We start from the raw sequence: 51,372 nt of genomic DNA, 5'->3' as shown, positions 1-51,372 counted from the left end.
AAATGTCCGCGAAGGTTAGCCCTCAGATCCTGCTACGACTACGTCCTCGGATTGTGGGGCTGAATGAAGGACGTGGCTGAGGGGGTCTTTTGTCCCCTTCGCTGTTTCGCGGCTTTGCCGCGAAACCTCGCGCCACTTTGGGGATGGATGGAGGTTTTGGCTGTTGCCGCTTCTTATCCCTTTGCTTTTTCGCGGCTTTGCCGCGAAACGCGCAGCACCTTGGGAAATGCATTGATGCGTGGGCGGGGCTGGATTGCGGATTCAAATGGCTAGAGAGATATGGGCGCGAACGAGAAATCGTTATTGGGGTCATCCTTTTCCATAAACTCATCAAGACAAAACGTCATGTAGATTGGAACATACAGAACCTTGCCCTCTTTGCTGAGGTTCTCGTGGCTCAGTACAACGGCCTCGGGAATTTTGTACTCGCCCACACTCATCAGACGATCGAGGGCTGCGTGCGCTCGAACCTTCTTACCCGATTTGACCTCGATTGGGACAACATGCCCGTGGGCGCCTTCGATTACAAAGTCAACTTCACCGACCTCACGCGTTTGGTAGTACCATGCATCCGCCCCGAGGGCAACAAGTTCCTGCGCGACCACGTTCTCATAGAGACCACCAAGGTTGGGAGTTTTCATATCAAGATAGACGGCGCGTGCAGTGCTGCCGGGGTACCGCGATGCTAGCATGCCTGTATCAGACTCGTATAGTTTGAAGGCTGTCGTTTTCTCCGTCCTCTTGAGAGGACTCCGTGGCTCCGTCACCCTGGCGACCATCAATCCAACACCTGCGTTAACAAGCCACAGGAAATCCTGTTCATATTTTTTAAGGCGAGCTCCCTCACCCAGAGACGAAACAACAAAGCGATGGGACTCCGCCTCAAGCTGAACGGGAATTTGCTCAAAAATCGACCGAACGTTAAACGCTCGAGTCGATGCATATTTTGAGATATCGCTTTTGTACTGATCGACCAGCTGAGTTTGAAGCTCACGTGTGCTCACGAGCGAATAACCCGAATCAATATAGTTCTGAACGACCTCCGGCATGCCGCCGCAAATGATATATGCTCTATAGTTTTTGAGCATCGCCTCATGAATATAGTTTTCGACAGGATGCTTCTCGACAAGGCAGCTGCGAATACCGGCAAGCACATTCTCGCTGACGCTGTTTGCCCAACAAAACTCTTCAAAATCCATTGGGCGCATAACAATGTGCTCGACATACCCCACCGGAAAAGAAGAGATTCCCTTAAACTCGGTCCCAAGCATAGACCCCGAGAAGACATAGCTAAAGCGCCCATCCTCGACCAACGCCTTCATGAGTGTAACGATCTGCGGATACTCCTGAATCTCATCGACAAAGACAAGCGTGTCCCCCTCAACAAGCGGCGCATTCGCAAGAAGGGCTACGCGGTTGATGAAGTCAACGGAGTTCTTTGCGCCAATAAGCACATTCTTTGCCTCGACATTGAGTAGTAAATTGACCTCAAAATACGAAGCGTAGTTGCTTTTTCCGAACGCGCGAATCGCATAGCTCTTGCCGATCTGACGCGCACCAGTAACAAGTAATGCCTTATTGGAGGTATTCTTCCAGCTCAAAAGCTTATCAGTGACCTTACGGCGTAGCATAAAACCCCCAAATGACAAAAATTGGCAGATAGAATTGCCTGAAATCATACAAAAATTTGCGGATAATAGCGTGCGTAAATATACAAAAATTGGAAGATAGCAAAGGTCCGATAAGATCTCAAAGCCACTGAAACAGCGCTCTACTTTGCGAAGGGGCTGGAGACGCTGCTGTGTGCGTCTCCAGCCCTCTGATTCTTACTTTTGGTTCCGCGATGGGACTTTGTTGGCCTTCCTGGTCGGTTTACCTTGTCTCGCCGCTCTCTGTGCGTAGGCGGTAGCCGTGGACGAGGTCGCTCATAGCCGGCCAGGGAATCTGGCGGTCGACCCAAAATTGGAGCTGGACCAGATAGCGCTCGGTGGCGCGTGTGAGGGCCGCGAACTGTTCGTGAGTCTCTACCTGGGCGTAGAGGTCGCGGCTGTGGGCGAGGATTGCCGTCGTGTCGTCCATTTTGCCGGTGACGTCGAAGGCGCCCGAGAACCAGTCGCACAGGCGCGCGGCACTGTTGTTGATTGTTGCGAGGTCGGCGGTGCCGTCGTTGGCGTTTTCGTTGGCCTGGGCACGCAAGAGGGAGAGGGCGTCGGCGGCGTTCATACAGTAGCCGACGGTGAAGTTCCAGACGGCGAATTCGCGGCCGGTGTCGAGCTTGCGGCGGCGCATGTAGTCGATATCGCGCGGTTCCTCGAGCATCATTTGGTCGGCGAGGGCCTCAAGTGCAGTGGTGTACTCGGCAAGGTCGAGTGTGAGCAGGGTGTTGATATCCATCATCTTGAGGCCTCCGTTTCGATCTCGACGATTTCGTTTTTAATGTACATGCCCTGGTTGTCCCAGACATTGCGGCAGGCGGCGGCAAAACGCTCGCGGTCGGCTTCGCAGATGCGGGCGAACATGCTGCAGGTGCCAAAGGGCTCGCACACGTCAAAGAAGATGCAAATTGACGACCAGCCGCCATACCAGCTCACGGCGCCCGCCGGCTCGTGAAAGACGGGGTTCTCGATGTGCTCGTAATTGGCGATGGGGCCCGATACGGGATAGGTTACCTCGGCATCGCAGATCTTGGCCGAAAAGATACGTGACTCGACCGGACAGGACGATTCGAACAGCTTGCATGCCTCGGGAGCCTTGTCCCAGAGCATGTCGGCGAGAAACGTCTCGCCATTTAGCGTGATCTTGAGCATTTTTGTCATAGTAAGGACCTCCTCAATCCGTCGCTCAAGGGGTTCGCTGGCGGATAAGGAGAAGACAGCAGCGGGGTCGCCGAACCCAAACTTCACGACAAATCTCTGTCGCCCCAGCCCGTGCTGTTCCTCGCTAAAGTACCATGCCGCAATTGCGCGCGCAATATCAGTTTTTGAATTTCTGGAAGCGGCAATCGACGAGACGGCTCGCCGGCTGCCGGCCGACGCGCGGTAAAGGTGCTCGTCTATTCCCTAAGTTGGATGAAAAACGCTATGTTATTGCAGGGCTGCATACTCGTCCAATAAGTGCATAGAATCTCGTATAGTGCGAGTAAGATTTTGCGCTGTCTGTTTTGTGTTTAGCAAAGATATAGTTTGCATAATCTGGTCTAATCCCTGCTATATCAAAATAAAGTCGCACGTAAATAGCTTAGATATGCTTGAGCTGGACATCTTTACGCTGAACGGGTAAAAACGACCGTTCACCGTTCAACTGTTTTCAAAATGAATAAAATGAGCGATAAAGAGAATATAAACCTTAATAAACTCGCGTATTGCACGGACGTGGGTTATTAATGGGATGTAGGCCTTTTACAGAAAGGATTCCAGCAATGTCTAAGCCTCTTGGCAAGCCCGATCGTATTGTCGTCGCCCTTGGCGGCAACGCCCTCGGCAACAACCCCGTCGAGCAGATCGAGGCCGTGAGCAACACCGCCCACGCACTCCTTGGTCTCATCGAGCAGGGTAACGAGATCATCATCACCCACGGCAACGGCCCGCAGGTCGGCATGATCCAGAATGCCTTCGCCGCCGCCCACGACGCCATCGGCACCCCCGAGATGCCGCTGCCCGAGTGCGGCGCCATGTCCCAGGGCTACATTGGTTATCACCTGCAGCAGGGCATCGGCCGCGAGATGCACAAGCGCTATAAGCGTTGGCACGCCGCCACCGTCGTCACCCAGATCGAGTGCGATCCGGATGATCCCGCGTTCAAGAACCCGACCAAGCCGATCGGCCCCTTCTACACCGAGGAGCAGGCCAAGGAGTTCATGGCCGAGGATCCCTCCAAGGTCTTCGTCGAGGATTCCGGCCGCGGCTGGCGCCGCGTCGTCGCCTCCCCCGATCCCAAGAAGATCGTCGAGGCCGACTCCATCCTCAACCTGCTCGACAACGAGTTCATCGTCATCGCCTGCGGTGGCGGCGGCATTCCCGTCGTCCGCGACTACGAGAACAAGGGTTGCTACAAGGGCGTTCCCGCCGTCATCGACAAGGACCTGGGCGGCGAGCTGCTGGCCGAGGACTGCGACGCCGACGTTCTGTTCCTGCTGACCGCCGTTGAGCATGTCGCCATCAACTTTGGCAAGCCCAACCAGGAGGAGCTCGAGGACCTCACCGCCGACGAGGCCGAGCGCCTGGCCGACGAGGGCCAGTTCGGTAAGGGTTCCATGGAGCCCAAGGTCCGCGCTGCCATCAAGTTCGCCCGTTCCCGCAAGGGCCGCACCTGCATTATCGGCGCCCTGGACAAGGCCGCCGAGACCATGGCCGGCCTCTCCGGTACCCGCATCCACGAGTAGCCTCTACTCTGTTGCCTCTCTTGTGGGCGCCAGGCAAAGCGCCCACAAACTAGCCTCTCTTCATGAGCCCCGCAGTCCGCTCCGACTGCGGGGCTTTTGCTATTCACCTAGTCATTGGGGACGTTCCTTTCCTGCCGGCAGCTTGGGACAGTCCTTAAAGGCTGCGCCGCCAACTGCGGAAAGCGTATCCCAGAAAGAGCCTCTAAAATGGGGCACAGTTTCCCTAGACCCCTCAACCGGAAAATGCATCCCGGAATTTGGCCGAAAAGTGGCCCGCAGTTTCCCAAACAGGCCGTGCACGGAAAGTGTATCCCGCAATCGAGCTCCAAAGCGGGAGACGTTTTCCATGCTGGCAGTTTCTGGCGGTGTGGGGCAGCCGGCATGGCCGCCCACGAGCGGCATCCGCAAGGGCCGTCCCCAACGACCAATCATTTAAGTCTGTCCCCAATGACTAGTAGTAGGCCCACATGGCTTCGACTTCGTTAAGGACTTCTACGACGCCCCAGCGGCGGGCGCTGCGGCTTTGCGAGTTGGGGTCGTAGACTCCCACCTGATCGACATCGTCGATGCCCCAGAGCACGATATAGTGTCCAACGCTGGTAAAGGTGCCGGGACGAACCGATGCGATGATGGGCGCGCCCGAGCGCAGAGCCTGGGTGAGGGAGCTGCGATCGATATGGAGCTCAGTTCCGTTAAGGCCCAGCTGCCATGCGCCGCTTGTCATAAACGACCACTCGGTGGCACCGGTGGGTGCATAGTTGCCCGCCTCGGAAAGCGCGCACATATCGACGGGGGTCATATTGGTGCGTCCCGTCTTAAAGATGTAGACCATGGTGAGGCACGTGGGCCCGCAGGCATTTTGGCGGATGGTGCCGCCGGCGTAAGGCAGCTCCGACCACGCAGGGTCGATCTGATAGATATGGGGCATCGTGCCGGCTTGCCATTGCGAGCGTGGGGTCGAAAAGGCGAAAGAATAACCGGGTGCGACGGGGGCCTTGAGCAGCTTGTCCTCGGCGGTGGGCTCGAGACCGGCCGACCCGTGGGACATACAGGAGCTCATAAGCACAAAGACCAGACAGGTGAGGATAGAGCACAGTGCGAGGCGAAGTCGACGAGCCGGCAGGGCGGGGGCATTCGCGTGCGATGTCGAGCGGTAGGGCTTGCCGTCGCGTCCGCCTTGGGGATGCGAAAAGAAGCGGTTGATATGGATGCCGGGCTGACGTGCGCCGTTGCGGCGCAGTTGCGGAACCTCGGCTTGACGCTGTCGAGTGCGCGCGCCCAAGCGGCTATCTTGCTGCGCGCTTGTGCCCGTGCGCGGACGGCCACTCTGCCGTATTCTGCTTGACTGCTGCCGAGACGAAGGCCTGGGTTGCTCTTGGAGGCGTTGCGGATTGCTGCTCGTGGCACTTCTGGGCATAGGCGTGGTGCGGCCAGCAAGGCGAACGCTTTGTCGCCGTTGATCACCGTCGTTGTATCCGTAGGCCATTCGTACCGCCTTGTCTCATGTATAACCTGTCCATCCTACAAAAAAGATGTGCAACAAATGGGTCTGCGCGTCAAAAGCTCGGTAAACGGTATGAAAGGCGCAAAACACACGGCCTCAAAAATATCTCTATATGCGTCCGATGAGCGTGCGCCCGTCGGTCGGGCGGCAACAATGAGCGGCAAACCGTGCCGTTCGTCCCAAAAACGGCGCCGCTCATATGCGAGTTCGGCCTTCGGTCGAGCCATGGGCGGCCATGCTGTGCCAAGGCCGTATCTTAAAGCCATGAAATAAAAAGTGCGCGGCAAAACAGGCCGTGCAAGGGGTGACGCCAAGGGGCGTCAGAAAGGAAAGGAGGGGAACAATGGCGGACAAGAACGCAGAAGTTGCAGTCGAGGATACCGGCGGCATGAAGAAAACGCTTTCGCTCTGGAACTTCTTCACCATCGGTTTCGGTGCCATCATCGGTACCGGTTGGGTTCTGCAGGTCGGCGACTGGATGGTCGTGGGCGGCGGTCCCGTTCCCGCTATGATCGCATTCCTCTTGGGTGCAATCTTCCTCGTGCCCGTCGGAGCTGTTTTCGGTGAGCTTACGGCTGCTATCCCCATCTCGGGCGGCATCGTCGAGTATGTCGATCGTAGCTTTGGCCGTACACTGAGCTACATCACCGGTTGGCTCCTGGCCCTGGGCAACGGCATCCTGTGCCCGTGGGAGGCCATTGCCATTTCGACTCTCGTGTCCGAGATGTTCGGTAGCCTGCCCGGTCTTGAGTGGCTGCGCGCCGTCAAGCTCTACACCATCCTGGGCGCCGACGTTTACCTGTTCCCGACGCTGATCGCGCTCGGCTTTGCAGTCTACGTCATCTTCCTCAATTTCCGCGGTGCCAGCTCGGCCGCCAAGCTCCAAGCCTTCCTGACCAAGGCCCTGCTCTGCGGCATGCTACTCGCCATGGGCGTCTCGCTGTTCACCGGCTCGCCGAATAACGCCATGCCTGTGTTCTCCCAGGTCGCCGGTGCTGGCGGCGGTAAGGCCGCAACCGAGGGCACCAGCCTGTTCGCCGGTATCGTGTCGGTCCTGGTTCTGACCCCGTTCTTCTACGCCGGTTTCGACACCATTCCTCAGCAGGCTGAGGAAGCAGCCGAGGGCCTTAACTGGAACAAGTTCGGCAAGATCATCTCCCTGGCCCTGCTGGCCGCCGGCGGCTTCTACATGGTCTGCATTTACTCGTTCGGCACTATCCTTGACTGGCATGAGTTTGTTAAGAGCCCGGTTCCCGCGCTTGCCTGTCTTAAGGGCATCAACATGCTCCTGTACCTGGCCATGCTCGTCATCGCCACGCTTGGACCCATGGGCCCGATGAACTCCTTCTACGGCGCCACGAGCCGCATTATGCTCGCCATGGGCCGCAAGGGCCAGCTGCCCGAGAAGTTTGCCGAGGTCGATCCCAATTCCGGCGCTCCCAAGCTCGCCTGCGTCGTTCTGGCCATCATCACCGTCGTCGGTCCGTTCCTGGGCAAGAACATGCTCATCCCTCTGACCAATGTGTCGGCTCTCGCCTTCATCTTCTCTTGCGGCATGGTCGCTCTTGCCTGCCTGCGCATGCGCTTCACCGAGCCCGACCTACCTCGTCCCTACGAGGTGCCCGGCGGCAAGTTTGGCATCAGCCTCGCCATCGCTGCCTGCGCCATCATCATCGGCCTGCTCGTGATTCCGTTCTCTCCCGCCTCCCTCAACATGGTGGAGTGGAGCATCGTGATCGGCTGGTTGGCTATTGGCCTGGCTCTCATGGCTTTCACCAATTCCCGTAAAAAGTAACGCCGAGCCGGGGCGGATTGGGTGCGCGGTGCCCTCTCTCCCGCGTACCGAACCCGGCATCACTTGGGTAGCTTTGTGAGGCCTTAACCCAACACGGCCTCACCCACTATATGGATCCATAAGGAGGAACCATGTCCACTAAGTATGCAATCGTTGGCGGCAAGCTCATCGACGGTACCGGTGCCGAGCCGGTCGAGAACTCCCTCGTTCTCGTCGACGATAACGGCAAGATCGAGTACGCCGGTGTTATGCAGGACCTTCCCGAGGGCGTTGAGGTTATCGACGCCGCCGGCAAGACTGTCCTTCCCGGCCTGATCGACACCCACCTGCACTTCTCGGGCAACCTGACCGACGATGACACCGATTGGGTCATGCAGCCGCTCCTCGAGAAGCAGGCCGTCGCCGTCAAGCAGGCCTACGACTGCCTCACCCACGGCCTCACCACCGTCTGCGAGATCGGCCGCTTTGGTATCCAGATTCGCGACTGCATCGACAAGGGCGTCTTTAAGGGTCCGCGCGTTCTGGCCACCGGCCTCGGCTTCTGCCGTGTTGCCGGTCACGGTGACTCCCACCACTGCACCCAGGAGCTCAACAAGGAATCCCATCCCTGGGGCGACCAGGTCGACGGTCCTTGGGATCTGCGCAAGGCCGTCCGTCGTCGCCTGCGCGAGAACCCCGATGCCATCAAGATCTGGGCTACCGGTGGCGGCATCTGGCGCTGGGACTCCGGTCGCGACCAGCACTATTGCTCCGAGGAGATCCAGGCCGTGGTCGAAGAGGCCAAGATGGTCGGTATCCCCGTGTGGAGCCACTGCTACAACAACCACGCCGCCGCCTACGATTCCGTTCGCTTTGGCTGCGAGCAGCTGATTCACGGCTTCGATATCGATGAGCGCACCATGGACCTCATGGCCGAGCAGGGCACCTTCTTCACCCCGACGATCGCCTTCCTGCCCACCTGGTACGCCACCTATCCTCCCGTCTACGTCCCCGAGCTGCACGACAAGTACGAGGGTACCCTGGTCGAGAAGGAGCTGCAGCGCAACTATGACTGCCTGCGCGAGGCCAAGAAGCGCGGCGTCGTCATGACGATCGGCTCTGACTCCTTCTCCTTCGTCACCCCGTACGGCACCTGCTCCATCGAGGAGATGTACGAGTTCGTCGACAAGATCGGCTTCACCCCGGTCGAGACCATCACCTGCGCCACCCTCAACGGTGCCAAGATGTGCCACATCGAGGACGAGACCGGTTCCATCGAGGCCGGCAAGTGCGCCGACCTGCTGGTCGTCAACGGTGACGTCGCCGCCGACATCCACGTGCTCAACACCGACAACATGGACGTCATCATGAAGGACGGCTGGATTGTCGAGGCCGGCAGCTTCGGCGAGGCAAACAAGTACAGCGCCTAAGCTACCGTTTGTCGATGGCTGGATGGAAAACACAGTTTTTGATTGCATAATGCAATGGAGAGGGTCGCTTGCGGCCCTCTTTATTGCTATCGGTACTACGGACAAGAGGGGATGACGGTGGATTTAAACAGGCTGAATCTGGGCAAGAGTTACAACTCTACCAAGGTCTTTCGTACGGCCCAGCATGTGGTTCAGGCCATCCTACTCGGTGTTGTCGTTCCGGCGCTTATCTTGCTGCTTATCTGGGATTTAACCGATAATCCCAATCCCGTTCCAGGCGTTGTCGTTATTGCAGGCCTGGTCATGCTGTGCTTCTTCTTCTCGTATGTCTTTGTGGTCCCCGATGACCTCACATCGAGCGCAACCGACCGCACGCTCGCCATCGCATCAAAAATATTTGCCTACACGTCGCGCGGCCTTACGCCCGAAGCGGCCCTGGGTGCCTCTAAAATCATCCTGTCCGAGACCATCGCTTCTGCCATCTGCTTTACTGACGGCAGGCAGGTGCTGGCAAGCTGGGGCGAGGACTCGGCAAAGTGCCCTGCCGGAACCCCGGTAGTGCTCAAGACCACGCTCAGCGTGATTGAGACGGGCGAGCAGAGCGTGTTTTCGCGTGATGCCTCCAATGAGACGGGCGGCTATTTTCCCCGTCTGCGTGCCGGTATTGTCGCGCCGCTTAGCGTGCGTGGTCATTGCGTGGGCACACTCGAGCTGTATTACCCCCGCCTGAGCAGCATCGATATGCGCCAGACGGCGCTTGCCTCGGGTTTCGCCGATCTCATTTCCACGCAGCTCGCCAGCTTTGAGCTCGAGCGCCAGGATGAGCTCACGGCCCGCGTTGAGCTCCGCGCTCTGCAGTCGCAGGTCGATCCGCATTTTCTATTCAATACCATTAGCACGATCGTTTCGCTCGTTCGAACCGAGCCCGACAAGGCGCGATCGCTGCTGATCGACTTTTCCAACTACTATCGTCAGACGCTTTCTGACTCCGATACGCTCACCACGCTCGAGCGCGAGGTGGAACAGGGCACCCGTTATATCAATCTTATGCAGGCCCGGTATGGCGACGGCCGTCTGCGCGTTTCGGTCGACATCGACTTTGAGGTGCGCGACAGCCTGGTGCCGCCGTTTATCTTGCAGCCGCTGCTCGAAAACTGCATCAAGCATGCGCAGCGCGAGACCGAGCCGCTTTCCATTCGTGTTAGGGCTTTTGAGACCGATGACGGCTTGGAGATCATCGTCGAAGATGACGGCATCGGTATGAGCGAAGAAGTCTGCGCGCATCTGTTTGAGCAGCATCGCCGAGAGGAGCCCGAAAGCATTACCGCCGACGGCTCCGTCAAGCGAGGCTGCGGCCTGGCGCTCTTCAACGTGCTTCAGCGCATCCATTTCTTTTACGGAGAAGATTCTGGCATGCGCGTGAAGTCCCAGGAGGGCGTGGGAACGCAGGTCATCGTTGAGTTGAACGGCGAGCCGCATGAGCCGGCGCCGCTAACGGTGTAGCACGCGGTTGGATTGAGAGAAAAAAAGAGGGGAAGCGCATATGTCCGAAGGCTGGAATATCTTGGTGGTTGATGACGAGCCCCCAATTAGGGCTGAGCTACGCTATCTGTTGGAAAAGGATGCGCGTGTGGGCCAGATTGCCGAGGCGGGCAATGTCACCGAAGCCGTGGAATCGATTCTGTCGAACAAGCCCGACGTGCTGTTTTTAGACATTACCATGCCCGGTCGCTCGGGAATTGAGCTTGCCGAGACGCTTCAGAACCTAAAGACACCGCCGGTCGTGGTGTTTGTGACGGCATTTGCCGAGTATGCGGCCGATGCCTATAACCTCGATGCCGTCGATTACATCGTAAAGCCGGTCGAGGATGCTCGCCTGTCAAAGGCGCTCGATAAGATCGAGACCGCCCTGGGCGCTCGCCGTGTCGTCCATGCTCCGCGCCAGCCTTTGCGCCTGACGGTGGATCGTGGGGGTAAAAAGGTGTTCATTCCCGTGGCGGATGTCTGCTACTTTGAGGCGCGCGCCGATTTTTGCAACGCCGTCTGCGCCGAGGGAACATATCTGATCAATGAGTCGATTTCATCGCTCGAGCGGCGCCTGGCCTCCGAGGGCTTTATCCGTGTCCACCGCAGCTATCTGGTCAACTTGGAAGACGTGCACAATGTCGAGATCGGTTCTACGGGTCTTATGGAACTCAGGCTCGATCGCGTAACCTCGACGGTGCCCGTGTCCCGTCGTCGCGCTGCCGAGGTTAAGGCGCGCCTGGGGCTTGTGTAGACGGTCCGCATGCCATCGTTTGCCGACGCGGGTTTGGCATGGCCGCGCGGTGGGCATAATGGGTGACATCGAATGAAATCGAAAGGATCATTATGCCTGCGCTTATTACGCATCATCTGTTTGGCGAGGAAAGCATCGATCGTCTGCCGCAGGGCGTCATTACGTCCGACGAGGAACGCATTGCCTTTATCCTGGGCAACCAGGGTCCCGACCCGTTTTTCTTCCACATCCTGACGCCGCGCGTTTCCGACTGCACGCTGCTGGCGCAGGCCATGCATCGCTCGCGCATGTCGCGCCAGTTCTCGTGCCTGCGCGACGGCGTGTCCCATCTGCTCCCGCGCGATGCCAACTTGGGCCGCGCCTTTGCGCTGGGCCTGCTGTCGCACTACGTGCTCGACCGTAATGCCCACCCCTTTGTCTACGAGCAGCAGTTTGGCATTGTCGAGTCCGATCTCGAGCTGGGGGATTCGGGCAGCCAGGTCCATGCGGTGCTCGAAAGTGACCTGGACGTGTTGATGCTGCAGCTCAAGCGCGACGGGGCCACGGTCGAGGACTATCCGCCGGCGGGCGAGATCGTCACCACCGACCGCATCAATCGCGTGGCCGGCGTGCTGATGAGCTATGTTGCCGGGCGTGTGTACGGTATCGATATCCCAGCGGGGGAGTACGGTGCCGCCGTTGCCGACATGCAGCTGCTCTATCGCGCCATTGAACCGGCGGGCTCGGCCAAGACGCGTGCAATTGCCCTGGTCGAGGGCCTAGTACACGACTACTCCCTGCTCGATGGCCTTGCTCACCGCGTGACGACCGAGCCGCCCGAGCGCACCGGCAATCTGGTCCATCTGACGTGGAAGAATCCCTTTACCGATGAGGTCTCGAACGAGAGCTTCCCCGAGGTCTTTGACCGCGCGCTGGTCGATTACGGGTGCACGGTCACCCGCTTTATCGAGACCGGCGATATGGAGGCCGTGACCAACCACGTCAATTACAGTGGTCGCGTGCTCGGCGCTGACGAAGAGTTCGACCGCGAGGAGTAGGGCTCGTGCGTGCCCCTTTGCCGAATCCTTACCGGTGCCTCTGTGCAATTGGGGTACGATGAACTGACTGCATATCGGGCGAATACGAAGGGTCCCTGTCCATGAAATACACCAAGCTCGAGCGTAACTGGGTTATGTACGATGTGGGCAATTCGGCCCTCGTGTTGCTCAACACTTCGGTGGTGCCCATCTACTTTAACGCCATCAATACCGGTGCTTCCTCGGCCGATCTGGTGGTCGCTTGGGGTAGCGCGCAGACGATTGCCTCGCTGGTCATTGCCATGCTCATGCCCATTCTGGGCGCGCTTGCCGATTACGCCGGCAACAAGATCAAGTTCTTCTTGGGCTTCTTCCTCACGGGTTTGGTGCTTTGCCTGGCGCAGGCTATCCCAATGTCCGCCATGGCATTTTTGACCGTGTACGTGCTGTGCACCATCGGCCTTAACTCTTCTATGACGTTCTATGACGCCATGCTGCCCGACATTACCACCGACGAGCGCATGGACGCCGTGTCCAGCTCGGGCTATGCCTGGGGCTACATCGGTTCCACCGTGCCGTTCATCATCTGCCTGGCGCTTATCATGGGCGGTCCCGCTCTTGGCGTCCCCACCATGCTGGCAACGCGTCTGTCGTTTGTCATCACTGGTGCCTGGTGGCTCATCTTTACCCTGCCGCTCATTCGCACCTATAAGCAAAAGTACGGTCGCGAGCGCGGTCCCGAGGACACCATCGGCCACATCGTGGGCGGCGTGTTCTCCGAGGTCGTACACACCATGCGCGAGATCGCTCACAACAAGACCGTGCTGGTCTACATGATCGCGTTCTTCTTCTACATCGACGGTGTGCACACGGTCATTTCCATGGCAACCAGCTACGGTTCGGCTCTGGGCATCGACTCGACCCAGCTGGTACTGGCCCTGCTCGTTACGCAGTTCGTGGCCTTTCCGTCCGCCATCATCTACGGCAAGCTCGCCGGACGCGTGGGTACGCTCAACATGATCCTGGTGGCGGTCGCCGCCTACATGGGCATTGTGCTGTTCGCCGCGTTTTTCCTCAAGACCGCCTTTGAATTCTGGGTGCTTGCCATTATGGTCGGCCTGTTCCAGGGTGGCGTGCAGGCACTCAGCCGTAGCTACTTTGGCCGCATCATCCCCAAGGAAAAGTCCAACGAGTACTACGGCTTCTTTGACATCTTTGGGCGCTATGCAAGCGTTATGGGCACCTTTCTGGTGTCGGTCGTCACCTCGCTGACTGGCAACCCGTCGCTGGGCGTTCTTTCCATTGCTGTGCTGCTGGTCGTTGGCTTTATGCTGCTGGCCCGCCTGTCTCGCATGACTCGAGCGGCAGAGCATGCCGCATAGGAGCGAGCGGCTATTGTGCCTGTCCGCGGTACTCTTTTGGGGTTATCCGCAATAAACATTGCGACTTGCGAGCAATGATTTGCCCAAGTGGGTATGATGGAATCAGCTAGGTCGCGGGGCGTCGCCTGTGTTTGGCGGCGCCTCGTTTTTGTGTTGCAGGGAGGGAAGGCATGAACGCCACGGTTGTGATTCCAACATATTGGGCGGGCGATGATGCCCATGCAAACGCTCCCGGTGTCTATGACCACTCGACGAATCTCAACGCCGCCAATCCCGAGCTCGATCACTGTCTTGCTTCGCTCGAGCAGGTACGCGATATTCCGCGAATCATCCTTTTGGTGGTCTGTCCCATCTCGGCCACGGCGGATGTGTCGAAGCGCGTACGCGAAATCGTCGACGCGCACCCTACGCTCAAAGTTACCGTAGTCACCAATACCCAGGCATCGCGTATCGCCGACCGCGTAGCGCAGATTGCGCCCAAGGGTTCGGGAGAATGCGTGAGCCTGCGTGGCTATGGCGCCATCCGCAATATGGGACTTGCCTGTGCCGCCGTGCTGGGTCACGATGCCGTCATCTTTTTGGATGACGACGAGACTGTCATCGATGCCGACTTTATGAAACGCGCGACTTACGCGTTGGGGCAGCAGACGCGTCAGGGTCTGCCAATCTTGGTTAAGAGCGGCTACTTTTACGATCGAGACGGATCGCCGCTGGCCCCCACGGACAAGGTGGGCATCTGCCACCGTTGGTGGACCAAGCGTATTGAGTTCAATCGCTGGATGAAAAAGGCGCTCTCGGGCACCCGTATTTCGCGTTCAAACTATGTGTGCGGCGGCCTTATGGCCCTCCATGCCCGCGCCTTTACCCGCGTGGCATTTGACCCGTTTATCACTCGTGGCGAGGACCTGGACTACCTCTTTAATATGCGCATGTTTGGCTACGACGTATGGTTTGATAACGAGTGGACCGTGCGCCATCTGCCGCCCGAGTCCGAGAAACGCTCGCCGCGCTTTATGCAGGACGTGTACCGTTGGTACTACGAACGTGCCAAGCTAACGTTTGCCGCACACCAGAAAGAGCTCGTTCCCGTTACAGCCGCATCTCTCATGCCCTATCCGGGCCCGTGGATTTCGCGCGAGCTTGACGATCGCGTGCGTAAGACTGCCATGGTCCGCAGCATGTTTACCCGCGAGCACGAGGGATACCTACGCATTTGGCGCCACGGTATTGACGAGGCCAGGACTTACGCACGCCAAAACGCCGCAAGCTACCTGCGTTTCCAGAGCTTCTGGCCCAAGATTATGGATGGGCTCTGGCGTGACGCCCAGCTGACCAGCATCCTGGAGGGGACTGAATGATCGACCGCCGCGCCCAGCGCGATAGTTCAATGTCAATCTTTCGCATCATTGCCGTATCCTGCGCCATTTGTGTGCTGGTGTACTTTGTTTTTGCCCTGGCGACTGGAATCGAGCCAATCGCGACCGTGGTCGCCTGTGCGCTGCTATGCATCTTCCTGTGTATCTTTATCTTTTTGACGCTCAATCCCGATTCGGTTCGCTCGCAGTACACCGAGGAGACGCTCTCGGTGGCCTCGGCCATGCTCGAGGACATTAAAGGCGGTCTGACGCAGGAGTCAGCACGTCTGGTGTGCCAGCGCATTTTGCCCGAGACACGCGCCATGACAGTTGCCGTTACCGACGAGAGCAACGTACTGGCCTGCGCGGGCGAGTTTGAGGAAAAGCTGCTGCCCAATTCTCCCATTCATACGCTCGCCACGCGCTACGTCATCGAACACGGTATCGTCCAGTCGTTCAACCGCGTGGTGGACGTGGTGGGTTCGGATGGCTCACACAACCAGGTCCCCGCTGGCATCATCGCGCCCATCAAGGTGGGCGACCGCACCGTCGGCACGCTCAAGTTCTATTACAAGACCCCGCGTGCCGTCGACCGTACCCAGTATGCGCTCGCCTCGGGTTTTGCCGAAATCCTGTCCACGCAGCTCGCCATTCACGAGCTCGAGGTGCAAAAGGAGCTCACGGCCCGTGCCGAGGTGCGTGCCCTGCAGGCGCAGATTAACCCGCACTTCTTGTTCAACACGCTCAACACCATCGCATCGTTTACGCGTACCGACCCGCTGCGCGCCCGCGAGCTGCTGCGCGAGTTCTCCTCGTTCTATCGCGCAACGCTCGACAATTCGGGCTCGCTCATTCCCGTGTCGCGCGAGGTCGCACAGACCAAGCGCTACCTGACGTTTGAGAAGGCGCGCTTTGGCGAGGATCGCGTGCTGGCGACCTTTGACGTGTCCGAGGACGTCGAGGACACGCTGGTTCCGGCATTTGTGATCCAACCGATTGTCGAGAACGCCGTGCGTCACGGCATGGGTGATGCCAGTGCGCTGAAGATTGACGTGACGGTGCGCAGGGATGGTGACGATGCGATTTTGATTTCGGTGGCCGATGACGGTGTGGGCATGGACGAGGGCATCGCTGCCAGACTGTTTGACGAGCGCTCTGCCCGTCCCGACGCCAGCTCCCCGCAGGGTGGCGGCGCCGGCGTTGCCATGCACAATATTTCGGAGCGCATTCATCGCTTTTATGGGCCGCACTCCTATACGCGCGTCGAATCGGCGCCGGGTAAGGGCACTAAAGTGCTCCTACATCTCGATTTGTCGGAGAGCATCTTCGACATTCAAGAGTAGAATAATTGGTCACGGGCTTAACGCCGGTTGGCGTATGCTCGATGTAGTTTGTTGACGAAAGGTTTTATCCCCATGCTGCGTGCGATGATTGTGGATGATGAGGCCCCGGCCCGTTCGGAACTTCGCTTCTTGCTCGAGCAGACGGGCAAGATCGGCACGATCACAGAAGCGTCGAGCGTTCGCTCCGCCATCGAGATGCTTATGGAGAGTCGCGTTGATGTCGTGTTCCTCGATATTTCGATGCCTGGCGCTTCGGGTCTGCAACTTGCCGAGGCGCTGCATAAGCTTAAGAATCCGCCGGCGATCGTGTTTGTGACCGCGTACAGCGATCATGCGGTTGAGGCGTTTGATGTGGATGCCGTCGACTATCTGATGAAGCCGGTAGAGGAAGCCCGCCTGGATCGTGCAATCGAGAAGGTCATGCAGCGCACGAAGCCCGTTGCGGACAGCAAGGTGACCATCGAGCGCATCCCGGTGGAGAAGGGCGGCCGCAAGGTGCTCATCCCCGTGGACGACATTCGCTTCATTATGGCCAAGGACGATTACTCCTGTATCTATACCGTCGACGACCGTTTTTTGTCGACGACCTCGCTGGCACAGTTCGAGGCCAAGCTCTGTGATTTTGGCTTCTTCCGCGTTCACCGCCGCTATATCGTTAACCTGGCGTGTGTTACCGACGTCGAGACGGTCCCCTCGGGCGCTATCCAGCTGGGCATTACGGGCGTCGACGAACGCGTACCGGTTTCGCGCCGTCGCGTCGTACCGCTCAAGAAGGCCCTGAGCCTCTAGCACACCGGCCCCGCAGCCCTGTAGACCAAAATCGTCTGCGGAGCCGCGGGGCTTTTTGTATGAATGCACCAAATCGTTTTGCGGAAGGGATCCCATGAACAGTGCAAGCGCCAAGCGTATCGACATCATCTCGGACACCCACGGTTATCTGTCGCCCGCGCTTTTAGATGAGTTGAGCGGCGCGGACCTGATTATCCATGCCGGCGATCTTACGTCGGAGATGGACTACGAACATCTGCGAACCATCGCCCCCGTGCGAGCGGTTCTGGGCAATAACGACTACTACCGCGATTACGGGCCCGAAGTGGACCGTCTGGCGCTCTTTAGCTACGAGGGCCTTAAGTTTGCCGTAGCCCACTACCGCGAAGACCTCCCGGTGGGATCCGTGGACGTAGCCATCAACGGTCACACTCACGTAACCAAAGAGGCCCAGGTGGGCCGCTGCTTGGTCCTCAACCCAGGCAGCGCCAGCTACCCCAGGGGCACCCGAGGCCCCACCATGGCCAGAATGCTCGTCAAGGACGGCAAGATTCTCAGCACCAAATTTATTGACCTAGAGTAAACGCAACAAAAACGGGGGATGCAGATTGCATCCCCCGTTTTTCTTTGAGCCAAAGGCCGAAGTTCAACAACAACCATCAGGCAACCCCGCCGAGGAGAACGGGGGTCCCGAGCCGCGAAGCGGCGAGCAACAAAGTCTTCGAACAAAGTGACGGCAGGGAGGGTCTCCGGGGCCGGCTGGCGCGGGTTAAGTTTGTCGCGAGTTCCGCACGCAAAGGAAAGCACTTAATGTGCTTTCCGTCTTGCGCAGGACTGTAGAGCAGCAAACTTAACCCGCGCCAGCCGGCCCCGGAGACCCTCCCGGAGGGACCCAAAAAATATTTTCAAAAAAGTTGTTGCGCGGCGAACAGACTTCTGTGTATACTAATCCCCGCAGCGCACGCGAGCGGAAACAAACGCGAACGACTGCCTGGGGAGTTAGCTCAGTTTGGTTAGAGCGCCGGCCTGTCACGTCGGAGGTCGCGGGTTCGAGCCCCGTACTTCCCGCCAACGCAATTAAAGCCACGTCTTCGGACGTGGCTTTTTGCGTTTAATAGGACAACCGCTTGGCCGTCCCTTTCATTCTGCTCCTTGTTTCCGAGATGCGGAAATGAATTAAGTATATCGGTTTAAACAGGGGGGGGTTGTTGCGCAACACTCGTTCAACGAAACAGGGGGTTAGGTTATACTAAATTCCACTGCGGGCCTAATCTGATGCAATTTGCTTTGGATTAGGCCTTCAGCGGACATCTAATTCACTATTTGGTTGTCCCGGCGGTTATTTAGCGTCTCGACGTAAGCTCGGCCCCGGAGCCCGTTCGAGCTGTTCGTATTCCTTGAAAGGGGAAACATGGACATATCGAGGAAGACTGATTATGCCCTCCGCATGCTTGCGATGCTTGCCGAGGAGCCGGAGCGGTTGCTTTCTGTTCGCACTGCTGCCGAAGAGGTCAATGTTCCGTATTCGTTTGCCCGCTCGATCCAACACGGTTTGGTTCAGGCCGGTATTGTGGAGAGCCTGCGTGGCGTCCACGGCGGTATGCGTCTTAAGGTCAACCCGAGCGAGGTCACTATCCGTCAGGTCGTCGAGGCCGTTCAGGGCCCTATGGTTATGAATGATTGCACGGCACTCGATGGCGACTGTGCACGCAGGGGCACGTGCTGCTATCATCCCCTGTGGGCTGGGGCCCAGGCGCTGATGCGTGACTACCTCGATTCCGTTTCGCTGGACGATGTCGTCGCTCGCCGCCAGTTCCCCGCCGTCGATCCCAAGTTCGCCGACCGCGACGCCTTTCCCGAGTATGCCGTTTGCGCGTGTGCTTGCCGGGAGGAGTAGCGCCGCATAAGGAGTATAGCTATGATTCAGGACCCCTTTCGTTCGATGATTCGTTCGGAAGGGGTTCTGCGTTATCGCGACCTTCCGTGGCGCCGCACGCGCGACCCGTACATCATCTGGCTTTCCGAGGTCATGCTGCAGCAGACGCAGGTTCCACGCGTAGAGACGCGCATGCCGGCATGGCTCGACCGCTTTCCGACCGTGCATTCTCTCGCTCAGGCCGCTCCTTCTGATGTTTTGGACGCTTGGCAGGGCATGGGCTACAACCGCCGTGCTTTGGCGCTCCATAAGGCCGCGCAGCGACTCGTGGAGGACTGGGATGGGGAGTTTCCGCGTGATACACGCGACCTGGTCGCGCTGCCCGGTATTGGGCCCGCAACGGCGCAGGGCATTCGGTCGTTTGCGTTTGATCTTCCGGGAGTGTACCTGGAGACCAATGTGCGCACGGTCTTTCTGCATCACTTTTTTCCTGACGTTCCGTCTGTTCCCGACCGCGAGCTGGTGCCGTTGATCCAGGCGGCCTGCCCGGCGGCGCCCGGTGCGGCGGCGGATGAGGTCGCTCCCTTTGCCGTGCCGCTCGACGATGCCGATACGCCGCGCGCGTGGTATTACGCGCTGCTGGATTACGGCGCGTATCTTAAAAAGACGCTGCCCAATCCGTCTAGGCGCTCGGCGGGCTACAGCCGCCAGTCCAAATTTGAGGGCTCGCGTCGGCAAAAGCGTGCCCATATCGTGCGCATGCTGCTTGCAGCCCGCGACGGACAGCCGGCGGGCATAACGCTTGTTGAAGCTGTTGCAGGCGTTAACAAGATGGAGGCCGCAGCGGGTCGCGAACCGGTTGGTTGCGATTTTATTGCGGGCATTCTTGCCGACCTGGAGCGCGAAGGCTTTTGTCGTGCCGAAGGCGAGCGCTGGCTGAGTGTGTGATGACGCGAATTTGCAGAACGGGATAGTAAGGTTTAGATTCTCGGCATGAGGGTATCCTAAAGACAATGCCGCTCAAAGTCTGTGGGCGGCGCGTATTGAAGGGAAGTACACCTATGGATTTTGAGAATTCTCAAACCAAGAAGAACCTCGAGACCGCTTTTGCCGGTGAGTCCCAGGCGCACACCAAGTATCGTTACTATGCATCCAAGGCCAAAAAGGACGGCTACGTTCAGATTTCGAATATCTTTGCAGAGACGGCGGGCAACGAGTCCGAGCATGCCAAGCTGTGGTTTAAGTACCTGCACGACGGTGCTGTTCCGGATACGCTGGACAACCTGCGCGATGCCGCCGCGGGCGAGAACTACGAGTGGACCACGATGTATGACGAGTTCGCCAAGACCGCCGAAGAGGAGGGTTTTGCCGAGATTGCCGCGAAGTTCCGTGGCGTTGGCGCTGTCGAGAAGGCTCACGAGGAGCGCTATAACAAGCTCGTCGAGCGTATTGAATCGGGCGAGGTGTTTGAGCGCGAGGGCGTAAAGGTGTGGAAGTGCCTGAACTGCGGGCACCTGCATGTTGGTGCCAAGGCGCCCGAGGTGTGCCCGGTTTGCAACCATCCCAAGGCGTACTTTGAGGAGCAGGTGGTGAACTACTAGCGCGTGGCGCTGGCTGCTGCGGAGCGCAGGGCGGGGAAGTACCTTTGCCTCTTGCTCACGGCTCCGCAGGGCAACTGCCGGCCTCGCCGCTCCGGGCGTCAGAACCGCGGCGCATCCCTTTCCCTCTCGCTCACGGCTTCGCAGGGTCGCGCGAGGCAAAGGCATGCGCCGCGGTTCTGACGGCGCGGGCTTGCCAACGAGTTTTGGCTAATAGATTAGTTTGTGTGCCGCCCCTTTTGGGGCGGCACGTTTTGTTTGGGGTCCCTGTCTTCACAATTTCCGTCAAGCTTTTGGCTAGGTTTTGGTCGGATGGCGCAAGGGCGAAAGGGCAAAAGATTGCTGGCGAAAAAAGCTCAAAGAAAGTGCTGGTAGGGGAGTTGTTGAACTTTTCGACAGTTTTCTGACAAAAGAATCTTTGCGGCTATTGCCGCGGATTTCATTGCCGCGGCCGCGATGGTGCGGGATGCTGGGCGCAAGCATCGAATGCTCCTATTGAGGAGGCCAACATGGATCTGTTTCTTGAGACCCCGCAGCAACAAGCCGAGCGCATGCTGCGCCAACAGCAGCGGCTTATGGAGATGCAAATGCAAGGGGCAGCCGTCCAGCCTCCTGCGCAAAACGCCGCGCCCGCGGTATCGCCTGCGGGTGAGGTGGGCCCAGGAGCCTATTCCGTACAGCAAGATTCATATGCGCAGGAGCTTGCGTTCGACAAGCGTCGTGCGCGTCGCCGTCGCTGGGCCCAGCGCCTGCGTACGCTGGCGATGATCGTGCTGATCCCGTTGGGACTCGCGGCAATCTTCTTGGCCTCATATGCCCTTACGTGCATTCTCAACGGCGCTTCGCCCAGCGAAGTGCTCCAACATTTGACAGCTCTCGGCCAGCGCCTGGGCGATGTCGTGACAACCATCCGCGCCGGCTGGGAGAGTTAGCGTTTGTCACATTAGGACTTCTAGGGTGCAGGGATTATCGCCACGAGTAGAATTCTTGCATCCTGTGGATCCTGTCGTGCGACTGAATAGTATTATTGATCATGATTAATAATAGGATTTGCTATGCATAAGCAGGATTTAGAGCAGACTCTTTTGGATATTGACGAAGAGGCGGAGCTGGAAATAGGTCCAAGAGACGATAGACCGAGCGTTGTATTGGTGGGAGGGAGCGCCTTCATGCTTAACGATGTGACGAATCGGTCGGTTACACATGACATTGATGTGTTTGAGGCAGACAGGTGCCTCCGCGAGATCATAGCTCGATATCCCGAGGTGAATGGTATGGCGGCGGCATATTGTAATCAGATGCCATTCAATTACGAAGATCGTTTGATTCCCTTGGATATTGGGGCGCGTTTTATCAGGTACTTTACGCCATCCTTGGAAGACCTAGCGGTAATGAAGCTCTATGCCTACCGTCCGAACGACATCGTCGATCTTCATAGCCAGGCATTCGTCGACCGACTTGATTGGGGACTGCTCGAACGGCTTATATTCGACGAGGGCGAGGCGCTGGCGTCGTCGCCTTCGGAGCGGAGTTATCAAGAGATGGTCTGCGCATACAGGCAATACAAAAAGGAGGTGCTCGGTTGAATCTGACCTTTGAGGGATTCTTAAAAGGCTATTGCCGAGAGCTATCCGGACAGCAGTCGCTCAGTTTTAGAAAACTGGTTAAGCAGGCGACGACGGTTGCGCCGCGCGTGGCGGAGCCCCTGTTTTTGCTCGCTTTGGCGCAGGGTAAAGCCGAATACGTTCTGGGCTTATCCGAGGGTTCGTGGATGGAAGAGGGTTACCGAGGCGTTTTGTCCTTGTACGCCCAAACGGGTAGCCTGGCATCTCTATGCGCCGAGGACAAACTCCCTAATCGTTATGCCAACGTTTGGCGTGCGTATAGAGCGGTGAAGGAAAAGCCAGTGGCGGACAGAAGGATCAACGCTCTGATGCGAAAAAGAACGTTGGGAGCGCTAGGGGAATCGGGCGTAACGCGCTACGGTCTCTGCCGCGATTTGAATCTGAATAAGGGAAACGTGTACGCATACTTAGCCGGCGATGACTCAAAGGTGAGCAGGGAGACGGCGCGCCGCATTATGGAATATGCGGAGGAGAGGGGCGCCCAAGAAGGGGCCGGGCGCCCGGTGCGTGTGGCGGGGTAAGATTGATCGCGGTTTTGATTGATGATCGATTGGGTTTGTTGGGCGGAGTCTATGTCTGCTGTTGATATTGTGCTGGTCGTGATCGCCTTGGTAGCGGTAGGAGTGGCTGTGGCTTGCGCCCTGCAGCTCAAGGGCCTTCGCGCCGAGCTGCGAGAGCGCGGCGATGGCGGTGCGGAGGCGATGGCGGCACTCGAGCAGGCCAACAACGCGCTCGATGCCCTGAACGTCGCGCTGGCAGAAACCCGCCGCACGGCCAATGCCATCGCGCAGCAGCAGACGACAGATGCGGCCGTGGAGCAGCAACGTTACCTGAACATCGCACGCGAGTTTTCGCAAGCTGGTGACCGGATGGATGACCTGCGCCGCGAGACGGCCCAACAACTCGGTGCCAACCGCGAGGGCATCGAGCACCGCCTGGACAAGGTGCGCGAGACGGTCGATACCCAGCTGGGTGCTATCCGCAAAGACAACAACGTGCAACTCGATCAGATGCGCGCGACGGTGGACGAGAAGCTCTCCCGCACGCTCAACGATCGCCTGTCGGCATCGTTTAAGCAGGTGAGCGACCAGCTCGAGGCCGTGTACAAGGGCCTGGGCGACATGCAGTCCATCGCCACCGGCGTGGGCGACCTTAAGCGCGTGCTGGGCAACGTAAAGGCGCGTGGCATTTTGGGCGAGGTGCAGCTGGGTGCAATCCTGGCGGACATCCTCACGCCCGACCAGTATCTGGAAAACGTCGCCACCAAGCCCGGCGCCTCGGAGCGCGTTGAGTTTGCCGTCAAGCTGCCAGTAGACGAGGACGATCCCGTGCTGCTGCCGATCGACTCCAAATTCCCGGGTGACGCATATGAGCATCTGCTCGACGCCCAGGAGTCGGGTGACGCTGAGGCCGTCGCCGCTGCGCGTAAGACGCTCGACGCCATGGTCAAGCGCGAGGCCAAGGACATCTGCGAAAAGTACCTGAGTGTGCCGGCAACGACCAACTTTGGCATTATGTTCGTGCCGTTTGAGGGGCTGTACGCCGAGGTTGTCAGTCGTCCGGGGCTTATCGAGACCCTGGGTCGCGACTATCACGTCAACGTTGCCGGCCCTAGCACCATGGCGGCTATCCTCAACAGCCTGCAGATGAGCTACCAAACGTTTAGGCTGCAAAAACGCACCGATGACGTGCTGCGCGTGCTTTCTGCCGTCAAGGCCGAGCTGCCGCGCTATCAGGCGGCGCTGCGCCGCGCCCAGCAGCAAATCGAGACCGCGGGAAAGACGGTCGAGGGCATCATCACCACGCGCACCAACGTCATGGAGCGCAAGCTCAAGGACATCGACGCGCTGGAAGACGCCGACCAAGCTGATGAGATCTTGGGACTCACGCCCGCGGGCCTTCTCACAGACCAAGAAGACGAGGAATAATTACAACAAGACGGTGGGGCACCGGCGCAAACGCGGGCGCCCCGCTGCTTTTCGCATCGTGCTTGCCTGAAGTGCGCTTTAGTATGCAACAATGACGTTTAGCCCCGCCAGATGTGAAAGGAAGCCCATGTCACAGAGAAACACCAGTCCGCTCAAACGCTCAACCGTGCGCCGCACGCTACAGCGTTTTTGGGACGTCACGCGCACGCAGCCGCTGATCGTCTTTCTCTCGGTGTTCTCGTCGGCGGGCTACATCTTTTTGCTCACGTTTGCCAACACCTACGTGATGGCACTTATCGTCGACCGCGTCCAGGACGGCCCCGTGGCGGGCGACCGGGTGTTTGAGGTCTTTGGCCCCTACATTCTGGCGCTCGTGCTCGTTAACCTAGTGGGCCAAATCCTCTCCAAGCTGCAGGACTACACCGTCTACAAGCTCGAGATTGCGGGTAACTATCACTTGGCGCGCCTGTGCTTCGACACGCTCTCCAATCAATCCATGACATTCCACACCAGCCGTTTTGGCGGATCGCTTGTGAGCCAGACGAGCCGTTTTATGAGCGGCTACACGGGGCTGGTGGACGTGACGGTGTATTCGCTCATTCCCACTATCACCTCGGTTGTCTGCACGGTGGCGGCGCTCGCTCCGGTAGTGCCGACGTTTACCGTGATCCTGGTGGGCATTATGGTCGTCTACATTGCGTTTGTCTGGCTCATGTATAAGCGCATCATGCCGCTTTCGGCCGCGACGTCCGCCGCGCAGAACAAACTGTCGGGCGTGTTGTCCGACGCGGTCACGAACATCCTGGCCGTCAAGACCTGCGGACGCGAAGACTTTGAGCGCGACCTGTTCGATAGCGCCGACCGCGCCGCGCGCGACGCCGAGACGGTTTCGATGCACGCCATGATGCAGCGCAACTTTACGACCTCGGGCCTTATCGTCATTACCATGGCCGTGGTGAGCGTGTTCGTCGCGGGCGGCAACGCGTGGTTTGGTATCTCTGCCGGCTCGCTCGTCATGATCTTTACCTATACGTACAACCTCACCATGCGTCTGAACTACGTAAGCTCCATGATGCAGCGCATCAATCGCGCGCTGGGCGATGCGGCCGAGATGACGCGCGTGCTGGACGAGCCGCGTCTGGTGGCGGACGACGAGAATGCTCCCGAGCTCAAGGTGGGCGAGGGCGCGATTGATTTTGAGCACCTGAGCTTTGCATACCGTGACGCCGCGGCGGGCGAGAGCGTGTTCGACGACCTGACGCTCCATGTGGCGGCGGGTCAGCGCGTGGGCCTGGTGGGCAAATCGGGCTCGGGCAAGACGACGCTCACCAAGTTGCTGCTGCGCCTGGACGACGTACAGGGCGGTCGCGTACTCGTGGACGGTCAGGATGTCTCGCGCTGCACGCAGCAGAGCCTGCGCCGCCAGGTTGCCTACGTGCCGCAGGAGGCGCTGCTGTTTCACCGCTCCATTCGCGAGAACATCGCCTACGGCCGCCCCGATGCCACCGACGAACAGATCCGCGAGGCGGCCCGCTTGGCCAATGCCCTGGAGTTTATCGACCGCCTGCCCCGGGGCTTTGACACCATGGTGGGCGAGCGCGGCGTTAAGCTTTCGGGCGGCCAACGCCAGCGCGTGGCCATCGCCCGTGCCATCCTCACCGACGCGCCGATTCTGGTGCTCGACGAGGCGACCTCTGCCCTGGATAGCGAGTCCGAGGCGCTGGTGCAGGAGGCGCTTGAGAACCTGATGCGCGGCCGTACCTCCATTGTGGTGGCACATCGCCTGTCCACCGTGGCGGCGCTCGACCGCATCGTGGTGCTGGCGGACGGCGAGATTGTCGAGGACGGTACGCATGCGCAGCTTGTCGAGGCAGGCGGCGAGTACGCAAGCTTGTGGGGCCGCCAGACCGGCGCATTTTTGGAGGCGTAAAGACCCCATACGTGGGACAATCGTGCCCATAGGTAAGTTATGCCGCTGATTCGAGGAGTCGTTATGCCACGCGAGACCAATGCCGCCAAGCGCGAGCGCGCCGTTGAGGTGTGCGAGCGCCTTAACCGTCGCTATGGCCCGGTTGAGTGTTTTTTGGACCACGAGAATCCCTATAGGCTGCTCATAGCGGTGTTGCTCTCGGCGCAGACGACCGACGCGCAGGTCAACAAGGTGACGCCGAAGCTGTTTGCCCAGTGGCCCACGCCCGAGGCCATGGCGGGGGCGAGCGTTGCCGATGTGGCAGATACCATTAAGTCGCTCGGCTTCTATAAGAGCAAAGCCAAGCACGCCGTGGAGGCCGCACAGATGATTGTCGCCGATTACGGCGGCGAGGTGCCGGCCGACATGAAGGAGCTTGTCAAGCTGCCGGGCGTTGGGCGCAAGACGGCGAACATCGTGCTCAACGTGGGGTTTGGCATTGTCGAGGGCATCGCGGTCGATACGCACGTCAACCGCATCGCGCACCGTCTGATGCTGAGTCCCAAGACGCACGCCAAAGAGCCGCTCAAGACCGAGCAGGATCTGCTCAAGATCTTGCCGCACGAGTATTGGGAGTCGGTCAACCACCAGTGGATCACCTTTGGCCGCGAGATCTGCGACGCCCGCAAACCCAAGTGCGACGAGTGCCCACTGGCAGATCTTTGCCCGAGCATGCGCGTTTTGGGGTAGCTGTTTGGCGTGCGCTGGCGTGTTCACCTCATGCGCTACCATGATAATCAATACTTTTGACGTAAGACCCGCCGAGCTTGCCCCGGCGGGCTTTTGGCGTTGCGATGCCGGAGGAACAGCATGCTCATTCACCGTATAGCCGCGCAGCTCTACACTGCCGAGGCCTTGCAGACCGTCGAGGCCGGGCTCGACGCCGGCGAGGATGTGACGCTGGCCGTGTCGCAGTCGGGCCGCACGCTTATGGCGGCTGCTCAGTTTGCGCGCCGCCCGCGCCCTACGGTCTACATTGTGAGCGGCGAGGACGCGGCCGATCGCGCCGCGCGCAGCCTTGCCGCCTACGTGGGCCTGGCGCACGTGTGCCGCTTTCCCGAGCGCAAGGACTATCCGTGGCGCGAGCAGGCGCCCGACGATGCCGTGGTGGCGCAGCGCTGCGAGGCTCTGGGGCGTATCGTGCGCGGGGACAACTGCATCATGGTTGCCTCGGCCCGCGCACTGCTGCGTTGCGTGCCGCCAGTCGAGAGCCGCTACTGGGAGTCCACGACCTTTGCGGTGGGCGAGGAGATTCCTTTTGACGAAGTGCCGCAGCGCCTGGTGGGCATGGGCTACACCAATGCCGGCGCCGCCGACGCACCCGGCCTGTTCCGCGTGCACGGCGACACCGTCGAGGTATTCCCCGCACAAGAGAAAGCGCCCGTGCGCATTGAGTTCTTTGGCGACGAAATTGATCGCATTCGCCGTATGGTGAGCTCTACGGGCCAAACCATCGGCAACGAGGACAGCATCGAGATCTTCCCGTGCCGCGAGCTGGCGCTTACCGACGAAGCCGTTCACAACATGCACGTGGCGCTCTATCGCGCAAGCCAGAGCGACAGCAAGCTGGCGGCACTGCTCGAGATGGTTGATGCGCGTATCGTCACACCCGAGCTCGACCGCTTTTTGCCGGTGATGTACGGCCAGACCGTGAGCCCGTTGGCGCACGTGAGCGGCAAGGCGCTTGTGGTTCTGTCCGAGCCGCGCTCGCTGTTCGACGACTGCCTGCGTGCCTACGAGGATATCGAGGCGCGCGCCGGCGAGGCGGGGATTGACCGCTTGGACGGCCTGTACGTGCGCGCCCAGCAGCTCGACTTTGGTGCTCAGCAGCGCCTGAACTACGTGAGCCTGATCCGCGCCGGCGGTGCGGTTACGGCAGAGCTCAAGATTGAGCAGCCGGCTATCGCAGGCTCGGACAACCGCTTTATGACGCGCGTTCAGGAAGTCGTGGGCAAGCGCTATGCCTGCGTGTTTGCCATTCCCGACCGCGGAGCGCGCGAGTCGATGGAGCTCACCTTTGGCGACGAGGGCATTACCTTTGAGGAGTCGCTGACGGCCGCCCCCGAAAACGCCGGTGTTATTGGCGAGCGCGTACGCGTGGCAGCGGCAGATTCTGCCGACCGTGCTGCCCGCCAGGAGGCCCATGCCTCGATCCGCGAGCGCCGCGTCGATGCGCTCAACGCCCGATCGCTCGAGGCGGGCGCCGCCCAGGCTGCCGCCGGTGCTGCCGTACCCACCATCTCGCGCGGACGCGTGACCTTTGTGGATGCTGCCCTGCCGCAGGGCGTGGTGGTGCCCGATGCCAACCTAGCCGTGTTCTCGATCGCCGATCTCAATGCCCGCATGGACGCCAACCGCGCGCGCAGCCGTCGCAAGGTGGACATTACGCAGATCACGTTTCCGTTTAAGCCGGGCGACTACGTGGTGCACGCTACCCACGGCATCGCGCTCTTTAGCGAGATCGCGCGCCAGGAAGTGGGCGGCAAGGAGCGCGACTACTTTTTGCTGGAATATGCCGACGGCGACAAGCTCTACGTGCCGCTCGAGCAGGTCGACCGCATCACGCGCTATGTTGGTCCCGACGGCGACAAGCCGCGCCTGACTAGGCTCAACACCGCCGACTGGACGCGTGCCACCAACAAGGCGCGCAAGAACGCCAAAAAGCTGGCGTTTGACCTGGTCGATCTGTATACGCGCCGTTCTTCGATTACCGGTATCGCCTGCCCGCCCGACACGCCCGAGCAGATCGAGATGGAGGAGAGCTTTCCTTACGACGAGACGCGCGACCAGCTGGAGGCCATCGCCGACATTAAGGCCGACATGGAGGCGCCCAAGCCCATGGACCGCCTGCTGTGCGGCGACGTGGGCTTTGGCAAGACCGAGGTTGCCCTGCGCGCGGCGTTTAAGTGCGTGGACTCCGGCCGTCAGGTCATGGTGCTCTGCCCCACGACCATTCTGGCCCAACAGCACTACGAGACCTTCTTTGAGCGCTTTGCCCCGTTTGGCCTCGAGGTCGAGGTGCTCAGCCGCTTTCGCACGCCGGCGCAGCAGAAGCGCGCGCTCAAGGCGTTTGCCGAGGGCACGATCGACGTGCTCATCGGCACGCACCGCCTGCTTTCGGCCGATGTGAACCCCAAGAACCTGGGTTTGGTGATCATCGACGAGGAGCAGCGCTTTGGCGTGCAGCACAAGGAGCAGCTCAAAAACCTGCGCGAGCAGATTGACGTGCTCACGCTTTCGGCCACGCCTATTCCGCGAACCATGCAGATGGCCACGAGCGGCGTGCGCGACATGAGCCTGATCACCACGCCACCGACCGGGCGCCGCCCCGTGATCGTGCACGTGGGGGAGTACGACCCCGACGTGGTGAGCGCGGCGATTCGCCTGGAGGTGGGCCGCGGCGGCCAGGTGTACTACGTGTCCAACCGCGTCAAGACCATCGACGACGCCGTGGCACGCGTGCACGAGGCCGCGCCCGAGGCGCGCGTGGGCGTGGCGCACGGCAAGATGAGCCCGCGCGAGGTCGAGGACGTGATGATCGAGTTCGCGACCAAAAAGATCGACGTACTCATCGCCACGACCATCGTGGAGAGCGGCATAGACAACGCGACCGCCAACACGCTGATCATCGAGGATTCGCAGCGCTTGGGTCTGGCGCAGCTCTACCAGCTCAAGGGCCGCGTGGGCCGTTCTGCCACGCAAGCCTACGCGTACTTTATGTTCCCGGGCGAGCTGCCGCTCACCGAGGAGGCTACGGCGCGCCTGACCGCACTCTCCGAGTTCCAGGACCTGGGCAGCGGCATGCGTATCGCCATGCGCGACCTGGAGATCCGCGGCGCCGGCTCGCTCATGGGCGCCGAGCAGCACGGCAATCTGTCGAGCGTGGGCTTTGACCTGTTTACGCAGATGCTGGGTCAGGCCGTGGCCGAGGCGCGCGGCGACGACGATGCCGGTGTGGAGGCGGCGAGCGTGGGCATCAACCTGCCGGCCGACTACTTCTTGTCCGAGGAGTACCTGCCGGCGGTGGATCAGCGCGTGCTCGTATACCGTAAGCTTGCGGCGGCCGGGGACCTGGAGAGCATCGACGAGGTGCAGGAAGAGACCGAGGCCGCGCATGGCGAGCTGCCGTTGGCGGGACTCAACCTGTTCAATCGCGCGCGAATCCGCATTCGCGGCGAGCGCCTGGGGCTCGAGAGCGTTACGCTCAGCGGCGGTCGCATCACGTTTTTGGGCGTCGACGTTCCCAAGAAGGTGGCCTATGAGCTTAAGACCCGCTATGGCGCGGTGAACTTCCCCAAGAGCCGCAAACTGTCGGTGCCCTACAAGGCGGGCGCCGGCACGGGCAGCGGCCTGGGTCGCGGTCTCGACGCCAACGACGGCACCGGCCCCGTGGCCGCGGCACTCATGCTGCTGCAGCAGCTGGGCACGTCCGACGATGACTAACGGGTCGACGCCGTAAACGCCCCATTTGGGCAATCTGGTCCCATCGAAAGGAAAGCATGTTCGGGTACATCTATAAGAAAGATGCCGCTGCTATCGCGGTTATCCTTGCCCTCTGCCTGGGCGTGGGCAGTTTCTTCGATTATCAGATCTCGAGCTCGCTGTTCAACATCGGCAGTATGTACGGCCGCTTTATCGAGGCGGCCGGCGAGCTGCCGTTTGAGCTGACGGCGAGCGTCGCGGGCGTTATGCTCGTGCGTGCGGTGCGTCCCGACTCCAGGGGGAGCAAATGGCTCGCCGTGCTCGGCATCCTCGTCAATGTTGGCCTGACCGGCTATGAGATCGTTTCGTCCCTGAGGGTTGGCGGCAAACTCATCGCGGCTCAGTTGGTGCTGACGTTTGTGCTGGCCATCGTCGCCAACCTTATCGTCTATCGCCTCACGCGCACGACCGAGCCCGACGAGCTCACACGCTGGGCGCTCATGGTGCTTGCCGTGTGGGTCGCTCAGGCCATCATCCTCAACGTGATCGTCAAGCCGCTGTGGTCGCGCCCGCGCATGCGCGTGGTCGAGGTGACGCCGGGGCTCGAGTTTCAGCCGTGGTGGGTGATCGGCAACCCCGACAAGCGGGCCTATATTGCCGCCGGTGTAGTCAAGGACGGCTTTAAGTCGTTTGCGAGCGGACACGCGGCGCACGCGGCGATCGGCCTTATGCTCGCCGGGCTTCCCGCAGCGGCCTTTAAGGAAAAGCCGTCGCGCCGTCGTGTGGTCTTTTGGACGGCGGCTGTGGTTGTGGCGTTCGTCGCGTTTGGCCGCATCGTGATCGGAGCGCACTTTTTGAGTGATGTGAGCTGCGGTTTTGCTCTGGTGCTGGCACTTGAGTGCCTTGCCGCGCGCATTGCCTATCCCAGCGGCGTACAATAGCTCCGTTTGAATCATCTGGCCGATACCCGGTAAGAGAGGATTGCCATGCTCGCGTTTAACAACGATTATTCCCACGGCGCACACCCGGCGGTGCTGCAGGCGCTCGTCGACACCAATATGGAGCCGCAGCCCGGATACGGTACCGATGCACATACCGAGCGTGCCAAGCAGCTTATCCGCGAGGCCTGCCAGGCCCCCGATGCCGACGTGTTTTTTCTGGTGGGCGGCACGCAGGCCAACGCGACGGTGATCGACATGCTGCTCGCGCCGTACGAGGGCGTCGTTGCTGCCGAGACTGGCCACGTCGCCTGCCACGAGGCGGGCGCCATCGAGTTTGGCGGCCACAAGGTGCTCACCATCCCCGGCTACGAGGGCAAGATGCACGCCGAGGACCTTGAGAACTATATCCAGGTGTTCTACGAAAACGAGAGCTACGAGCACACGGTGTTCCCGGGTGCCGTGTACGTGAGCCTATCGACCGAGTACGGCACGCTGTACTCCAAGGCCGAGCTCGCGGCGATTCACGCAGTGTGCCAGAAGCGCGAGATTCCGCTGTTTGTGGATGGCGCCCGCCTGGCCTATGCGCTGGCGGCCGATGAGTGCGACATTGCCCTGCCCGAGCTGGCGCAGCTGTGCGATGTGTTCTACATCGGCGGTACCAAGTGCGGCGCGCTCTGCGGCGAGGCTGTGGTGTTCTGCGGTATGCACGCCCCGGCGCATCCCATTCCGCGTATCAAGCAGCATGGCGCGCTGCTTGCCAAAGGCCGCCTGACGGGTGTGCAGTTTGAGGCGCTCTTTACCGACGGCCTGTATTTTGAGATTGGTCGCCAGGCGATCGAGACCGCTCAGGCGCTTCGTCGCGTGCTGCACGAGCGCGGCTACCAGTTCTTTTTGGAGACGCCGACCAACCAGCAGTTTGTGATTCTGCCCAACGAGGACATGGCCCGCATTCGCGAGCATGCCTCGATTGAGTACTGGGAAAAGTACGACGAGACCCACACGGTGGTGCGCTTTTGCACCAGCTGGGCCACGACGCAGGAGGACATCGACGCGTTGGCGGCTGTCCTGTAGCCTGATGTAGTGACAAGGGGCTGCCCTGCGCCTGAGCTTGGCGCAGGGCAGCCTTTGTTTTTGAGGGGGAAGGGTTGTATGACCGAAATGTCCGAGCCGACGATTCGCCTGGCGACGCCCGACGATGCGCCGGCGTTGCTTGCCATCTATGAGCCGTATGTGCGCCAGACGGCGATTACCTGCGAATACGAGGTGCCGAGCGTTGAGGAGTTCGCCGGGCGTATCGAGCGTACGCTCAAGCGCTACCCGTATTTGGTGATGGAGCTGGACGGGCGTCCGGTAGGCTATGCCTATGTGAGCCCGCTCAACAGCCGCGAGGCATACGACTGGTCGGTCGAGACGTCGATCTACCTGGCGCGCGATGTGCGCCACGGCGGGCTGGGCCGCAAGCTGCACGATGCGCTCAAGCAATGCCTGATTGCGATGGGCATCACCAACATGTGCGCGCTCATCGCCGTGCCGCACGACAAGGACGACGAGTATCTGACGCACAACAGTCAGGATTTCCATGCCCATATGGGGTATCGCCTGGTGGGTGCCTTCGACCGCTGCGCCCAAAAGTTCGGTCGCTGGTACGACATGTGTTGGATGGAGTTGGTCCTAGCCGAGCGCACGCCCAACCAACCCAAACCAACCTGGTTCCCCGACCTCCCCAAACCTACCATTTAGGGACAGGTTTATTTTGGCAGGTTAGCCGATGGGCTCGGTGTATTTGGCGCGGTCGGTGCGTTGGATGCGCTTGGAGACATGGAGCGGCCGGCCGTCGGTGTCGTAGACGTAGTCGGTGATCAGGATCAGCGCCTGCCCGCGCTCAACGTTGAGCAAAAACGCCTCGTTTTGCGAGGCATAGCACACCTCAAAGGTCTTATGCCCCTGTGCCGGTGCGCGATGGAACTCCTGTCGCAGCGTGGCGTAGAGCGAACCGTTGATATCGCGATCGATGAGCGTCTCGAAGCTTGGCGGCAGGTAGGTGGTCTCCAGGCACAGCGGCGCGTCGTCCAGGTAGCGCAGGCGGACAAGTTTGACGAGCTTGCTGCCCACGGCGGCGTCAAAGAACTTAGCTATGCTGCCGGCCGCCTTGGCAAAGCCCGAGTCCACGGTGCGCGTGGTGGGCTTCATGCCCTGGCCTTCGACCTGCTTGGTATAGCTCGAAAACACCAGGTTGTTCTCGTGGAGCGCGGGCGTGTCGGCCACAAAGGCGCCACGCCCGCGCTCGGTGCGCACCAGGCCCTCATCAACGAGCACCTTAAGGCCGTGGCGTACGGTGCTGCGTGATAGCCCCGATTCGTCCATGAGTTCCATCTCGGACGGCAGCTTGTCTCCGCGCGCATACGTGCCGGCAGCGATGCGATCGCGCAGCGTGCCCGCCAAGCGCTCGTATTGGGTCAGTTTCTTTTTAGATGTGACGCCCATATTGCCAACCTATATCTAACCTGTATGCTTACCTAAGCAAGCATGTATTTAATAAAACAATAAAACTGCTGGTAGCGAGCTACCGAAAACCACAGCAGCAAAATTTCTAAGACAAATATAGCATACAACTAGTCGACATAACCAAAACATGTATGTAACTTGTATGCCTGTGATGAGCATCAAACGAGAAGAAAGGCTGATGCACGATGACTACTCAGGAACAGGTTAAGGATGTCGTCTCCCAGGTTTTGGCCGACAAGGCAGACAAGGGCGGCATCAAGCGCGTCGTGTGGATTGGCGCCGGCGGATCCAACGGCGGTAACTATCCTGCCCAGTACTTTATGGAGCACGAGGCCACGCAGGTCGTGAGCTCCAGCTACACCAGCAACGAGTTCGTGCACGCCACCCCTGCCTACGTTAACGAGAACACCTTGGCCGTCGTCGTGTCCATGCGCGGCACCAAGGAGACTATCGTCGCCGCCCAGGTCGCCAAGGACCACGGTGCCAGCACCATCGCCATCTATGTCGACGAGTCCGCCCTCACCGAGGTCTGCGACTACAAGATTCAGTACGACAGCCTGGCCGTCGACGAGTCCTGCATGGGCCGCACCAACTCCGCCGTCGTGACCATGATCGCCATGGAGCTCACGCAGCAGACCGAGGGCTATGCCGAGTACGAGACCGCTATGGCCGCCTTCGACTTGGTCGACCCCATCTATCGCAAGGCCGTCGAGTACACCCGTCCGCTCGCTGCCAAGTGGGCCGAGCAGAACGCCGACAAGCCCTGCATCAACGTGATGGCTCAGGGTCCGCTCTTTGGTGCCGCCTACGTCTTTAGCATCTGCAACGTGCAGGAGATGCTACAGATCGACTCCTGCACCATCAACACCTGCGACTTCTTCCATGGCCCCTTCGAGATCCTGGACAAGCGCACCTCGCTGTTCCAGCTCATCAGCGTTGGCCGCAGCCGCTGCAACGACGAGCGCGGCATCCGCTTCGTCAACCAGTACGGTGGCGAGCGCGTCTATCAGCTCGACGCCAAGGAGCTCGGCCTCAACGACATCAAGGACAGCGTGAGCGAATACTTCAACCACCTGATCTTCGCGCCGATCCTCAACAACGTGTACATGCGTGCACTCTCTGCCGTCACCCACAAGGACTATATGACGCGCCGCTACATGTGGAAGCTTGAGTATTAGTTCCGCGGCTCTACGAACCGCGTAACGGCTCGACGCTGCAAACCCGCCAGAGCGGCAATCTGCCTTTCAGCTTCAGCGGCATGACCAGAAGGTCAATGCCGTTTCGCTTCAAGGCACCTTGCCCGCTCTGGCGGGTTTTCGCTGACGTTGCCAAAGCATCGGCGTCGGCTTGGTCCAGATGTGGCAGTTGAGGACGTTCCCTTTCTGCCGGCAGTTGGGGACAGTCCTAGCCGTTGGGTAGTCATTGGGGACGTACTTAAACGACTAGTCATTGGGGACGTTCCTGAATGACTAGTCGTTTAAGTACCTCCCCAACGAGTACCAATGACCATGTTGGGGAGCAGATTTTTCCGTTCGGCGATTTGTGGCTTGAAAAATGTATATAACGACTATAACGTAGTATGAAACATATTGGAAACAATACCGAGGAGGCTGCGTTGAAGAAAAGCAATCTGGGCTATGTGCTGGTGCTGATCGCCGCGCTTATGTGGGGCAGCATCGGAATCTTTGTAAACGGCATCTCGGCCATGGGTGTTTCGTCTCAGAGCATGGCGGCCTTTCGCCTGTTGTCGGGTGCCGTCTTAATGGCTCCGGTCTTGGCGTTCATGGGTTGCCAGGGAGGTGCTCGTGAGGGAAAAGCATCGGGCCCCCTGGCCCTGTTCAAGGCAAGCCCTAAAGAGCTTGTTCCCTGCGCGCTTGTCGGTATCGTCGGTTTGGCCGCCGCCAACACCTGCTATTACGAGTGCATGGGCGAGGTGGGCATGTCCACGGCCTCGGTGCTGCTCTACACCTCGCCGGTGTTTGGCGTCATGCTCGGCCGCGTGCTTTATCGCGAGGACGTGACCCCTAACAAGCTCGTTGCCATTGTCTTTAATATCGTTGGCTGCGTGCTTGCAGTGACCAATGGCGACCTTTCCGGTTTTCATTTTTCGGTTTGGGGCGTCACGTCGGGTGTGATTGCAGGCCTTTGTGGTGCGTCGCTCGCGGTGTTTAGCCGAATAGCAACCAAGACGGTCCACCCGCTGGCAGTCACGTTTTGGGGCTTTGTTTTTGGCGGTGCGGTTATGGCGGCTATCGCGGCTCCGTGGCCAGATGTCGCCGCGGCAATGTCGCCACAGCTGCTGCTGCTGTTCCTTGGCTTTGGACTCATCCCCACAGCCGTGGCTTACATCTTATATATGCAGGGTCTGTCCATGGGGCTCGAGACGTCGAAAGTTCCCGTCGTAATGTCATTTGAGACAGTTGTCACCGTACTGCTGGGCATTGGTGTCTACGCCGAGCCCGCCGGCGCGATCAAAGTCCTGGGCATCGTGCTGGTGCTCGCGTCCATCCTGATTATGAATACCGACTTCTCCAAGCTGCGCAACAGTGTGTTTGTCGGCCATGTCATTGAGAGTATGACCTTTAAGCCCAACGCGTGGTGGACGGAGAAATCGCAGGACATGGATCTGTTTAAGGAACGCACCGGCATCGCGCTGGAGCCCACCGTACAGGAAAGTCCCTGGTACTTCGTGCGATAGGGAATTGCGTGCGGCATCCGACCTGGGGTTATCCAGCCAGTGCCCGCCTACCCAGCCCCAACGTTTCGAGTACGTTAAACCCGTAAACGGTCGATTTTTAACCGCGAACGGTCTTTGTACTAATTATCAATGTAAGTAGCGTATAAGACGTTATAATGACCATAACGAAAAGGAGGAGGCAAGATGAATCAGATCATTCTCGCATCTCATGGCGGCCTGGCCGCAGGCGCCAAAGACACGCTCGAGATGGTTCTCGGCGACGTGTCGAACGTCCACGTCGTGTCGCTTGCTCGTGACGACAAGGAGCCCATCACCAATAAGGTGGACGCCATGATCGCCACGTTCAACGCGGACGACACCGTCTATGTGCTGACCGATATGCTCGGCAGCTCGGTCAACAACAGCATGGTCGAGCTTTCCAAGAACGGCACGAAGTTCACGGTTGTCAGCGGTTTCAACATCCCGCTGGCGCTCACGCTCGCTATGAGCCCCGCCCCCGTCAAGGGCACCGAGCTCGCGGCCCTCATCAACGAGGCCCGCACTGGTCTGACCAACCCCAACGCACCGGTCGAGGCCGTCGCGGCTCCCGCCAAGAAGGCCAAGGCGTCCCGTCACAGCTCCGGTCCCGCCAAGATCGTCCTCGCACGTCTTGACTACCGTCTACTGCACGGCCAGGTCGTCTTTACCTGGACCACCAAGGTTCAGGCCGAGCGCATCATCGTCGTCGACAACGCTGCCGCCAACGATGACATCAAGAAGGGCGCTCTTAAGCTGGCCAAGCCCCAGGGCGTGCGCCTGAACGTCTTCACCGTCGAGCGCGCCCTCGCCAAGATGGACAAGCTCAACACCCTTGGCGAGCGCGTCATGTTCGTCTTTGGCAACACTGCCGAGATGCTGCAGTTCTGCCAGGGCTACAAGCTCGACGCCATCAACCTGGGCGCCACCGCCAACCACGACGGTGCCGATCAGGTCGGCGGCAAGGACAGCTCCGTCTTCCTCGACGCCACGCAGAAGGCCGACATCAACCAGCTGCTCGACATGGGCATCAAGCTCTATGTCCAGCAGACCCCCACGTATCAGAGCGTCGACATCGACGCCAAGCTGTAGTCAACCAGGCTTTTGCCTGACTGAAAGGAGAAGGGTATGAATACGTTCATCAGTGCGGTGCTCGTCGGCCTCGTCGGCGTGTTCTGCATGTGGGACTCCCGCCTGCTCGGTCGTCTTAACTTCGAGCAGCCCCTCGTTGGCGCTACGCTCGTCGGTCTGCTGCTGGGCGATGTGCCCACCGGCCTTGCCGTCGGTGCCGCCGTCGAGCTCGTGTCCATGGGCCTGGTGCAGGTCGGTGCTGCCGTTCCGCCCGATATGGTCCTGGGCGGCATCGTGGCCGCTGCCTTTGCGTGCCTGACCGATGCTTCCGCCGAGACTGCCATGACGATCGCCATCCCGGTCGCCGTCCTGGGTCAGCTCCTCGGCATCGTGTTCCGTTCCATCATCGCCGCCCTCACCCATGTGGCAGATAGCGCGATCGATAACGGAAAGTTCAAGACCGCCTACCGTATGCACATCTGCGTCGGCACTGGTCTGTACGCCGTCATGTACTTCCTGCCGATCTTCCTCGCCGTCTTTGTTGGCACCGACCTGGTTCAGGCCATCGTCAACATGGTCCCCGAGTGGCTGTCCACTGGTCTTAACGTTTCGACCAAGATCATGACCGCCTACGGCTTGGCCCTGCTGCTCACCATGATGATCAAGAAGGGTATGACTCCGTTCCTGTTCATCGGCTTCCTGCTCGCCGCTTACCTCAACCTGTCCGTCATCGCGGTCGCTCTGATCGGTGTGTGCCTGGCTGTCGTCTTCATGGGCTTCAAGTTCAACGGTTCCCATGCAGCCGCCGGTGTCGATTCCGACTACGATCCGCTCGAAGACGACGAAGACTAAGGAGGAACACACTATGGCAACCGCAACCAAGGACGTGTCCCTGAACAAGAAGGTCAGCCAGTTCTTCTGGCGCTCCTGGGCCATCCAGGCCTCTTGGAACTACGAGCGTCAGATGAACATGGGCTTCCTCTATGGCATGGTTCCCACGCTCGATCGCCTCTATCCGGATGAGTCCGACCCCAAGCAGCTCGCTGCCAAGAAAGAGGCTTACCGCCGTCACATGGCGTTCTACAACTGCACTCCGCAGACGAGCGCTTTCGTCCTGGGCCTCGCCGCCTCCATGGAGGAGGAGTACGCCAAGGATCCCGAGAACTTCGATCCCGATTCGATCAACGCGGTCAAGACCTCCCTCATGGGCCCGCTTTCCGGCATCGGTGACTCCTTCTTCCAGGGCACCATCCGCGTTATCGCCTTTGGTCTGGGCGTTCAGCTGGCTCAGCAGGGCTCCATCATGGGCCCGATCCTGGCCATGCTCATCTCCATCGTCCCCTCTGTGCTGATCACTTGGTTCGCAGCCAAGATGGGCTATCAGGGCGGCCACGAGTACCTGAGCAAGCTTCAGGGCGGCGACCTCATGGAGAAGCTCATGTATGTCTGCGGCATCGTGGGTCTTATGTCCGTGGGCGGCATGATCGCTACGCTGATCGGCGCCACCACCCCGCTGCAGTTCGCTGAGGGCACCGTCGTTATCCAGGACATCCTGGACGGCATGATGCCCCAGATGATCTCCCTTGGCCTCACCGGCCTTATGTACTGGCTCATCAAGAAGAACGTCAACACCGGTTGGCTTCTTGTGATCGCCATCGTGGGCGGCATCGCCCTCTCCGCGGCCGGCATTCTGGCCTAGTCGCGCCCAAGCGTCTAACCGCTTTCCCCGGGGAGCCTGCCTGGCATCCCATACCCCAGGCAGGCTCCCATCCCTAAATGTGTCAAAGGGACAGTCCCTATGTCACATCTTCAATGGGCCGGCGACTCGGTCCAAATCACGGTAGCCCTGCGCACGTCCGGCAAAGTGGCGTCGCAAAAATCGAAAGGAATGTGTCAGATGTACGAGATCGACCTTAACCTCCCTAAGCAGATCGTCGCTGACGTCCTGTCCAACCACGAGATCCACAGCGTCGCCTTCGTCGGCTGCGGCGCTTCCATGTCCGACCTTTACCCCGCCAAGTACTTCCTGGCCAACAACACGGACAAGCTGAACGTTCAGATCTTCACCGCAAACGAGTTCAACTACGACACGCCGTCCTGGGTCAACGAGCACACCTTCGTGATCACCTGCTCCCTCGGTGGCTCCACGCCCGAGACCGTCGAGGCCAACAAGACCGCCAAGAAGCACAACTGCCCGGTCGTCTCCCTCACCAACAAGGCCGGCTCCGCTCTGACCGTCGACGCCGACCACGTCATCATCCACGGCTTCCACGCCAACTACGCTGCCAAGTGCGAGAAGCCCGGCTATGCCATCGCTCTTGCTCTCGAGATCCTTCAGCAGACCGAGGGCTATGACCACTACGAGGACATGATCACCGGCCTCACCAACATCTTCGAGCTCTGCGAGAACGCCGCTCAGTCCGCCAAGGGTCTTGCCAAGCAGTTCGCTCAGGACTTCAAGGACGACAAGATGATCTACTTCATGGCCTCCGGTGCCTCCGAGAAGATGGCTTATTCTCACGCCGCCTTCTTGTTCACCGAGATGCAGTGGATCGACGCCGCCGCCTACAACACCGGCGAGTACTTCCACGGCCCGTTCGAGGTTTCCACCGAGGGTAAGCCCTACGTCTTCTTCATGTCCGATGGCGCTACCCGTCCGATGGACGCCCGCGCCCTCACCTTCCTTAAGCGCATGGGCGCCAAGGTCGCTCTGATCGACGCCAAGGACTACGGCCTGGCCGACGCCGTGCCCGCGAGTGTCGTCACCTACTTCAACCCGCTGCTGCACCTCGCCGTTATGCGCGAGTACGGCAACCAGCTCGCCGAGGCCCGTCAGCACCCGCTGACCATGCGTCGCTACATGTGGAAGCTTTCCTACTAATCACAAGTAAGTAGACCTTACGGGTTGATTGAGAGGGGATGGGGTTTGTGCCCTGTCCCCTTTTCTGCTTTGGGGAGGGCGTGCCCGTTGCGCTGCAAAACCCCAGATAAAACCTACCAAAATAAACCTGTCCCTTTTTGGCAGGTGGAAGGAGGAGCGTATGATCAAGGCAGTGCTGTTTGACATGGACGGCGTGCTGGTCGATACCGAGTGGTTCTACAACTGTCGCCGCGTGGCGTTTATGGAAGAGAAGGGGTTCCACTTTGACGAGATCCCCGACCTTTCGGGGTCTAACGAGCCGGCCATTTGGAAGGCGCTGGTGCCCGACGATGTTGAGCTGCGTGAGCGCCTGCGCGTGGAGTACAAGCAGGTCTACAGCCCGCACCACCCCGTTCCGTATGCCGAGCTTCTCAACGAGCAGACAGAGCCGGTGATGCGTGAGCTGCATGAGCGCGGTGTGAAGTGTGCCATCGCGAGCTCGTCCTATCGCGAGCTGATCGACGAGCTGGTGGAGATTGCCGGCATCGCCGACGTGCTGGACTACACCATCAGCGGTCACGAGTGCAGTGCGTTTAAGCCCGACCCCGAGATCTACCAGCGTGCCATGGAGGCGCTGGGGGTGGAGCCTGCCGAGTGCCTGGTTATCGAGGATTCGCCTCTGGGCATCGAGGCTGGCAAGCGCTCTGGCGCCCGCGTCCTGGCGCTGCGTCCGCACGAGGGCGTCAACCTGGACCAGTCTGCCGCCGACGTTGTCATTGACAATCTGTGTGACATCCTACCTGCCATTTAGGGACAGGTTTATTTTGGCAGGTTTTATCTGGGCAAATGCTGAATTCGCCGTGAAGGGATCGCTCTCTTCACGGCGTTTTTCTTTTGAGCGGCCTCACGGTCCTTCTGATGGTTGTCGAGAGAGGGTGAATTGAGGCGCCCCCGCACGCTCCATGCTACAATCGCGGGCATGCCCCACAACTATATCTGCCTTCGAAAGGAGCCTGCGTGGCGGATGCCATCGATCAGCTCACGGACCGCGTGCTCGTACTCGGCCGCCTCACCATCGTCCGCCGTGCCATTACTGCCGTGGCAGTCACGGTCTCTGCCGTTCTCCAGACATTCCTGATCCAGGCGTTCATTTGGCCCGCTGACCTGCTTCCGAGTGGTCTTACCGGCGTCGCGGTCCTTCTCGATCGCGTTACCTCGCTAGGTGGCGTTCACATCGACATTTCGCTCGGTATGCTCGCACTCAACATCCCCGTGGCGCTCCTATGCTGGAACGGCATTAGCAAGCGCTTCGTCATCTTCTCGATGATGCAGGTCGTGCTCTCGTCGCTGTTCCTCAACGTTTTTCATTTCGCTCCATTTTTGGGCGACAAGATCATGCTCATCATTTTTGGCGGCGTGGTCTCGGGCCTGGGTGCTGCCATCGCGCTTAAGTCCGGCGCATCCACCGGCGGCACCGACTTTATCGCGTTGTGGGTTTCCAACCACACGGGCAAGACCATCTGGGGCGTCATCTTTGGCTTTAACTGCTTTATCCTGGCAATCTTTGGTTTTATGTTTGGCTGGGACAAGGCGGCGTATTCCATTGTGTTTCAGTTTATTTCGACCAAGACCATCGACAGTTTCTATCATCGCTACGATCGTGTGACGCTGCAGATCACGACGCGTAAGGCAGACGAGGTCATGACTGCCTACGTAAACCATTTTCAGCACGGTATTAGCTGCGCCGAGGTCGTCGGCGGATACAGCCGCGAGAAGATGTACCTGCTGCACACCGTTGTCTCGACCTACGAGAGCCAGGACATTATCAGGCTGGTATGCGAGGTTGATCCCGGCGCCGTGATCAACGTGTTCCACACGCTCAACTTTGTGGGCGGTTGGTGGGGCGGTCATGTTGACGAACCCATGCCCACGGCCGTTCCCGATCCCGACAAGCCCGCACGCATGGCCAGCAGGCAGGTGCGCCTCAGCGAACAGGACAGCTTGCAGCAGGACGACGGCAAGTAAGGTATTTGGCATTTTGCCGGCTCTGCTCAATCCTGTCCCTTTTTGGTAGGGAGGGTGTATCGTTTTATCGTTATGAGGTAACATAAAACTAGACGTTATATACGTATTTGTTATTCTGATATTTCGATAAGAGTGATTAGATATGCCTGCACCCAAAAATGCGCCGCTGTACCAGCAGATTTACGACGAAATCAAGGATTCGATCGAGAAAGGTGTTTATGCACCCAAGGAGCGTATCCCGTCCGAGCTTGAGCTTGCCGAGCAGTACGAGGTGAGCCGTATTACGGTGCGCCGCGCCGTAGAGGAGCTGTGTTCCGATGGCTATCTGGTTAAACAGCAAGGCCGTGGCACGTTTGTCTCCACGCCGCACATCAACCGCCAGTTTCATGCCTCGATGCTGCAGACGTTTACCGCGCTGTGTGCCGACAATGGCATGAAGGCCGGCGCGCATGTAATCGATCGCCAGATCGTTCCGGCGCGCCAAAACGAGATGGAGTTCTTTGGCCTGCAGAAGGATGCGCTGCTGCTGCATATCAAGCGCGTGCGTACGGCCGACGGCGAGCCCATCTTTGAGGAGAACATCTTTGTGCCCTTTGACGCCTACCGTGAGCTGTTGACGGCCGATCTTGAGGACAAGTCGATTTTTGCCGAGGTCGAGCGTGTTGGTGGAACGCCGATTGCCTCGGTTGGCTACCGCACGGTCGAGGCCGTTCGCGCCAATGCCGAGCAGGCGGCCGAGCTGGGCATCGCTCCGCACGATCCGCTGCTCAACCTGCGTGCCGGCTTTACCGGTCCCAATGGCGAGCCGGTTTTGCTCGGCAAGCAGTATTACGTGGGCAGCCGCTACGTCATGGTCATATAAGTTACGCGGTTTTACCAAACCGCGTAACCAGTTGACGCTGCAAGCCCGCCAGAGCGGCAATCTGCCTTTCAACTTCAAAGGCGCGACCAGAAGGTCAGCGCCTTTTCATTTCACGGCACCTTGGCTCAAATGACGGGCGCTCGCTGGCGTTGCCAAAACATCGGCGTTGCCTTGATTCGGGCAGCTAATTTGGGACGGGGCTATTTTGACTACTTTTACATGCAAAGTAGTCAAAATAGCCCCGTCCCAAATTAGCTGCCCTTCACCAAAAAATGAGCGTGGATAATCTCCCGTTTTTTGCTTGGTGACGGGCTCAAAGTGGGAGATTATCCACGCTCGTTCCCATCGGATTACATTGCCCGTGGCCGGCAGCCGTGCGGCACCGGTCCGCGTGGCGGCGTATAATCGGCGGCAGATGACTTGGACGTTAGGAAACCATGACCGATAGCATGCAGCAGATGGCGCTCGACACGCTCGGCGCCTATTTTGGCTACACCTCGTTTCGCCCGGGGCAGGACCGCATGGTCGATGCGATCCTTGCCGGTCGCGATGCGCTGGGTGTTATGCCCACGGGCGCCGGCAAGTCCATTTGCTACCAGGTGCCCGCGCTCATGCTGCCCGGCATCACCTTTGTGGTGAGTCCGCTGCTGTCGCTTATGGAGGATCAGACCCGTGCATTGCTCGCGGCGGGTGCGCGACCCAGCTATCTCAACTCCAGTCTTACTCCGGCCCAGCAAAACACCGTGCTCAAGCGGGCGCGCGAGGGCCGCTACCAGCTTATGTACGTGGCGCCCGAGCGTCTGCTCGAGCCGCGCTTTTTAGCTTTTGCGCGGGAGGCCGCGGCCGCCGCCGGTATTGGCGTGCCGCTCGTGGCCATTGACGAGGCCCACTGCGTAAGCCAGTGGGGCCAGGATTTCCGTCCCGCCTACCTGCAGATTCGCGAGTTCATCGATTCCCTGCCGCAGCGCCCCATCGTGGCGGCCTTTACCGCTACGGCGACCGAGCGCGTGCGTGCGGACATTCAGCAGATGCTCGGCCTGCAAAACCCCGCGACGGTGGTGACGGGCTTCGATCGCAAGAACCTCTACTTTGGCTGCGAGGAGATGGGCGACAAGGCCAAGGCCGCGTGGGTGCGCGACTATGTGATCGCACATTCGAGCGAAAGCGGCATCGTGTATTGCTCGACTCGCAAGACCGTCGATGCGCTGGCAAGCGAGCTTGCCGAGGCGCTGGGCTCCAGCGGCATTCGCGTTGGCCGCTACCATGCCGGCATGGGCAACGACGCCCGCCGGCAAAGCCAGCGCGCCTTTATCGACGACGATATCCAGGTAATGGTTGCCACCAACGCCTTTGGCATGGGTATCGACAAGCCCAACGTGCGCTACGTGATTCACAACAACGTGCCCGAGAGCATCGAGGCGTACTACCAGGAGGCGGGCCGCGCCGGCCGCGATGGAGACCCAGCTAGCTGCCATTTGCTGTGGAACGGCAATGATTTTCGCATGCGTCGCTTTTTGATCGATCGCGGCGATGCTGCCGACGAGGCGCTCGATGACGAGCAACGCGCGTGGGCGCTCCAGAATCGATACCGCCTGCTCAGCCAGATGGAGGGCTACTGCAATACCACCGGCTGCCTGCGCGAATACATGCTGCGCTACTTTGGCGACGAGGCTGCGGCCGAGCATACCGCCGCAGCCGGTGCTAGCGGTGCCGCCACGGACGACGCCGAGGGCTGCGGCAACTGCAGCAACTGCCTCACGCAGTTCGAGGTCGAGGACGTCACCGATATGGCCCGCGCCGCCGTGCGCTATGTGGCTACGCGTCCCATGCGTTTTGGCAAGTCGCTGATCGCCGACGTGCTCCACGGCGGCAACACCGAGCGCATTCGCCAGATGCATCTGGACGAGGACCGCGGCTACGGTGAGCTGTCGAGCGAATCGGTCGGGCGCATCAAGGACATCATCGGCCAGCTGTGTGGCCGCGGTTATTTGGCAACCTCACAGGGACAGTACCCGGTCGTGGGGCTGGGCCCGCGTGCCGGCGAGGTCGAGGACGAGGCGTTTGCCTTTACCGTTAAGCGTCGTGCATCCAAGCGCAAGGCCTCGGCCCGCGCCCTCCGTGCGGTGGATCTGCTGCGCGAGGAGGCCGAGTTGGATCAGCGCCCGCGCGTGGGCGACGATGCCGAGCTGTTCGAGCGCTTGCGTGCACTCCGCAAGGAGATTTCGATCGAGCTGGAGATGGCGCCGTACATGGTCTTCTCCGATAAGGCCCTGCGCGGTCTGTGCCGCCTGCGCCCTCAGACGCGCGACGAGCTTATCCGGGTCAACGGCATTGGCGAGAAAAAAGCCGACGCCTTTGGCGAGCAGTTTATGGCGGCGATTGAAGAGTTTGAATCCGAGCATGCACGGGATGGAGCGTAACGATGGTAGCCGATAGCAAGACCGACCGTATTGACGTGTCCGCCGTGCCGCTGTACCAGCAGGTTATGGACGACCTAAAGGGCGAGATCGCGCGTGGCGTGTACGCTGCCGGCTCGCGCATTCCTTCCGAGATGGAGCTCGCGAAGTCCTACGGCGTGGGGCGCATTACCGTGCGTCGCGCCATTGAGGAGTTGTCGCGCGCGGGATATCTCAACCGTCAGCAGGGGAGGGGCACGTTTGTGTGTGCGCCCAAGCTCAAGCGCAAGATTGTCCAGAAAGGCGACGTCCAGAGTTTTACCGAGGCCTGCGCTGCCAACGACATGGCGGCCGGAGCGCGCCTGGTGTCGCGCACGGTGGTTGCGGCGACGCGCGAGGACGCGGCGTTTTTTGGCGTGGAACCCGGCTGCGAGCTCATCGTGGTCGAGCGCGTGCGCACGGCCGATGGCGTGCCCGTCATGCTCGAGAACAACGCCTTTGTGCTGGCCGACCATCCCTATCTGCAGCAGCTTGCCGACGAGGACCTCGCCGACAATTCGATTTTTGCGCTCGTTGCCGTGCATTCGGGCCGCGCACCGCTCAAGTCCGATCCCTGTACCGTGGAGATCGCGCTCGCCGATGCTCAGACGGTCCCGCTGTTGGAGGTGCCGGTCGGCGAGCCGCTCTTTTATATGGAGGCGTACTTTACCGATGCGGACGAGCGGCCCTTGCTGCTCGGGCGCCAAAAGATCGTGGGGTCGCGCTACGTGTTCGACATCTAACGTCCATAGATAGAACAATACAGAACAAGTTTGGTGAAATGAATTCACCTGCGACAGCTTGCGTGCTATAAATAGGACAACATAGAACGACCGCAGGTACGAGCTGTCGCCGCTCAAAGCCGCCACACAGGGAGGAATGTCACCGTGAACGCACACGATCTGGTTCAGGAAATTATCGAGCGCAAGGGTAAGATCGAGAATGTCTTTTGGATCGCCTGCGGCGGTTCGATGATTGACCTTATGCCGGCCAATGAGCTGCTCAAGCGCGAGGCAACCACGTTTACTTCGACAGTCTACACGGCGCGCGAGTTTTGCCTTATGGCCCCCAAGAGCCTAGGGCCGAAGTCACTCGTCATCGCCTGTAGCCACAGCGGTAACACGCAAGAGGTCGTCGACGGCTGCGAGATGGCGCTGGCCGCCGGTGCCGAGGTCGTGACTATGACTGACTACGCGGGCTCCAAGATCGATAACGGCAAGTGGACCACCTGGGTTTACCCGTGGGGCAAGGGCGAGTCGCAGGCCGAAGTTCCGCAGGGCATCGGCGCTCTGATCGCCGCCGAGCTGCTCGACCAGCAGGAGGGCTACGAGGCGCTCGCCGACATGTACGCCGGCCTTAAGCAGATGGACACACTGCTGCCCGCTGCCCGCGAGAAGGTCAACGCCGAGCTGGGCGATCGCTTTGCCGAGCTCTGCCAGCAGCACAAGTTCTTCTATATCCTGGGCTCCGGCCCCAACTTTAGCCAGACCTACGCCATGGCCATCTGCTCGCTCATGGAGATGCAGTGGCAGCACTGCTGCTACATCCACTCCGGCGAGTATTTCCACGGTCCCTTCGAGGCTACCGAGCCCGGCGTGTTCTACTTTGTGCAGCTTGGCGCTGGCGAGTGCCGCCCCATGGAGGAGCGCGCACTGGCATTTCTCAACACGCACACCGATACAGTCATGGTGCTCGATGCGCTTGAGTACGGCGTGGGCGAGGTGCCTGCCAGCGTGCGTTCGTACCTGGAGCCGATCTTCTTCTATGCGATGAGCTGTGAGCTGCGCGCCGCCCGCGGCAAGGTATTTGACCACAGCCCCGAGGTTCGCCGCTACATGGGCGTCGAGCAGTACTAGGTAACGGGGAACGCGATTTTTCATGACGGGGCCTTCGCCAAGCGCGGGCCCCGTTTGCGTTACGGCGCCCCTTTCTGTTTGTCGAAAACGAAGTCAAATACTTTTCCCGAGAAGTGAACGACCTATTTTGGACCCCCGAAGCATCGACATTTTTTGACGCCAAAACAGCAGGAAAATCTTAATGAAACTGCAGGAAATGGTCTCCACAAAGTGCCGATGCTTCGAGGGCTCGTTTTTGCTCGTTCACTTTTCGGGAAAAGTATTAGACCTAAATCTGCAGGCGTGTCGCGTGAGTCAAAAAGCGGGCCGCGCCGGTGGGTTTCCGGCGCGGCCCGCTTTACATTGTGTCCGTATGAGTGAGTCGTTGCATCAACCGGCGGACTACTTGGCGTCGTAGGCCTCGGCGTCCCACCAGTCGAGCTGGGCGATGTTGTCGCGGATGTGCTGACAGCTCTTGTGGAAGCCCTCGAGCTCGTGCTCGGAAAGGTCGAGCGTGTAGACCTCCTCGACGCCCTCGGCGCCGATCACGCACGGCAGGGAGGTAAAGATGCCCTCCTCGCCATACTGGCCGGTCATAAGCGTAGAGGCCGAAAGCACGGCGTGCTCGTTGTGCAGCACGGCGGCGCAGACGCGCGCGGCGGAGTTGGCAACGGCGTACTCGGTGCACTGCTTGCCGGCGTAGGTCACATAGCCGCCCTTGCGTGCGAGCTCCTCGACCTCCATGTGGTCGAAGGCGTACTTGTCGGGGTTCTCGGCCTGAAGCTCGTTGAGGCTCTTGCCGGCGATGGTTGCGGCCTTAAAGGCGGCCAGCTGGCTAAAGCCATGCTCGCCGATCATGTAGGCGTCGATGGACTTGGGGCTCACCCCGACCTTCTTGGAGATCTCGGTGCGCAGGCGGGCAGAGTCCAGGCCACAGCCCGAGCCGATGATCTTCTTGGGGTCGTAGCCGGTCAGATGCCACAGCTCGGTGCACACGACGTCGCAGGGGTTGGAGATGCTCACGAAGATGCCGTCGAAGCCGGCATCGACGATGCGCTTGGCAAAGGTGCGGGCGGCGTCGGTGGTAAAGAACAGCTCGCCGTCGCGGTTGCCGGCGGCCAGTGCGACCTTGCCGGCGGCGTTGACGATGACGTCGCAGCAGGCCAGCTCCTCGTAGTGGTCGTAGCAGTTGACGATCTTGGTGTTGTACGGGACAAACGAAAGGGAGTCGCGCAGGTCTTGGACCTCGGACGTCACCTTTGCCTCGTTGATATCGCAGAGGTACAGCTCATCGGCAATGCCCTGCATGAGCAGGCTGTTGGCGACATGTGCTCCTACGTGGCCCTGGCCGACCACACCGATCTTACGCGTCTGGTACATATTCATATCCTTTCGGCCGAGTTTTTCGCATCGAACCATTGTAGCGTCCTGCTGCCACTTTGCTAGGCTAAAGCGCCGTAGATTTTTGGGACATGCCTTAATCTCTACTTTTGGAGTGATTTGGGCCGCTGACGGTGTCTCGGGGCGATGCACTCGCGCGGATGGGGCCGCTCGTTGTACCATAGCTGCAACTGACTCGTAAGGAGCATCCATGCCCATTCGCATCCCCGACGCCCTCCCTGCCGCCGCGCAGCTCGAGAGCGAGAACATCTTTGTCATGACCGAGTACCGCGCGCTGCACCAGGACATCCGTCCGCTGCGCGTGCTCATCCTCAACCTCATGCCAACCAAGATCGCCACCGAGACGCAGATCATGCGCAAGCTCTCCAACACGCCGCTGCAGGTAGAGGTGGACCTGCTACGCACCAAGACGCACGAGGCCACGCACGTGAGTGCCGGCCACCTGGAGACGTTCTACCGTACATTCGACGACATCCGTGATATCCACTACGACGGCCTGATCATCACGGGCGCGCCGGTGGAGCAGATGCCGTTCGAGGAGGTCGACTACTGGCCCGAGCTCTGCCAGATCATGGATTGGTCCACCACGCACGTGCACTCTACACTGCATATTTGCTGGGGTGCACAGGCAGGGCTCTACCATCATTACGGTATCCAGAAGTGCGACCTGCCGGCCAAGGCGAGTGGCGTGTTTGAGCATTATCTGGTGAAGCCGCAAAGCCCGCTGGTCCGCGGCTTTGACGACCGCTTCTATGCCGTGCATTCACGCAATACCGATGTGCGCCGCGAGGACGTGGAGGCCGAGCCGCAGCTTGAGGTCGTGGCCGTATCAGACGAGGTGGGCCTGTACATCGTCAAGTCGACCGACAGCCGCCGCTTCTTTGTCTTTGGCCATCCCGAGTACGATACCGACACGCTGCGCCTGGAGTACGAGCGCGACGTGAAGCGCGGGCTCAACCCCCAGGTGCCGGCGCATTACTTCCCAGGTGACGACCCCACCGCCGAGCCGCGCAACGTCTGGCGCAGCCAGGCCCAGCTGCTCTACACCAACTGGCTCAACTACTACGTCTACCAGACCACGCCCTACGACCTGGCCCGCGCCGGCGAGGAGCACTAGGCTACGGCCGCGGTTGCGGTTGTGGCTTCGGCTGCGGCGTGACGAGCGTGGATTTTCGGATGCTCATCTTGCGGGTGCGATACAACGGCGGTTAGGCGCTGATGATGTGGGGTAGCGGCAGGTCGTGGGTGTCGGTGGGAACGTGGTCGACACGCTGCTCGTCAAAGGCGATGCCGATGATTTGGCATTCGGGCGAGAGCGTGGGCAGGTAGCGGTCGTAGCAGCCGCCGCCATAGCCCAGGCGTGCGCCGGTGTGGTCGAAGGCTACGAGCGGCACGACGATCATATCGAGCGCCTCGGCAGGCACGATAGGAAAGCGGCTGCTGTCGACGTCCGTGGCTGCGAAGGCCCGCGTAGGGTGGGCGATAAACGGGGCCTCGGACGCATCGCCGGCAGCAACTGCCCGCATGCACATGCGCTGGCCACAAGCCACGGTGTCAGCTGCCGAGAACATGCACGGATAGGCCACGCGCCAGCCGTGTTTTGCGGCCGTTGCGGCAAACGCGGCAGGATCTGCCTCGGAGCCCATGGCGGCATAGACGGCAACGGTGCGCGGGGCCGCGGGACCCGAGCCGCCCAGCAACTCAACGAGCCGCGCGCATACAGCAGCAGACTTTGCCGCCCGCATATCCAAATCTAGAGCGTCGCGCCGGGCAATTACCGCCCGCCGCAACTCGGCCTTATCCATCCCGGCCCCTCTCTCAAACCTACCAAAAAGGGACAGGTTTATTTTGGTAGGTTTTATCTGGTCAAATGTCGAAACCACCACGCAAACCATCGCAAGGGGAGCAGCTCATGGACACCTTCGTGGGTTTTGACGAAGAGTGGGTGTTCGCGGCGGTGTGTCTCGATCTGTAACAGTAACTCGGCAAAATCGGGCCTAGATGTTACAGATTTAGACAAAGGGCCGGCGTCATCCGAAAACGTCTCGATTTGTAACATCTGGAGCCAATATTGC

At 59.9% G+C, this 51,372-nt stretch carries 46 protein-coding genes and 1 tRNA gene; 38 read left to right on the top strand and 9 right to left on the bottom strand.

The window, feature by feature from the left end:
- Positions 1 to 269: 269 nt before the first annotated feature.
- The 3 genes from ACQRCA_RS06180 to ACQRCA_RS06170 all read right to left on the bottom strand — a co-directional run bounded on the left by ACQRCA_RS06180 (position 270) and on the right by ACQRCA_RS06170 (position 2,816).
- Positions 270 to 1,631 (bottom strand): ATP-binding protein, encoded by a 1,362-nt coding sequence (locus ACQRCA_RS06180; protein WP_427719524.1) that lies wholly within the window; start codon positions 1,629 to 1,631, stop codon positions 270 to 272.
- A 241-nt stretch (positions 1,632 to 1,872) separates the two neighbouring features.
- Positions 1,873 to 2,394 (bottom strand): hypothetical protein, encoded by a 522-nt coding sequence (locus ACQRCA_RS06175; RefSeq protein WP_427719523.1) that lies wholly within the window; start codon positions 2,392 to 2,394, stop codon positions 1,873 to 1,875.
- A complete protein-coding gene (locus ACQRCA_RS06170; protein WP_427719521.1) occupies positions 2,394 to 2,816 on the bottom strand; it encodes a hypothetical protein in 423 nt (140 codons plus the stop codon). The genes ACQRCA_RS06175 and ACQRCA_RS06170 overlap by 1 nt, the downstream gene beginning before the upstream one ends.
- A 602-nt stretch (positions 2,817 to 3,418) precedes the next feature.
- Here ACQRCA_RS06170 and arcC point away from each other — a divergent pair.
- Positions 3,419 to 4,381 (top strand): carbamate kinase, encoded by a 963-nt coding sequence (gene arcC, locus ACQRCA_RS06165; RefSeq protein WP_006235166.1) that lies wholly within the window; start codon positions 3,419 to 3,421, stop codon positions 4,379 to 4,381.
- 451 nt (positions 4,382 to 4,832) lie between these two features.
- On the opposite strand, the gene ACQRCA_RS06160 is transcribed toward arcC, so the two are convergent.
- Entirely contained in the window at positions 4,833 to 5,663 is an 831-nt protein-coding gene (locus ACQRCA_RS06160; RefSeq protein WP_427719519.1) for a C39 family peptidase, read from the bottom strand.
- 565 nt (positions 5,664 to 6,228) lie between these two features.
- Between ACQRCA_RS06160 and ACQRCA_RS06155 the strand changes: the two genes are divergently transcribed.
- The 14 genes from ACQRCA_RS06155 to rbr all read left to right on the top strand — a co-directional run bounded on the left by ACQRCA_RS06155 (position 6,229) and on the right by rbr (position 20,708).
- Complete coding sequence (locus ACQRCA_RS06155; protein ID WP_427719517.1) at positions 6,229 to 7,680, top strand: APC family permease; 1,452 nt, start codon at positions 6,229 to 6,231, stop codon at positions 7,678 to 7,680.
- 131 nt (positions 7,681 to 7,811) lie between these two features.
- Positions 7,812 to 9,089, top strand: a complete 1,278-nt coding sequence (locus ACQRCA_RS06150) for a metal-dependent hydrolase family protein (RefSeq protein ID WP_195645236.1) — start codon at positions 7,812 to 7,814, stop codon at positions 9,087 to 9,089.
- A gap of 117 nt (positions 9,090 to 9,206) precedes the next feature.
- On the top strand, positions 9,207 to 10,592 hold the full coding sequence (locus ACQRCA_RS06145) for a sensor histidine kinase (protein ID WP_427719516.1): 1,386 nt from the start codon (positions 9,207 to 9,209) through the stop codon (positions 10,590 to 10,592).
- A 40-nt stretch (positions 10,593 to 10,632) separates the two neighbouring features.
- A complete protein-coding gene (locus ACQRCA_RS06140) occupies positions 10,633 to 11,367 on the top strand; it encodes a LytR/AlgR family response regulator transcription factor (RefSeq protein ID WP_154518631.1) in 735 nt (244 codons plus the stop codon).
- Positions 11,368 to 11,459: 92 nt separating this feature from the next.
- The gene (locus ACQRCA_RS06135) at positions 11,460 to 12,404 is read left to right on the top strand and encodes a zinc dependent phospholipase C family protein (RefSeq protein ID WP_427719514.1); all 945 of its coding nucleotides are present in this window, start codon (positions 11,460 to 11,462) and stop codon (positions 12,402 to 12,404) included.
- A gap of 101 nt (positions 12,405 to 12,505) precedes the next feature.
- Entirely contained in the window at positions 12,506 to 13,765 is a 1,260-nt protein-coding gene (locus ACQRCA_RS06130) for an MFS transporter (protein ID WP_427719512.1), read from the top strand.
- Positions 13,766 to 13,935: 170 nt separating this feature from the next.
- Positions 13,936 to 15,123: a glycosyltransferase gene (locus ACQRCA_RS06125; RefSeq protein ID WP_427719510.1), complete on the top strand. Its 1,188-nt coding sequence runs from the start codon at positions 13,936 to 13,938 to the stop codon at positions 15,121 to 15,123.
- Entirely contained in the window at positions 15,120 to 16,463 is a 1,344-nt protein-coding gene (locus ACQRCA_RS06120) for a histidine kinase (RefSeq protein ID WP_427719509.1), read from the top strand. Before ACQRCA_RS06125 ends, ACQRCA_RS06120 begins: the two co-directional genes overlap by 4 nt.
- Positions 16,464 to 16,535: 72 nt before the next feature.
- Complete coding sequence (locus tag ACQRCA_RS06115; protein ID WP_154518646.1) at positions 16,536 to 17,252, top strand: LytR/AlgR family response regulator transcription factor; 717 nt, start codon at positions 16,536 to 16,538, stop codon at positions 17,250 to 17,252.
- 94 nt (positions 17,253 to 17,346) lie between these two features.
- Positions 17,347 to 17,814: a YfcE family phosphodiesterase gene (locus ACQRCA_RS06110; RefSeq protein WP_427719507.1), complete on the top strand. Its 468-nt coding sequence runs from the start codon at positions 17,347 to 17,349 to the stop codon at positions 17,812 to 17,814.
- A 410-nt stretch (positions 17,815 to 18,224) separates the two neighbouring features.
- Positions 18,225 to 18,302: transfer RNA gene (locus ACQRCA_RS06105), tRNA-Asp, on the top strand.
- 340 nt (positions 18,303 to 18,642) lie between these two features.
- The gene (locus ACQRCA_RS06100; protein ID WP_154518481.1) at positions 18,643 to 19,128 is read left to right on the top strand and encodes an RrF2 family transcriptional regulator; all 486 of its coding nucleotides are present in this window, start codon (positions 18,643 to 18,645) and stop codon (positions 19,126 to 19,128) included.
- Between the two features lie 21 nt (positions 19,129 to 19,149).
- Positions 19,150 to 20,055, top strand: coding sequence for an adenine glycosylase (locus ACQRCA_RS06095; RefSeq protein WP_427719505.1), 906 nt, complete (start codon positions 19,150 to 19,152; stop codon positions 20,053 to 20,055).
- A gap of 113 nt (positions 20,056 to 20,168) precedes the next feature.
- The gene (rbr, locus tag ACQRCA_RS06090; RefSeq protein ID WP_154518486.1) at positions 20,169 to 20,708 is read left to right on the top strand and encodes a rubrerythrin; all 540 of its coding nucleotides are present in this window, start codon (positions 20,169 to 20,171) and stop codon (positions 20,706 to 20,708) included.
- A gap of 294 nt (positions 20,709 to 21,002) precedes the next feature.
- Here the strand turns inward: rbr and ACQRCA_RS06085 are convergent, their stop codons facing one another.
- Entirely contained in the window at positions 21,003 to 21,188 is a 186-nt protein-coding gene (locus tag ACQRCA_RS06085; protein WP_154518490.1) for a hypothetical protein, read from the bottom strand.
- 26 nt (positions 21,189 to 21,214) lie between these two features.
- Between ACQRCA_RS06085 and ACQRCA_RS06080 the strand changes: the two genes are divergently transcribed.
- The 10 genes from ACQRCA_RS06080 (at position 21,215) to ACQRCA_RS06035 (ending at position 33,330) form a co-directional block, all read left to right on the top strand.
- On the top strand, positions 21,215 to 21,637 hold the full coding sequence (locus tag ACQRCA_RS06080; protein WP_427719504.1) for a hypothetical protein: 423 nt from the start codon (positions 21,215 to 21,217) through the stop codon (positions 21,635 to 21,637).
- Positions 21,638 to 21,760: 123 nt separating this feature from the next.
- The gene (locus ACQRCA_RS06075; protein WP_427719503.1) at positions 21,761 to 22,291 is read left to right on the top strand and encodes a DUF6036 family nucleotidyltransferase; all 531 of its coding nucleotides are present in this window, start codon (positions 21,761 to 21,763) and stop codon (positions 22,289 to 22,291) included.
- Positions 22,288 to 22,851, top strand: coding sequence for a hypothetical protein (locus tag ACQRCA_RS06070; protein ID WP_427719501.1), 564 nt, complete (start codon positions 22,288 to 22,290; stop codon positions 22,849 to 22,851). Before ACQRCA_RS06075 ends, ACQRCA_RS06070 begins: the two co-directional genes overlap by 4 nt.
- A gap of 51 nt (positions 22,852 to 22,902) precedes the next feature.
- Positions 22,903 to 24,258: a DNA recombination protein RmuC gene (locus ACQRCA_RS06065; protein WP_427719500.1), complete on the top strand. Its 1,356-nt coding sequence runs from the start codon at positions 22,903 to 22,905 to the stop codon at positions 24,256 to 24,258.
- Between the two features lie 127 nt (positions 24,259 to 24,385).
- Positions 24,386 to 26,188: an ABC transporter ATP-binding protein gene (locus ACQRCA_RS06060; RefSeq protein ID WP_427719498.1), complete on the top strand. Its 1,803-nt coding sequence runs from the start codon at positions 24,386 to 24,388 to the stop codon at positions 26,186 to 26,188.
- A 63-nt stretch (positions 26,189 to 26,251) separates the two neighbouring features.
- Entirely contained in the window at positions 26,252 to 26,917 is a 666-nt protein-coding gene (gene nth / locus ACQRCA_RS06055; protein WP_427719497.1) for an endonuclease III, read from the top strand.
- A 120-nt stretch (positions 26,918 to 27,037) separates the two neighbouring features.
- Positions 27,038 to 30,670, top strand: coding sequence for a transcription-repair coupling factor (mfd, locus tag ACQRCA_RS06050; RefSeq protein WP_427719495.1), 3,633 nt, complete (start codon positions 27,038 to 27,040; stop codon positions 30,668 to 30,670).
- Between the two features lie 56 nt (positions 30,671 to 30,726).
- Positions 30,727 to 31,590, top strand: coding sequence for a phosphatase PAP2 family protein (locus tag ACQRCA_RS06045; protein WP_427719494.1), 864 nt, complete (start codon positions 30,727 to 30,729; stop codon positions 31,588 to 31,590).
- A gap of 45 nt (positions 31,591 to 31,635) precedes the next feature.
- Positions 31,636 to 32,661, top strand: coding sequence for a threonine aldolase family protein (locus ACQRCA_RS06040; protein ID WP_427719493.1), 1,026 nt, complete (start codon positions 31,636 to 31,638; stop codon positions 32,659 to 32,661).
- A 78-nt stretch (positions 32,662 to 32,739) separates the two neighbouring features.
- Positions 32,740 to 33,330 (top strand): GNAT family N-acetyltransferase, encoded by a 591-nt coding sequence (locus ACQRCA_RS06035; protein WP_118238204.1) that lies wholly within the window; start codon positions 32,740 to 32,742, stop codon positions 33,328 to 33,330.
- Positions 33,331 to 33,351: 21 nt separating this feature from the next.
- Here ACQRCA_RS06035 and ACQRCA_RS06030 read toward each other — a convergent pair whose 3' ends face one another.
- Complete coding sequence (locus ACQRCA_RS06030; protein ID WP_427719492.1) at positions 33,352 to 34,074, bottom strand: GntR family transcriptional regulator; 723 nt, start codon at positions 34,072 to 34,074, stop codon at positions 33,352 to 33,354.
- Between the two features lie 206 nt (positions 34,075 to 34,280).
- Between ACQRCA_RS06030 and ACQRCA_RS06025 the strand changes: the two genes are divergently transcribed.
- The 12 genes from ACQRCA_RS06025 to ACQRCA_RS05970 all read left to right on the top strand — a co-directional run bounded on the left by ACQRCA_RS06025 (position 34,281) and on the right by ACQRCA_RS05970 (position 47,917).
- Positions 34,281 to 35,273, top strand: coding sequence for an SIS domain-containing protein (locus tag ACQRCA_RS06025; RefSeq protein WP_427719490.1), 993 nt, complete (start codon positions 34,281 to 34,283; stop codon positions 35,271 to 35,273).
- 437 nt (positions 35,274 to 35,710) lie between these two features.
- A complete protein-coding gene (locus ACQRCA_RS06020; protein WP_427719488.1) occupies positions 35,711 to 36,793 on the top strand; it encodes a DMT family transporter in 1,083 nt (360 codons plus the stop codon).
- Positions 36,794 to 36,976: 183 nt separating this feature from the next.
- Positions 36,977 to 37,900: a PTS mannose/fructose/sorbose transporter subunit IIAB gene (locus ACQRCA_RS06015; protein WP_427719486.1), complete on the top strand. Its 924-nt coding sequence runs from the start codon at positions 36,977 to 36,979 to the stop codon at positions 37,898 to 37,900.
- Between the two features lie 36 nt (positions 37,901 to 37,936).
- Positions 37,937 to 38,731 (top strand): PTS mannose/fructose/sorbose/N-acetylgalactosamine transporter subunit IIC, encoded by a 795-nt coding sequence (locus tag ACQRCA_RS06010; RefSeq protein ID WP_154518546.1) that lies wholly within the window; start codon positions 37,937 to 37,939, stop codon positions 38,729 to 38,731.
- A 13-nt stretch (positions 38,732 to 38,744) separates the two neighbouring features.
- The gene (locus ACQRCA_RS06005) at positions 38,745 to 39,578 is read left to right on the top strand and encodes a PTS system mannose/fructose/sorbose family transporter subunit IID (RefSeq protein WP_427719484.1); all 834 of its coding nucleotides are present in this window, start codon (positions 38,745 to 38,747) and stop codon (positions 39,576 to 39,578) included.
- Positions 39,579 to 39,776: 198 nt separating this feature from the next.
- On the top strand, positions 39,777 to 40,760 hold the full coding sequence (locus tag ACQRCA_RS06000; protein WP_427719482.1) for an SIS domain-containing protein: 984 nt from the start codon (positions 39,777 to 39,779) through the stop codon (positions 40,758 to 40,760).
- Positions 40,761 to 40,920: 160 nt separating this feature from the next.
- Positions 40,921 to 41,550, top strand: a complete 630-nt coding sequence (locus ACQRCA_RS05995) for an HAD family hydrolase (protein WP_427719480.1) — start codon at positions 40,921 to 40,923, stop codon at positions 41,548 to 41,550.
- 206 nt (positions 41,551 to 41,756) lie between these two features.
- On the top strand, positions 41,757 to 42,764 hold the full coding sequence (locus ACQRCA_RS05990) for a YitT family protein (RefSeq protein ID WP_427719479.1): 1,008 nt from the start codon (positions 41,757 to 41,759) through the stop codon (positions 42,762 to 42,764).
- 142 nt (positions 42,765 to 42,906) lie between these two features.
- Positions 42,907 to 43,626, top strand: coding sequence for a GntR family transcriptional regulator (locus ACQRCA_RS05985; protein ID WP_427719478.1), 720 nt, complete (start codon positions 42,907 to 42,909; stop codon positions 43,624 to 43,626).
- A gap of 437 nt (positions 43,627 to 44,063) precedes the next feature.
- Positions 44,064 to 46,046, top strand: coding sequence for a RecQ family ATP-dependent DNA helicase (locus ACQRCA_RS05980; protein ID WP_427719477.1), 1,983 nt, complete (start codon positions 44,064 to 44,066; stop codon positions 46,044 to 46,046).
- A 2-nt stretch (positions 46,047 to 46,048) separates the two neighbouring features.
- Positions 46,049 to 46,804 carry a GntR family transcriptional regulator gene (locus tag ACQRCA_RS05975; protein WP_427719476.1) on the top strand — a complete coding sequence of 252 codons (756 nt, stop codon included), beginning with the start codon at positions 46,049 to 46,051 and terminating at the stop codon, positions 46,802 to 46,804.
- Positions 46,805 to 46,948: 144 nt separating this feature from the next.
- Complete coding sequence (locus tag ACQRCA_RS05970) at positions 46,949 to 47,917, top strand: SIS domain-containing protein (protein WP_427719474.1); 969 nt, start codon at positions 46,949 to 46,951, stop codon at positions 47,915 to 47,917.
- A 381-nt stretch (positions 47,918 to 48,298) separates the two neighbouring features.
- Here the strand turns inward: ACQRCA_RS05970 and ACQRCA_RS05965 are convergent, their stop codons facing one another.
- Positions 48,299 to 49,276, bottom strand: a complete 978-nt coding sequence (locus tag ACQRCA_RS05965; protein WP_152067319.1) for an L-lactate dehydrogenase — start codon at positions 49,274 to 49,276, stop codon at positions 48,299 to 48,301.
- Between the two features lie 211 nt (positions 49,277 to 49,487).
- On the opposite strand from ACQRCA_RS05965, the gene metA reads away from it, so the two are divergent.
- Entirely contained in the window at positions 49,488 to 50,414 is a 927-nt protein-coding gene (gene metA, locus ACQRCA_RS05960) for a homoserine O-acetyltransferase MetA (RefSeq protein ID WP_427719472.1), read from the top strand.
- 91 nt (positions 50,415 to 50,505) lie between these two features.
- On the opposite strand, the gene ACQRCA_RS05955 is transcribed toward metA, so the two are convergent.
- On the bottom strand, positions 50,506 to 51,102 hold the full coding sequence (locus tag ACQRCA_RS05955; RefSeq protein WP_427719470.1) for a 5-formyltetrahydrofolate cyclo-ligase: 597 nt from the start codon (positions 51,100 to 51,102) through the stop codon (positions 50,506 to 50,508).
- Positions 51,103 to 51,155: 53 nt separating this feature from the next.
- On the bottom strand, positions 51,156 to 51,372 hold a 217-nt coding region (locus ACQRCA_RS05950; protein ID WP_427719468.1), incomplete at its 5' end, for a hypothetical protein.

Source organism: Collinsella sp. SGI.095 (assembly GCF_050314535.1).
Lineage (GTDB): Bacteria > Actinomycetota > Coriobacteriia > Coriobacteriales > Coriobacteriaceae > Collinsella.
Note: the sequence above shows the minus strand (reverse complement) of the source record. Positions and strands in the feature narration are given on the sequence as shown.

Bases quoted from the DNA above. Each gene is read 5' to 3' on its own strand.
- ACQRCA_RS06085 (WP_154518490.1), bottom strand. From the start codon at position 21,188: ATGCTTGCGCCCAGCATCCCGCACCATCGCGGCCGCGGCAATGAAATC.
- ACQRCA_RS05955 (WP_427719470.1), bottom strand. From the start codon at position 51,102: ATGGATAAGGCCGAGTTGCGGCGGGCGGTAATTGCCCGGCGCGACGCT.
- ACQRCA_RS06100 (WP_154518481.1), top strand. From the start codon at position 18,643: ATGGACATATCGAGGAAGACTGATTATGCCCTCCGCATGCTTGCGATG.
- nth (WP_427719497.1), top strand. From the start codon at position 26,252: ATGCCACGCGAGACCAATGCCGCCAAGCGCGAGCGCGCCGTTGAGGTG.
- ACQRCA_RS06170 (WP_427719521.1), bottom strand. From the start codon at position 2,816: ATGACAAAAATGCTCAAGATCACGCTAAATGGCGAGACGTTTCTCGCC.
- ACQRCA_RS05985 (WP_427719478.1), top strand. From the start codon at position 42,907: ATGCCTGCACCCAAAAATGCGCCGCTGTACCAGCAGATTTACGACGAA.
- ACQRCA_RS06140 (WP_154518631.1), top strand. From the start codon at position 10,633: ATGTCCGAAGGCTGGAATATCTTGGTGGTTGATGACGAGCCCCCAATT.
- ACQRCA_RS05965 (WP_152067319.1), bottom strand. From the start codon at position 49,276: ATGTACCAGACGCGTAAGATCGGTGTGGTCGGCCAGGGCCACGTAGGA.
- arcC (WP_006235166.1), top strand. From the start codon at position 3,419: ATGTCTAAGCCTCTTGGCAAGCCCGATCGTATTGTCGTCGCCCTTGGC.
- ACQRCA_RS06135 (WP_427719514.1), top strand. From the start codon at position 11,460: ATGCCTGCGCTTATTACGCATCATCTGTTTGGCGAGGAAAGCATCGAT.
- ACQRCA_RS06010 (WP_154518546.1), top strand. From the start codon at position 37,937: ATGAATACGTTCATCAGTGCGGTGCTCGTCGGCCTCGTCGGCGTGTTC.
- ACQRCA_RS05995 (WP_427719480.1), top strand. From the start codon at position 40,921: ATGATCAAGGCAGTGCTGTTTGACATGGACGGCGTGCTGGTCGATACC.
- ACQRCA_RS06155 (WP_427719517.1), top strand. From the start codon at position 6,229: ATGGCGGACAAGAACGCAGAAGTTGCAGTCGAGGATACCGGCGGCATG.
- ACQRCA_RS06060 (WP_427719498.1), top strand. From the start codon at position 24,386: ATGTCACAGAGAAACACCAGTCCGCTCAAACGCTCAACCGTGCGCCGC.
- ACQRCA_RS06065 (WP_427719500.1), top strand. From the start codon at position 22,903: ATGTCTGCTGTTGATATTGTGCTGGTCGTGATCGCCTTGGTAGCGGTA.
- ACQRCA_RS06095 (WP_427719505.1), top strand. From the start codon at position 19,150: ATGATTCAGGACCCCTTTCGTTCGATGATTCGTTCGGAAGGGGTTCTG.
- ACQRCA_RS06150 (WP_195645236.1), top strand. From the start codon at position 7,812: ATGTCCACTAAGTATGCAATCGTTGGCGGCAAGCTCATCGACGGTACC.
- ACQRCA_RS06080 (WP_427719504.1), top strand. From the start codon at position 21,215: ATGGATCTGTTTCTTGAGACCCCGCAGCAACAAGCCGAGCGCATGCTG.
- ACQRCA_RS06045 (WP_427719494.1), top strand. From the start codon at position 30,727: ATGTTCGGGTACATCTATAAGAAAGATGCCGCTGCTATCGCGGTTATC.
- ACQRCA_RS05980 (WP_427719477.1), top strand. From the start codon at position 44,064: ATGACCGATAGCATGCAGCAGATGGCGCTCGACACGCTCGGCGCCTAT.
- ACQRCA_RS06075 (WP_427719503.1), top strand. From the start codon at position 21,761: ATGCATAAGCAGGATTTAGAGCAGACTCTTTTGGATATTGACGAAGAG.
- ACQRCA_RS06030 (WP_427719492.1), bottom strand. From the start codon at position 34,074: ATGGGCGTCACATCTAAAAAGAAACTGACCCAATACGAGCGCTTGGCG.
- ACQRCA_RS06125 (WP_427719510.1), top strand. From the start codon at position 13,936: ATGAACGCCACGGTTGTGATTCCAACATATTGGGCGGGCGATGATGCC.
- mfd (WP_427719495.1), top strand. From the start codon at position 27,038: ATGCTCATTCACCGTATAGCCGCGCAGCTCTACACTGCCGAGGCCTTG.
- ACQRCA_RS06175 (WP_427719523.1), bottom strand. From the start codon at position 2,394: ATGGATATCAACACCCTGCTCACACTCGACCTTGCCGAGTACACCACT.
- ACQRCA_RS06130 (WP_427719512.1), top strand. From the start codon at position 12,506: ATGAAATACACCAAGCTCGAGCGTAACTGGGTTATGTACGATGTGGGC.
- ACQRCA_RS06110 (WP_427719507.1), top strand. From the start codon at position 17,347: ATGAACAGTGCAAGCGCCAAGCGTATCGACATCATCTCGGACACCCAC.
- ACQRCA_RS06120 (WP_427719509.1), top strand. From the start codon at position 15,120: ATGATCGACCGCCGCGCCCAGCGCGATAGTTCAATGTCAATCTTTCGC.
- rbr (WP_154518486.1), top strand. From the start codon at position 20,169: ATGGATTTTGAGAATTCTCAAACCAAGAAGAACCTCGAGACCGCTTTT.
- ACQRCA_RS06040 (WP_427719493.1), top strand. From the start codon at position 31,636: ATGCTCGCGTTTAACAACGATTATTCCCACGGCGCACACCCGGCGGTG.
- ACQRCA_RS06180 (WP_427719524.1), bottom strand. From the start codon at position 1,631: ATGCTACGCCGTAAGGTCACTGATAAGCTTTTGAGCTGGAAGAATACC.
- ACQRCA_RS06000 (WP_427719482.1), top strand. From the start codon at position 39,777: ATGTACGAGATCGACCTTAACCTCCCTAAGCAGATCGTCGCTGACGTC.
- ACQRCA_RS06035 (WP_118238204.1), top strand. From the start codon at position 32,740: ATGACCGAAATGTCCGAGCCGACGATTCGCCTGGCGACGCCCGACGAT.
- ACQRCA_RS05975 (WP_427719476.1), top strand. From the start codon at position 46,049: ATGGTAGCCGATAGCAAGACCGACCGTATTGACGTGTCCGCCGTGCCG.
- ACQRCA_RS06005 (WP_427719484.1), top strand. From the start codon at position 38,745: ATGGCAACCGCAACCAAGGACGTGTCCCTGAACAAGAAGGTCAGCCAG.
- metA (WP_427719472.1), top strand. From the start codon at position 49,488: ATGCCCATTCGCATCCCCGACGCCCTCCCTGCCGCCGCGCAGCTCGAG.
- ACQRCA_RS06025 (WP_427719490.1), top strand. From the start codon at position 34,281: ATGACTACTCAGGAACAGGTTAAGGATGTCGTCTCCCAGGTTTTGGCC.
- ACQRCA_RS06015 (WP_427719486.1), top strand. From the start codon at position 36,977: ATGAATCAGATCATTCTCGCATCTCATGGCGGCCTGGCCGCAGGCGCC.
- ACQRCA_RS06115 (WP_154518646.1), top strand. From the start codon at position 16,536: ATGCTGCGTGCGATGATTGTGGATGATGAGGCCCCGGCCCGTTCGGAA.